The 48,594-nt window shown below is 42.4% G+C and carries 43 protein-coding genes and 1 pseudogene; 29 read left to right on the top strand and 15 right to left on the bottom strand.

What is annotated here, in order from left to right:
• Positions 1–130: 130 nt before the first annotated feature.
• Entirely contained in the window at positions 131–904 is a 774-nt protein-coding gene (locus AC07E5_RS00975) for an SDR family oxidoreductase (protein ID WP_104853255.1), read from the bottom strand.
• Positions 905–1,011: 107 nt separating this feature from the next.
• On the opposite strand from AC07E5_RS00975, the gene mazG reads away from it, so the two are divergent.
• From mazG to yjgA, 9 genes are all read left to right on the top strand, one after another.
• A complete protein-coding gene (gene mazG, locus AC07E5_RS00970; RefSeq protein ID WP_179988666.1) occupies positions 1,012–1,773 on the top strand; it encodes a nucleoside triphosphate pyrophosphohydrolase in 762 nt (253 codons plus the stop codon).
• 16 nt (positions 1,774–1,789) lie between these two features.
• Positions 1,790–2,257, top strand: a complete 468-nt coding sequence (locus tag AC07E5_RS00965; protein WP_096901517.1) for a ComEA family DNA-binding protein — start codon at positions 1,790–1,792, stop codon at positions 2,255–2,257.
• A 129-nt stretch (positions 2,258–2,386) separates the two neighbouring features.
• A complete protein-coding gene (gene pcnB / locus AC07E5_RS00960; protein ID WP_179995002.1) occupies positions 2,387–3,853 on the top strand; it encodes a polynucleotide adenylyltransferase PcnB in 1,467 nt (488 codons plus the stop codon).
• Positions 3,850–4,338, top strand: coding sequence for a 2-amino-4-hydroxy-6-hydroxymethyldihydropteridine diphosphokinase (gene folK, locus AC07E5_RS00955; protein ID WP_498624470.1), 489 nt, complete (start codon positions 3,850–3,852; stop codon positions 4,336–4,338). The genes pcnB and folK overlap by 4 nt, the downstream gene beginning before the upstream one ends.
• 49 nt (positions 4,339–4,387) lie before the next feature.
• The gene (gene panB, locus AC07E5_RS00950; RefSeq protein WP_004975120.1) at positions 4,388–5,197 is read left to right on the top strand and encodes a 3-methyl-2-oxobutanoate hydroxymethyltransferase; all 810 of its coding nucleotides are present in this window, start codon (positions 4,388–4,390) and stop codon (positions 5,195–5,197) included.
• A gap of 1 nt (position 5,198) precedes the next feature.
• Positions 5,199–6,044 (top strand): pantoate--beta-alanine ligase, encoded by an 846-nt coding sequence (gene panC / locus AC07E5_RS00945; protein WP_131260754.1) that lies wholly within the window; start codon positions 5,199–5,201, stop codon positions 6,042–6,044.
• A gap of 24 nt (positions 6,045–6,068) precedes the next feature.
• Positions 6,069–6,920: an RNase adapter RapZ gene (gene rapZ, locus AC07E5_RS00940; protein WP_154320378.1), complete on the top strand. Its 852-nt coding sequence runs from the start codon at positions 6,069–6,071 to the stop codon at positions 6,918–6,920.
• The gene (locus AC07E5_RS00935; RefSeq protein WP_026438354.1) at positions 6,917–7,186 is read left to right on the top strand and encodes an HPr family phosphocarrier protein; all 270 of its coding nucleotides are present in this window, start codon (positions 6,917–6,919) and stop codon (positions 7,184–7,186) included. The genes rapZ and AC07E5_RS00935 overlap by 4 nt, the downstream gene beginning before the upstream one ends.
• A 2-nt stretch (positions 7,187–7,188) precedes the next feature.
• Positions 7,189–7,722 (top strand): ribosome biogenesis factor YjgA, encoded by a 534-nt coding sequence (gene yjgA, locus AC07E5_RS00930; protein ID WP_167846246.1) that lies wholly within the window; start codon positions 7,189–7,191, stop codon positions 7,720–7,722.
• A gap of 107 nt (positions 7,723–7,829) precedes the next feature.
• On the opposite strand, the gene AC07E5_RS00925 is transcribed toward yjgA, so the two are convergent.
• The gene (locus AC07E5_RS00925; RefSeq protein ID WP_498624469.1) at positions 7,830–9,476 is read right to left on the bottom strand and encodes an acyl-CoA synthetase; all 1,647 of its coding nucleotides are present in this window, start codon (positions 9,474–9,476) and stop codon (positions 7,830–7,832) included.
• Between the two features lie 202 nt (positions 9,477–9,678).
• Positions 9,679–10,707 carry an AraC family transcriptional regulator gene (locus AC07E5_RS00920; RefSeq protein ID WP_498624468.1) on the bottom strand — a complete coding sequence of 343 codons (1,029 nt, stop codon included), beginning with the start codon at positions 10,705–10,707 and terminating at the stop codon, positions 9,679–9,681.
• A gap of 121 nt (positions 10,708–10,828) precedes the next feature.
• Between AC07E5_RS00920 and AC07E5_RS00915 the strand changes: the two are divergent.
• From AC07E5_RS00915 to AC07E5_RS00880, 8 genes and pseudogenes are all read left to right on the top strand, one after another.
• Positions 10,829–12,546 (top strand): annotated as a pseudogene (locus tag AC07E5_RS00915) (neutral/alkaline non-lysosomal ceramidase N-terminal domain-containing protein).
• A 191-nt stretch (positions 12,547–12,737) separates the two neighbouring features.
• Entirely contained in the window at positions 12,738–14,021 is a 1,284-nt protein-coding gene (locus AC07E5_RS00910) for a D-arabinono-1,4-lactone oxidase (protein WP_131260750.1), read from the top strand.
• A gap of 58 nt (positions 14,022–14,079) precedes the next feature.
• Positions 14,080–15,249 (top strand): alanine racemase, encoded by a 1,170-nt coding sequence (locus AC07E5_RS00905; protein ID WP_131260749.1) that lies wholly within the window; start codon positions 14,080–14,082, stop codon positions 15,247–15,249.
• Between the two features lie 187 nt (positions 15,250–15,436).
• Positions 15,437–17,359 (top strand): threonine--tRNA ligase, encoded by a 1,923-nt coding sequence (thrS, locus tag AC07E5_RS00900; RefSeq protein WP_004975142.1) that lies wholly within the window; start codon positions 15,437–15,439, stop codon positions 17,357–17,359.
• A gap of 5 nt (positions 17,360–17,364) precedes the next feature.
• The gene (gene infC / locus AC07E5_RS00895; protein WP_096902435.1) at positions 17,365–17,913 is read left to right on the top strand and encodes a translation initiation factor IF-3; all 549 of its coding nucleotides are present in this window, start codon (positions 17,365–17,367) and stop codon (positions 17,911–17,913) included.
• Positions 17,914–18,124: 211 nt separating this feature from the next.
• On the top strand, positions 18,125–18,742 hold the full coding sequence (locus tag AC07E5_RS00890) for a glutathione S-transferase N-terminal domain-containing protein (RefSeq protein WP_004975146.1): 618 nt from the start codon (positions 18,125–18,127) through the stop codon (positions 18,740–18,742).
• 72 nt (positions 18,743–18,814) lie between these two features.
• Positions 18,815–19,099, top strand: a complete 285-nt coding sequence (locus tag AC07E5_RS00885) for a hypothetical protein (RefSeq protein WP_004975148.1) — start codon at positions 18,815–18,817, stop codon at positions 19,097–19,099.
• 7 nt (positions 19,100–19,106) lie between these two features.
• Positions 19,107–19,535, top strand: a complete 429-nt coding sequence (locus AC07E5_RS00880) for a YqaA family protein (protein ID WP_004975149.1) — start codon at positions 19,107–19,109, stop codon at positions 19,533–19,535.
• A gap of 32 nt (positions 19,536–19,567) precedes the next feature.
• Here the strand turns inward: AC07E5_RS00880 and AC07E5_RS00875 are convergent, their stop codons facing one another.
• Complete coding sequence (locus AC07E5_RS00875; protein WP_373683866.1) at positions 19,568–20,326, bottom strand: energy transducer TonB; 759 nt, start codon at positions 20,324–20,326, stop codon at positions 19,568–19,570.
• 340 nt (positions 20,327–20,666) lie between these two features.
• Here AC07E5_RS00875 and rpmI point away from each other — a divergent pair, with 340 nt between their 5' ends.
• Positions 20,667–20,861, top strand: coding sequence for a 50S ribosomal protein L35 (gene rpmI, locus AC07E5_RS00870; protein ID WP_004975152.1), 195 nt, complete (start codon positions 20,667–20,669; stop codon positions 20,859–20,861).
• Between the two features lie 11 nt (positions 20,862–20,872).
• Complete coding sequence (gene rplT / locus AC07E5_RS00865; RefSeq protein WP_004975153.1) at positions 20,873–21,232, top strand: 50S ribosomal protein L20; 360 nt, start codon at positions 20,873–20,875, stop codon at positions 21,230–21,232.
• Between the two features lie 292 nt (positions 21,233–21,524).
• On the opposite strand, the gene AC07E5_RS00860 is transcribed toward rplT, so the two are convergent.
• Positions 21,525–22,553: a hypothetical protein gene (locus AC07E5_RS00860; protein WP_004975155.1), complete on the bottom strand. Its 1,029-nt coding sequence runs from the start codon at positions 22,551–22,553 to the stop codon at positions 21,525–21,527.
• Positions 22,554–22,712: 159 nt separating this feature from the next.
• Between AC07E5_RS00860 and pheS the strand changes: the two genes are divergently transcribed.
• The 3 genes from pheS to AC07E5_RS00845 all read left to right on the top strand — a co-directional run bounded on the left by pheS (position 22,713) and on the right by AC07E5_RS00845 (position 26,542).
• Entirely contained in the window at positions 22,713–23,693 is a 981-nt protein-coding gene (gene pheS, locus AC07E5_RS00855) for a phenylalanine--tRNA ligase subunit alpha (protein WP_004975156.1), read from the top strand.
• 174 nt (positions 23,694–23,867) lie between these two features.
• The gene (gene pheT / locus AC07E5_RS00850; RefSeq protein ID WP_131260746.1) at positions 23,868–26,249 is read left to right on the top strand and encodes a phenylalanine--tRNA ligase subunit beta; all 2,382 of its coding nucleotides are present in this window, start codon (positions 23,868–23,870) and stop codon (positions 26,247–26,249) included.
• Positions 26,246–26,542 carry an integration host factor subunit alpha gene (locus tag AC07E5_RS00845; RefSeq protein ID WP_004649746.1) on the top strand — a complete coding sequence of 99 codons (297 nt, stop codon included), beginning with the start codon at positions 26,246–26,248 and terminating at the stop codon, positions 26,540–26,542. Before pheT ends, AC07E5_RS00845 begins: the two co-directional genes overlap by 4 nt.
• A gap of 370 nt (positions 26,543–26,912) precedes the next feature.
• Here the strand turns inward: AC07E5_RS00845 and AC07E5_RS00840 are convergent, their stop codons facing one another.
• The 3 genes from AC07E5_RS00840 to trxA form a co-directional block, all read right to left on the bottom strand.
• Positions 26,913–27,212 carry a hypothetical protein gene (locus AC07E5_RS00840; RefSeq protein WP_131260745.1) on the bottom strand — a complete coding sequence of 100 codons (300 nt, stop codon included), beginning with the start codon at positions 27,210–27,212 and terminating at the stop codon, positions 26,913–26,915.
• A 421-nt stretch (positions 27,213–27,633) separates the two neighbouring features.
• Positions 27,634–28,902 (bottom strand): transcription termination factor Rho, encoded by a 1,269-nt coding sequence (gene rho / locus AC07E5_RS00835; protein WP_004975162.1) that lies wholly within the window; start codon positions 28,900–28,902, stop codon positions 27,634–27,636.
• Positions 28,903–29,238: 336 nt separating this feature from the next.
• Positions 29,239–29,565: a thioredoxin gene (trxA, locus tag AC07E5_RS00830; RefSeq protein ID WP_004975164.1), complete on the bottom strand. Its 327-nt coding sequence runs from the start codon at positions 29,563–29,565 to the stop codon at positions 29,239–29,241.
• 271 nt (positions 29,566–29,836) lie between these two features.
• Here trxA and ppx point away from each other — a divergent pair, with 271 nt between their 5' ends.
• The 5 genes from ppx to AC07E5_RS00805 are packed head-to-tail and all read left to right on the top strand — an operon-like array spanning position 29,837 to position 34,964.
• Positions 29,837–31,357: an exopolyphosphatase gene (gene ppx, locus AC07E5_RS00825; RefSeq protein WP_004975167.1), complete on the top strand. Its 1,521-nt coding sequence runs from the start codon at positions 29,837–29,839 to the stop codon at positions 31,355–31,357.
• Positions 31,358–31,389: 32 nt separating this feature from the next.
• Positions 31,390–32,211 (top strand): acetyl-CoA carboxylase carboxyltransferase subunit alpha, encoded by an 822-nt coding sequence (locus AC07E5_RS00820; protein ID WP_004975170.1) that lies wholly within the window; start codon positions 31,390–31,392, stop codon positions 32,209–32,211.
• Complete coding sequence (tilS, locus tag AC07E5_RS00815; RefSeq protein ID WP_104852453.1) at positions 32,148–33,494, top strand: tRNA lysidine(34) synthetase TilS; 1,347 nt, start codon at positions 32,148–32,150, stop codon at positions 33,492–33,494. The genes AC07E5_RS00820 and tilS overlap by 64 nt, the downstream gene beginning before the upstream one ends.
• Positions 33,495–33,524: 30 nt before the next feature.
• The gene (gene proC / locus AC07E5_RS00810) at positions 33,525–34,352 is read left to right on the top strand and encodes a pyrroline-5-carboxylate reductase (RefSeq protein WP_096902428.1); all 828 of its coding nucleotides are present in this window, start codon (positions 33,525–33,527) and stop codon (positions 34,350–34,352) included.
• A gap of 42 nt (positions 34,353–34,394) precedes the next feature.
• The gene (locus AC07E5_RS00805; RefSeq protein WP_004975174.1) at positions 34,395–34,964 is read left to right on the top strand and encodes a YggT family protein; all 570 of its coding nucleotides are present in this window, start codon (positions 34,395–34,397) and stop codon (positions 34,962–34,964) included.
• A 162-nt stretch (positions 34,965–35,126) separates the two neighbouring features.
• On the opposite strand, the gene polA is transcribed toward AC07E5_RS00805, so the two are convergent.
• The gene (polA, locus tag AC07E5_RS00800) at positions 35,127–37,886 is read right to left on the bottom strand and encodes a DNA polymerase I (protein ID WP_498624467.1); all 2,760 of its coding nucleotides are present in this window, start codon (positions 37,884–37,886) and stop codon (positions 35,127–35,129) included.
• A gap of 182 nt (positions 37,887–38,068) precedes the next feature.
• Here polA and AC07E5_RS00795 point away from each other — a divergent pair, with 182 nt between their 5' ends.
• Positions 38,069–41,107, top strand: coding sequence for a DUF2339 domain-containing protein (locus AC07E5_RS00795; RefSeq protein WP_498624466.1), 3,039 nt, complete (start codon positions 38,069–38,071; stop codon positions 41,105–41,107).
• Between the two features lie 48 nt (positions 41,108–41,155).
• Here the strand turns inward: AC07E5_RS00795 and AC07E5_RS00790 are convergent, their stop codons facing one another.
• Positions 41,156–42,079, bottom strand: coding sequence for a mechanosensitive ion channel family protein (locus AC07E5_RS00790; RefSeq protein WP_096902425.1), 924 nt, complete (start codon positions 42,077–42,079; stop codon positions 41,156–41,158).
• A 9-nt stretch (positions 42,080–42,088) separates the two neighbouring features.
• Positions 42,089–42,910 carry a DUF432 domain-containing protein gene (locus AC07E5_RS00785; RefSeq protein WP_004975182.1) on the bottom strand — a complete coding sequence of 274 codons (822 nt, stop codon included), beginning with the start codon at positions 42,908–42,910 and terminating at the stop codon, positions 42,089–42,091.
• A gap of 102 nt (positions 42,911–43,012) precedes the next feature.
• Between AC07E5_RS00785 and gspE the strand changes: the two genes are divergently transcribed.
• Positions 43,013–44,500 carry a type II secretion system ATPase GspE gene (gene gspE / locus AC07E5_RS00780; RefSeq protein WP_004975184.1) on the top strand — a complete coding sequence of 496 codons (1,488 nt, stop codon included), beginning with the start codon at positions 43,013–43,015 and terminating at the stop codon, positions 44,498–44,500.
• An 80-nt stretch (positions 44,501–44,580) separates the two neighbouring features.
• On the opposite strand, the gene AC07E5_RS00775 is transcribed toward gspE, so the two are convergent.
• The 4 genes from AC07E5_RS00775 to AC07E5_RS00760 all read right to left on the bottom strand — a co-directional run bounded on the left by AC07E5_RS00775 (position 44,581) and on the right by AC07E5_RS00760 (position 48,061).
• Positions 44,581–45,405 carry a carbon-nitrogen hydrolase family protein gene (locus AC07E5_RS00775; protein WP_131260743.1) on the bottom strand — a complete coding sequence of 275 codons (825 nt, stop codon included), beginning with the start codon at positions 45,403–45,405 and terminating at the stop codon, positions 44,581–44,583.
• Positions 45,406–45,426: 21 nt separating this feature from the next.
• A complete protein-coding gene (gene gigB, locus AC07E5_RS00770) occupies positions 45,427–45,954 on the bottom strand; it encodes an anti-anti-sigma factor GigB (RefSeq protein ID WP_131260742.1) in 528 nt (175 codons plus the stop codon).
• A 113-nt stretch (positions 45,955–46,067) separates the two neighbouring features.
• Positions 46,068–47,036: an RsbU family protein phosphatase GigA gene (gene gigA / locus AC07E5_RS00765; protein ID WP_131260741.1), complete on the bottom strand. Its 969-nt coding sequence runs from the start codon at positions 47,034–47,036 to the stop codon at positions 46,068–46,070.
• Positions 47,037–47,137: 101 nt separating this feature from the next.
• Positions 47,138–48,061 (bottom strand): MlaA family lipoprotein, encoded by a 924-nt coding sequence (locus AC07E5_RS00760; protein WP_096902423.1) that lies wholly within the window; start codon positions 48,059–48,061, stop codon positions 47,138–47,140.
• Positions 48,062–48,594 lie beyond the last annotated feature (533 nt).

Raw genomic sequence — 48,594 nt, 5'->3', positions numbered from 1 at the left:
TTCGCAAGAGATGCGATGGATGTCTGGTGATTTGTAGTCATAAATTTTAGTCCCCACTTGTTTTTAAGTGGGGACTAAATTAAGGCTTATAGGATGAATTCATAAGGTGTGTTCAGCGGACGCTTACGAATTAATGACGCTTCGCCAACAAGCTATTCGACAGACGATTTAACCATTGTGGGCTAATACTCGAAAGTTGCATTAGGGTTTTGGCTTTTAAACCGACCGCACGATGCGTATTGGTCAGAATCGAATCTTTAACCGTCGCTTGTTGATACACCACCTGGGCGACATCTTCTGTCGATAAATGCACGCCCATGTTTTGAATGGTGGCTGCATCCATATCTTTCACCATTGCAGTTTGTACAAATAGCGGCATGACATCTAAGACCCGAATGCCGTATTTTTGCCACTCTATATCTAAACCTTCCGTAATGCCACGTACTGCAAATTTGGAAGCAGAATAAGAAATTAAATCGGCTTGTCCATAAATCGCAGATGCCGAAGACAGGTTAATCACCCGTGCAAAACTTGCTTGTTTTAAATAAGGCAAAGCCGCATGACAACCGTTTAATACACCATTCACATTCACTGCCATAGTCCGATGATGCGCTTCTATGGGTGTGTCTTCAAATGCGCCTGAGTAGAGAATTCCTGCATTATTCACCAAAATATTCAATTCACCTGCCCATTGGCAAAAATCGGATAACGCAGCTTGCCAACTGGCATAGTCTGCTACATCAAGCAAACCTGCATGTGCACGCTCACCCAATTGTTCTGCTAATTGCTGTGCTTGTGCGAGATGAATATCATAAATACCGACACGGTAACCTTGTTGATAAAACAATTGTGCGATTGCGGCACCAATGCCTTGTGCAGCGCCACTAATCAAGATACTGTGCATTTGAACTTGCTCCCTGATGTTATTTTTGTTGTGCATATCGTCCTTGCCATCTGAGCATAACAAAAAAATGGTGCATTCGTGCAATAAATTGAAATAAGGAACAACCCATGCAGCAATTGCTTTCAATCATGCAACAGTTACGTCAACAATGCCCGTGGGATCAAAAACAAACCCCAGAAAGTTTGACTAAATACGCGATTGAAGAAGCTTATGAAGTTGAAGCGGCAGTGCGTTCAGGCAAGGTAGATGATGTACGTGATGAGCTGGGTGATTTGTTGTTGCAAGTGGTGTTTCAGGCACAAATGTATAGCGAGCAAGGTGCATTTGATTTTCAAGATGTGGTACAAGCCATTTGCGATAAATTAATTCGTCGGCATCCACATGTGTTTCAGGCAGAACAGTTTGCGCAGCTTAGCGCAGAAGATGTCGCTGCCTTATGGAAAACCATCAAACAACAAGAAAAACAGGGTAAAGCAAAGTCACGTTTAGATGAGGTGAAACATGCACCCGCTTTGGTGCAGGCACAGCAAATTCAGCAGCATGCGGCACAATTGGGCTTTGACTTTCATACCGTGCAAGATGCGTATGGCAAGTTAGAAGAAGAATTGCAAGAATTACAACAGGCGATTCAACAGCAACAATCCGATGAAATACAGGATGAGTTAGGGGATTGTTTGTTTTCTTTAATCAATGTTGGGCGTAAACTTGGCGTGTCCAGTGAGTTGGCATTATTGGGCACAATTCATAAATTTAGAACACGCTTTGCTTACATTGAAGATCAGGCCGAATTACAACAAAAAACAATAGAAGATATGACTTTAGAAGAAATGGATCAACTTTGGGAGCAGGCAAAACAACAATTAAAATGACAGGTTTTGTGGCAACATGAATATATCGCAGCAATTAAAAGTTTCTTTTCGCTTTTTTTCTTTCGGATGGCAGTACTGGCTTGCATTGCTGTTATGCAGTATCAGTGTATGGACTACAGCACAAAATGTGCAATCTAAGCCTGCGCAGGTGGGTGGGCACAGCTATGATCAAAACTATTTAAAATGGAAAGCGCAGCAAGCCGCGCAAGATCAGCGTTTAAGTGCGGCTCAAACCACATCATCAAGCGCAGAACATTATTTAGCACGTCCTACTCAGCAAAGTGCGCATACAAATCAAGTGCGTTTAAATAGCGCTTCACTAGAACAATTGCAGCAATTGTCTGGGGTGGGCATGAAAAAAGCACAAGCGATTGTGGAATATCGAAAACAAAATGGAAAATTCCAAAGTATTGAAGAACTTCAGCAAGTCAAAGGGATTGGGTCTGCCTTATTTGCCAAGAATAAACACAAGTTGGCATTGTAGCTGCAAGCAGAATTTTAGCACTGCACATTGCAAAATTAGCATGTGAATCAAATTGCCCTTTGATTGTGTTAGAGATATGATTAGCGACATCTTATCTGTTTTACGTTCAGACGTAGGAGACAGCGTCTTTTGCAAACTTTGCGCGCGTCAAAATGTGGTTTATCTACCGCTCAATTACCTTCTTCCATTTTAGATGTTCTAGATGCTTTAACCAAAGCAGGCTATGAAGCCTATATCGTCGGTGGTGGAGTTCGTGACTTAATGTTAGGGCTAAATCCGAAGGATTTTGATGCCGTAACCAATGCCACACCCTCACAAGTGAAAGAAGTTTTCGGACGACGTTGCCGAATTATTGGACGACGTTTTGAGCTGGCGCATGTCTATGCAGGGCGTGAACTAATTGAAGTGGCCACTTTCCGTGCGCCACCGAAAAAAGCTGTGACTTCTGCGGCGGGGATGATTCTGCGCGATAATAACTGGGGCACAATCGAGCAAGATTTTGCCCGTCGTGACTTTTCAATCAATGCGTTGTATTACCAGCCACGCAAAGGCATCGTGTTAGATTTTTGCAATGCCGTAGATGATATAAAGCACAGAAACTTGCGTTTATTGGGCGAACCAACTTTACGTTTTGAAGAAGACCCAGTGCGTATGCTGCGTACTTTGCGTTTTGCTGCCAAATTAAATTTCAATATTGATCCAAAAATTCTTAAAATTTTTACGCCTGAAATGACGCAGTTATTGCGTGATGTATCGCCACACCGTTTATATGATGAGTCGCAAAAACTCTTTACGATGGGGCATTTAAATAAAGTGCTGCCGATGTTGATTGAGTTTGGTATTTGGCGTCAGTTATTTGCCGACATCAAGCCAGACATCAACTCATTTATTGAACGTGCAGCAAAAAATACCGATCAACGGATTGCGATTGGTAAAACCATCAACCCTGCATTTTTCTATGCGGTGCTGTTGTGGCAACCGTTTTTAGAGCGTTGTGACTTTTATCTTTCTAAAGGTGTGGTGGCAGCCGAAGCGCGAGCCCAAGCAGGTTTAGATGTACTGAAACGTCAGGCGACACGTACCATTATTCCTCGTTTTGCTGAAACTTTTATTCGTGAAGTTTGGGAAATGCAAACCCGTTTATTGCAACCGAAACCACAGCAAATTGAAGCATTGTCTGGGCATGCGCGTTTCCGTGCAGGTTTTGACTTTTTATTACTGCGTGAAAAAGCAGGCGATAGCTCGACTTTAGGAATGGGTCAGTGGTGGGATGCCTACCAGCTTATGAGCACCGATGAAAAAGAACGTGCGATTGCCCAATATAACCGATTACGTGCCAAGAGCCGCCGTAAAACAGCGCAAGAACCTGTTGATGTGGCACCAGCAACACATGCTGCCGATATGCAGATTGAACCCTTGGTGAATGAGCCTGAGCCTCGTAGTCGACGTGCGCGTAAAGCCAAACAGTATGAAGAAAATCGGGCGCAATTGACTGCTACAGCAAACGGTTCAGGTATTGGTGCAGATCATCCGATTTTAAAACGTAAACGTGTGCAACGTGATTTAAGCCAAGTGATTTTTGGGCCAACACAATGAGCAACATCACCTATATTGGTTTAGGCAGTAATTTGGGCGATTCGCGTCAAATTTTGACTGAAGCGGTGCAAAAACTGGCAACTTTGGGGCAAGTGCAGACTTCTAAACTGTATCAAAGCCCACCAATGGGGCCACAAGATCAGCCTAATTATTTGAATGCTGTGGTACGTTTAGATACCGAACTTGAAGCCTTGGCATTGTTAGATGAATTACAGCATTTTGAACAAGAGTCGGGTCGGGTGCGTTTACGTCATTGGGGTGAGCGTACGCTAGATTTAGACTTGTTGATTTATGCTGATGCCAACATTCAAAATGAACGTCTGACTGTACCGCATGTGGGGGTGTTAGATCGTGATTTTGTCGTCATCCCGTTGTTAGATTTGGATGCTAACTTAAGCGTTAAGGGACAATTATTAAAACACTCGCCATTGCTTGAACATCCGAGCTTAACTGTTGTAGATGCCAGCAATTGGGCAGGGCTATAAAGTTTTAAATTAAGCATGCGTGATGCTTTTTCCATAGAGGAATATTTTCATGATTAGTTTAAGTGACCTAAGAAAATTTAAAGCGGAAGGTCGAAAATTCTCCTGCCTGACTTGCTATGATGCAAGCATGGCGAAAGCAATGGAAATTGCTGAAATTGATACGATTTTAATTGGCGATTCTTTGGGGATGTCCATTCAGGGGCGTGACTCAACCTTGCCTGTCAGCGTGGCGGATATGGCTTATCATACTGCGGCGGTGCGTCGTGGTAATCAACATGCTTTTATTTTGACTGACTTGCCATTTATGAGTTATGCCACCTTAAATGATGCATTGCAAAGCTCGAAAGAGGTGATGCAAGCGGGTGCACAAATGGTCAAAATGGAAGGTGGTGCATGGCTCAGCGAAACCGTTGCAACACTGACCCGTAATGGTATTCCTGTCTGTGTACATTTAGGTTTAACGCCACAATCGGTGCATGTATTTGGCGGTTATAAATTACAGGCACGTACCCGCGAAGCTGCAGATAAACTGATTGCTGACTGTAAAGCTGTGGTAGAAGCAGGCGCGGCGATTCTGTTACTAGAATGTGTGCCAGCACAGCTAGGTCAAGAAATTTCTGCCTTGTTCCCTGAAATTCCAGTGATTGGGATTGGTGCAGGTGCAGACACTGACGGTCAGGTACTAGTGGTGCAAGACATGCTGGGGCTGACTTTTGGTCGTGTCGCAAAATTTGTACGTAACTTTATGAAAGAACAAGCGGGTGAAACTGCCATTTTGGATGCGTTTAAAGCCTATCATGCTGCAGTTCAAGATGGTTCTTTCCCAGCACGTGAACAAACTTTCCAAGTCGAGTTGTAATATGAAAACTGAAACCACAATTCAAGGCTTAGCGGCTTCATTACAGCCTGCACGCGCTGCGCGTAAAACCATTGGTTTTGTTCCGACCATGGGCAATTTGCACGAAGGGCATTTGACCTTGGTGCGCGAAGCGAAAAAAATATGTGATGTGGTGGTGGTCAGTATTTTTGTCAATCCAATTCAATTTGGCCCTAATGAAGACTTTGACAGTTATCCGCGAACTTTAGACCAAGACAGCCAATTGTTGGCAGAGGTCGGTTGCGACATTATTTTTGCGCCTTCAGTTGAGCAAATGTATGGTAACAAACCACGTTTGACCAATATTTCAGTGAGTGAGATTACGGCAGACTTGTGTGGCTTGCAGCGTCTTGGACACTTTGATGGTGTTGCGGTGGTCGTGACCAAATTATTCAATATGGTACAGCCAAACTATGCTTTCTTTGGTGAAAAAGACTATCAACAACTGGCAGTCATTCGTCAGTTTGTACGTGACTTGAATATTCCGCTAGAAGTGATTGGTGTGCCAATTGTACGTGCAGCAGATGGTTTGGCACTTAGTTCACGCAATGGGTATTTGAGCGCTGAACAGCGTCAAATTGCACCGACAATCTATCAAAGTTTAAAGGCTGCTGCACAAGCATTACAGCAAGGTGAAACTTTGTCACAAGTGTTAGCGAATATTAAAGCAACATTGACAGCAGCAGGCTTTGTTGTGGACTATGTAGAGGCGCGTACAACAGAATTGCAGAAAATTGAAGCATTTAGTGAAGATCTGGTGTTGTTCGTTGCAGCAAAATTGGGCAATACACGTTTAATTGATAATTTGCAGGTCAAACATTCTGCATAGCTGGCAATAGAAGGGTTGCATGCCATGAAACGTATTTTGATCGTGACAGGTCAATCGGGTTCAGGAAAATCTTCGGCATTACAAGTGTTGGAAGATTTGGGTTATTATTGTATTGATAATTTACCTTTGGCATTGCTCCCCGAAATTGTGGATAAACTGGATCAGGAAAATAACTTGGAGCAGTTGGCATTGGGGGTAGATGTACGCAGCACCCGTGCCGACTTGCAAGAGTTTGATTTGGTATTTGAGCAACTGCAAAAGCATGGTTCAGTCGATATTATTTATCTGACCACGCAAGATCAGGAATTGATTGCCCGTTTTAGCGCATCACGCCGTCCGCATCCACTCTCTAGCCGTTTTAAAAGCTTGAATGAATGTATTCAAGAAGAAAAAAACTTGTTGATGCCGATTCAGTTCCGCTCTACGGTTCATATTGATACCACTGACAAAAGTGTGCATGATCTAAAACACGTATTGTTGTCTAAGCTTGGACAAACCGACAATCTTATTGTAATTTTACAATCCTTTGGCTATAAGCACGGAATTCCTTTAGATGCCGATTATGTGTTTGATGTGCGCCATTTGCCTAATCCACATTGGGATTTGGAGCTCAGGAAATATTCAGGCTTAGATGCCCCTGTGCAGGAATTTTTGCAACAAAGTTCACAAACGCATGAAATGTTTCACGACATTCAGCAGTTTTTAGAAAAATGGTTGCCAGCCTTTGCCGAAGGGCATCGACACTACATTACCATTTCAATTGGCTGTACGGGTGGGCAACACCGTTCTGTCTATATCGTTGATAGACTAAAAAAAGCACTTGAGGCAAAATGGTCTATTCAAGTCTTACACCGAGAAATGAAGCACTGGTCATGATTGACACAACTGTTGACGTAATTAATAAACTAGGTTTACATGCACGGGCATCTGGGAAACTGATTGAAGTGACCACCAAATTCCGTTCGTCAATCCAAATTGGTAAAGGCGACAAATTGGTTGATGCCAAAAATATTATGTCCTTGCTCATGTTAGGTGCAGGCAAGGGAACTACTTTACGCTTGGTGATTGATGGTGCAGATGAAGAAAAAGCTTTATCTGATATTCAAGCACTGTTTGCAGCAAAATTTTACGAGGCAGATTAATCGTGGCACGTCGACCGCAACGTTTTACCGAAGATGACTTTGAATCTTTAGAAGGGCGTGCAAGTAAAACCGAACAGAAAAAAGCCGTACAACGTATGGCCGCGCTTGGCGAACAATTGGCGCAGTTAAGTACTAAACAAATTCAAAAACTTCCAGTAGAAGAGCGTTTAATTGATGCTTTACTGGAATTGCAAAGTATTACTTCACATGAAGCACGTCGTCGTCAGTGTCAGCGTATTGGTAAATTGTTGCGTAATGAAGATGAAAGCGTAATTTTGTCTTATTTGACGCCGCAGCAAGGTGCGAAAAAAACCGCACAGTTACAGCGTTGGGTAGAGCGAATTATTAAAGACGGCGACCCTGTGATTAATGATTTTAGTAAAACCTATAAAGCAGCTGAGCGTCATACGCTGCGTCAGCATGTGTTGCGTATCCACCGTGATATGAAACAGGAAGTGTCTGCGGAAGAACTTGAAGCATCTAAGCTCAAGTTGTTTAACTATGTGCAGCAAGTGGCTTTGCTGTCAGAAAACTAAGCTATCAGAGAACCAAGTGATCAAACGCGAGCTTGTCTGATTGCAATAAAAAACGACTCATAACGAGTCGTTTTTTATTGTCTTTTATGTGTAAGGATTTTCAAATTTTAGCCGAACTCACCGACTGAACGCTCTTTGGCCCATTCACGCAGTACAAATTTTTGTAATTTACCTGTCGATGTTTTTGGAATTTCAGTAATCACCACATCCTTTGGTACTTTAAAACGCGCCAAATGTTGACTGCAATAGGCAATAATTTCTTCAGGGCTGACCTGCTTGCCTTCTTTCAGTTCAATATAGGCACACGGGACTTCCTGCCAACGTGGATCTGGTTTTGCCACCACTGCGGCTGTCAAAACCGCAGGATGTTGATACAGCACCTCCTCCACTTCGAGTGACGAAATATTTTCACCCCCTGAAATAATCACATCTTTAGAACGGTCAGTAATTTTGGCGTAGCCATCGGGTTGGCAGACGGCTAAATCACCTGTATGAAACCAACCGCCTGCAAATGCTTCTGCGGTAGCTTTTGGGTTTTTCAAATAGCCTTTCATCACGATATTGCCACGGAACATAATTTCGCCCATGGTTTTGCCGTCTTTTGGTACAGGTTGCATGGTTTCTGGGTCTAAAACTTTCATGCCATCTTGCAGCGGATAAGGCACGCCTTGACGCGAATGTAATTGTGCTTGTTCTTGAATGGATAGGTCGCTCCAGCCTGCTTGAGAAGCACACAGCGCAGATGGGCCATAGGTTTCAGTTAAGCCATAAACGTGAGTTACGTTAATGCCAATATTGCGCATACCTTCAATAATTGCTGCTGGCGGTGCAGCACCCGCAACCATCACTTCAACACGGTGATCAAACTGGGTCTTTTTCTCCTCAGGGGTGTTGATGAGCATCGACAAGACAATTGGCGCACCGCAGAAATAATCGACTTTGTGCTCTGCAATTAATTTAAAAATCAGTTCAGGGTCGACTTTACGTAAGCAGATATTGGTGCCACCGTTGGCTGCCATCGTCCATGCAAAGCACCAGCCATTACAGTGGAATAGGGGCAGTGTCCATAGGTAGGTTGCACGTGGGGTCATCCCGCAGGCAATAATATTACTGGCTGCATTAATGTAGGCACCGCGATGATGATAGACCACGCCTTTCGGGTTGCCTGTCGTGCCAGACGTATAGTTCAGGCTAATTGCATCCCATTCATCTTGTGGTAAATGCCATTCAAAATTTGGGTCACCTGCAGCCAGCCAAGTTTCGTATTCAATCTGTCCGATGCTAAGGGCATTGGCAGCATGCTCATATTCTGCATCGTTGACATCAATCACGTAAATTTCATGATTGACCATCGCTAAGGCTTCTTGTGCCAAAGCCGCAAATTCAGGGTCAACCAAAAGCACTTTGGATTCTGCATGATCGAGCATAAACGCCAGTGTTTTGGCATCTAAACGAGTGTTTAGTGTGTTCAGCACTGCACCCGCCATTGGCACAGCAAAGTGTGCTTCTAGCATGGCAGGAACATTCGGAAGCAGCACCGAAACAGTGTCATTTTTGCTGATGCCTAAATTTTGAAGTTGATGTGCAAATTGGCAGCAGCGCAAATAAGTTTCGCGCCAGGTAATTTGACGTGAACCGTGAATAATCGCGTTTTGGTGCGGGTAAATATAAGCTGCCCGTTCTAAGTAACGTAACGGGGACAAGGCGACAAAGTTCGCAGGGGTACGCGGTAATTCATCGTATGCGCTGACCATTGTTATTCTCCATAATATGTGTCGTTATTTTATCCAACTTAAAAAGATAGGGATTTTATGGCAGCTTTGCAGTTATGCTTTAGTCGAAAATCTGTTGTTTTTGTTTTGAATCGCTTGTAAGTACATTTAAAAAATAGTTTAAGTAAAATTTAGCAGCTATTTTTTATTCAATAAAAATAGTAGCTTATTGGAAAATATTAACTTATTCTGTCATTTGGCTTTTATAGAGTGATGGGCTGAGACCTGTCCAACGCTTAAATGCACGTCGAAATTCGCGTAATTCACTAAAGCCAAGTTGTTGGCTAATTTCAGTCATGCTCAAAGGCTGTTGTAGCAGTTGTTTGGCTTTATTTTCCAAAACGTGTTGGCGCAGGTTTTGGAAGTTGCAGCCTTCGGCAAGTAATTGTCTGCGTAAATGTCTTTCGCTCATTTGAAAATGTTGTGCCGCTTGGTGCATATCAAAGTGCTGAGGTAAATGCTGTTCGATTAGATAACTCAACACGTGTGCATATTGCTGTTGATTAATCGCCTGCATATCCTGATACGCTTGTTGGCAGACACGCAGGGCGGTGCTGTAATTGGCGGCACTAGAGGTTTTAATTTGGCGTCCTAAAATCTCTGGTCGGAACACCAAAGCATTCATGTATGATGAAAAGTGCAGAGGACATTGATAATGCACCTGATAAGCCTCTAAATAGTCGGGTTGGGCAAAACTAAAATGCACTTCGACCAAATCTTGATGATTGCCAAGCATGACGTCTAAGCAGCTAACAATACTAGAGAGGACTTCATCGCAAAAAAAGCGCAGTAAGTTCCCCGTGGGATAACGCTCTTTCATCACCAGTGTAGGAGAGGTCGAGGAAAAATCGTACTCCAAATCCATCACACTGCCTGAAATGGGATGGTACTGCAGTCCTGTCTGTAAGGCTTCTACAACATTTTGACTGGACACCATGGCAAAACCGAGCATGCCCATGGAAATCAGCCCCTTGTCACGTCCAATTTCTAAGCCTAAATGTGCACATTGAGTGTCTTGCAGGGCGCGTGTCACCACTTTGCAAATATCTTGAAATGAAACAAAACCATTGCTTTGGACGATTTGATCAAGATCTTGAGAAATTCCCTGAAACCATGGTTGATAGGGGATCTGTTGTTCTTTGGCGTAATGAATCAGACCTGACAATAAGGCAGGCGGCACGTGCTGCAGCAAGTAGTTTGAAGTTGCTGACATAAGTCCGATTATCCCCCCATGCCATTGTCGCTTTGACCCTTATTTGCCGTGATGCAATTTTGTTTAATGGCGTTGATCAGCGTCATGACTGATTGTATAGATGAAAAGGAATACGATTGCAATGTATTTGGTGGGTTGGGATAAACAGGAAATTCATATTCAGCCAAAAGGGCTTGCCATGTTTGGTTATGGCAACTGGAAACATCGTGCCTATGAACAATGAACAGCTTTATTTGCCCGCAGTATTTGTATTCAAACCTTAGACAATGACTTATTAATTTTTTGCTGTCTGGATATGGGGTGTGTGACCTATGCCATGCGTCATTTAGCGATACAGCGTTTACAGCGTAAGCTGGGGGAGCGTTTTCAGCCGCAGCGTTTGGTATTGATGGCAACGCATACTCATTCTGCACCTGGCGGTTGTGCACATGAAGCGTTGTACAATATGCCCACACCTGGTTTTGTGCCTGAACATTTAAATGCAGTGGTCGATGCGATTGTGGGCAGTGTGCTCAAAGCTTTGGCGACCCAGAAAAAACCGATATTTATATGAGCAATGGTCGTTTTGCAGAAGAAACGCCAGTGGCATGGAATCGCTCTTTAACAGCGTATAACCGTAATCCTGATGTATCTCGTAGAACGCTGGAACAGGCACATTTGGCCTTAGATCGTGATATGCAATTGCTTGGTTTTTATCGCGAAGGTAATTTACAGGCAGTTTTTTCTTTATTTGGGGGGCATGCTACCTGTTTAAGCAGTCGTTTAAGCGCTCATGATGGTGATAACAAAGGTTATGCCGCACTTTGTACCGAGCGTGCACTGCAACAACGTGGGGTCAAAAATCCTGTAGCAATTTTTGCCCAAGCCGCAGCGGGTGATGTTTCTCCACATTATCATGGCCCTGAGCAGTCACAGGTACGTGCTGCAATGCGCGATGAAAAAGAATACGAATATACACAGCAAAATGGTCGCTATCAAAGTGAATTGGCACTGAAAGCTTTGGCACATAGAGGTACGCCGTTAATGGGAGCTTTAGATGCTGTGTGCCATTATGTCGATTTAAGCAATATTGAAATTCCAGTTGAATTTGCGATGGGGCAAACAGATGCAAAAACCAGTGCAGCCTGTCATGGTGCAGCATTTTTTGCAGGAACACCTGTAGATGGTGCAGGTGTGGCACAACCGATTTTTAAAGGTATGCAATGGTTAGCGCAGCGAGTGAAAAAGAAAAAGTTGAGTAATCCTCAAGCCGCAGATTATAGCTATTATCAACAGCTATATGCCTCACAAGGCCCCAAAGATATTGTGCTGGAATGTGGTTCTAAAACCATTTTTGGCAAGCCACTGAATCATTATCCTAAATTTTTAGACAAACTGATTGCAGAAATGAACAAGCAGGCCAGTGTAGGCGCAATTGATCATAGCTTGTTGGTACCGAATGTAGTGCCATTACAATTAATTAAAATTGGCGGCTTAACCTTGCTGTGCTGTCCTGGGGAAATTACTACTGTTGCAGCTAAGCGGCTCAAAGTAACCGTACAACAAGAATTGGAATCGACTCAAAAAGTATGGTTGGCTTCATATTGCAATGATTATATGGGCTATGTGACCACCTTCGAGGAATATCAACAACAAGCCTATGAAGGTGGTCACACTTTATATGGACAGTGGACTTTGGCAGCGTTGCAAACTAAATTTCAATATTTCGCAGAGCAATTGAATTTGCCTATTCCACAACGCGATACAGCATCGTTATTACCGCCCGCTGTACCTTTGGATGAATTAGAAAAAAGAACATATCGTGACAGTTTGAAAGCTAATGCGCTAAATGAATTGTAGTTTTTTTATACATTGTTCCATGTGAAACATATTCTAAATCATGTACTAGTCAGGAGGTTAATCTAAATCAATATGGATAGAGAGGTCATTTATCTCATCCATGTGTCTCTATTTTTTTAATGCGGTACTTTAAAAAGTAACGCAAAACAAACTGCAATAAAAATAAATGCCACGCAGAAAAAGGAAGGATTATGAAACAGCGTTGGAGTAACTGGTCTGGAAAGCAAACAGCCTATCCAGACTTTTTACAGCCGAAAAATGTAGATGAACTGAAAAAAATTGTGCGAAAGCACGACAAAATTAGAATGGTCGGAGCAGGGCATTCCTTTAGTCCCTTAGCCACAACCGATGATGTGATGGTGAATTTAGATCATATTCAGGGGGTGCATCAATTTAATGCACAAAAGCAGCAATGCACCTTACATGCAGGGACTCGGCTGTACAAACTGGGTGAATGTCTAGCTCCGATTCATCAGGCGCTGCAAAATCAGGGCGATATTGATCATCAGAGTTTGGCAGGTGTGGTTGCAACAGGAACACATGGCACAGGTGTGGATTTACCTTGTCTATCGGCTTTGGTGACTGATTTTGAACTGCTCACAGCAGAGGGTGAGGTGTTGCAATGTTCACCTGAACACAATGCTGAAATTTTTCAGGCAGGTCGGGTCGCGCTGGGCAGTTTTGGGGTGATGACCAAAATCACTTTACAAAACCGTTCGCGCTATAAACTCAAAGAGCAGCTACGTTTATGTGCCTTGAGTGATATTTATCAATATATAGACCGTTGGAAGCATCAACATCGCCATATTGAGTTTTGGGCATTTTTACACAGTGATCAGGTGATTTTAAAAACCTTAGATGAGAGCCGAGGATTGACGGATCCTCGTCCGCAACATTGGTTATCAGAAGACCGTTTATTAAATTTTTGTTCGGAAATAACCCGTGTTTTTCCACAGTTAAATCCGTATTTACAATCTTTGTTGGGCGTGTTTATCAAACCGAGTACTCATGTCGATTGGTCGAGTCAAATTTTCCCAACGCCACGCAATACCAAATTTAACGAAATGGAATACCAATTGCCTGCCGAGCAAGGTTTGGCGTGTTTAGAAGAATTATTGGCGGTTTTGAAACAACAGCGTGTCGCCATGTTTTTCCCAATCGAGTTTCGCTATGTCAAAGGCGATGATATTTGGCTGAGTCCTTTTTATGGACGGGATTCGGTGTCTATTTCAATCCACCAATTTTATAAACAAGATTGCCAACATATTTTTAAATGGGTCGAACCGATTTTACAAAAATATCAGGGACGTCCACATTGGGGCAAATTGCACAGTATGCAAGCGGATCAATTACGTGAGTTATATCCAAAATGGGATGATTTTATGCAACTTCGTGAGCAGCTTGATCCACAGCAAAAATGGATTAATCCATATTTAAGACAAATTTTCACGATTCCAAGTTTGAGTGCAGCGTGATGTTCAATAAACAACTCAAGCAATCGCAAAATAAGAGCATTCAATTAGGGAGCGTGACATGAAAAGTGATTATTTTCAGCAACTCACCCACAGTTTGCAGCAACAGGGTACAGGAACACCGCAACTGATTGTGGATATGGCACGTTTTCAGCATAACTTGGATTATGTTGCAGCCCATTTGCCTGCACGGTTGCAACCACGACTGGTGGTGAAATCGCTAGCGTGTTTGGAGATATTGCAACACGCAAGCCAAAGTCTGAATACGCAGCGTTTTATGTTGTTTCATCTGCCACATTTGTATGAAGTGATGCAGCACTTTCCACAAGCAGATGTACTGTTTGGCAAGCCAATGCCAATACGTGCGGTAGATGCTTTTTATCAGCAGGTGATGGCGTCTGCTGAGAATATCCAATTGCATTTACAATGGTTGGTTGATCAACCTGCACGTTTACAACAGTATTTACATTTGGCACAACAACGCCAGCTTTTTTTGAATATTAATCTTGAAATTGATATCGGTTTGCATCGTGGTGGGGCGCAAGATCATGCTGGATTTATGCAAATGCTGGAATTGATTCAGCAGCATCCACAACATTTAAAACTGTCAGGTTTGATGGGGTACGATGCGCATGTGGTGAAATTACCAAATGTATTTCATGCACAAGCCAAAGCCTATCAACACTCACAGCAGCAATATAGAAATTATAAACAACTGATTCAGCATCATTTTCCAAAGTTGTGGCAGGATGACTTGTGTTTTAACGGTGGTGGTAGCCTGACATTTATGCAGCATTGTCAGCACAGTGAATGTAATGATCTGGCTTTTGGTTCGATGTTGCTTAAACCCAGTGATTTTGATTTAAAAATCTTGTCAGATTTGCAATCGGCTTTGTGGATTGCAACACCTGTTTTAAAGGTATTGGCTGCGGTACAAGTGCCAGGCTTAGATCGTTTGCAGTCCTATTTGCCACAATCCAATCAAGCCGTTTTTGTTTATGGTGGCTATTGGATGGCAGATTATGTTTATCCTGAGAGCAGTCATCCACATGCTTTATACGGACGCAGTAGCAATCAAGAGTTGATTCAAGTACCCAAACAGCATCGCATCCAAATAGATGATTATGTATTTTTACGCCCGCAACAGAGTGAGGCGGTGTTGCCACAGTTTGAAGCGGTGTATGCCTATCAACATGGACAATTCACGCCGTGGGCAACCTTTAGGGAATAAAACAGCTGAAATGCCGATTCTTTGGCTTTTTTAGTACACAAAGGTTTAAACCTGTACGCAAGCCGTGTAAAATTTAAGGCGCTTTTTATTTATACACCGTTTTTATCTTTTGAGGGTCTCCCTTAATCATAATCTCGCGGTGATATGCTCCATGGTACGGGGCATCACTCCTTAAGGATTTTTATCTATGCCTATTATCACTTTGCCAAATGGCGATCAAAAACAGTTTGATCAAGCCGTATCTGTGATGGAAGTTGCTCAAAGCATCGGTCCGGGTCTTGCCAAAAATACAGTTGCTGGACGTGTGAATGATCGTTTGGTCGATGCCTGCGATTTAATTACCGAAGATGCAACCCTACAAATTATTACGCCTAAAGATGAAGAAGGCGTAGAGATTATCCGTCACTCATGTGCGCACTTAGTGGGGCATGCGGTAAAACAGCTTTTCCCTGAAGCGAAAATGGTGATTGGCCCTGTCATTGAAGAAGGTTTCTACTATGACATCTGGATGCCTCGTCCATTTACGTTAGATGATTTGGCAGCAATCGAAGAGCGTATGAAAAAGCTCATCGACCAAGATTATGATGTTGTGAAAAAAATGACCCCGCGTGATGAAGTAATTGCAGAATTCACAGCGCGTGGCGAAGAATATAAATTACGTTTGATTGCAGACATGCCAAACGAAACCCAAATGGGCTTGTACTATCATCAAGACTATTTGGATATGTGTCGTGGTCCACACGTTCCAAACACTAAATTCTTAAAGTCGTTCAAACTCACCAAAATTTCAGGCGCTTATTGGCGCGGTGATGCGAAAAACGAACAGTTACAACGTATTTATGGTACGGCTTGGGCGGACAAAAAACAGCTCGCGGCGTATATCAAACGTATTGAAGAAGCAGAAAAGCGTGACCACCGTAAAATTGGTAAAGCTTTGGACTTGTTCCATATGCAAGAAGAAGCACCAGGCATGGTGTTCTGGCATCCAAATGGCTGGACGATTTACCAAGTACTTGAGCAGTACATGCGTAAAGTACAACAAGACAACGGTTACCTAGAAATTCGTACCCCGCAAGTGGTCGATTTCACGCTATGGGAAAAATCAGGACATGCTGCCAACTACGCAGACAATATGTTCACTACCCATTCTGAAAACCGTAACTATGCAGTAAAACCAATGAACTGCCCATGTCACGTACAAGTCTTTAACCAAGGGTTAAAGTCATATCGTGATTTGCCAATTCGTCTGGCAGAATTTGGTTCATGTCACCGTAACGAGCCATCAGGTTCACTGCACGGCATTATGCGCGTACGTGGCTTTACTCAAGACGATGCCCACATTTTCTGTACCAAAGAACAAATTGGGCCAGAAGTTGCAGACTTCATCAAACTGACTTTAGATGTTTATAAAGATTTCGGTTTTGAAGAGGTGCAAATGAAACTGTCTACACGTCCTGAAAAACGTGTGGGAGATGATGCACTTTGGGATATGGCAGAAAAATCTTTGGCTGATGCCTTGGATGCTGCAGGTCTGGAATGGGAGTTACAACCGGGTGAAGGTGCGTTCTACGGCCCGAAAATTGAATTCTCACTGAAAGACTGCTTAGGTCGTGTGTGGCAATGTGGTACAATTCAGTGTGACTTTAACTTGCCTGAGCGTTTAGAGGCATCTTATGTCACTGAAGACAATGATCGTGATCAGCCTGTAATGTTGCACCGCGCAATTCTTGGCAGCTTTGAACGATTTATTGGTATACTTATTGAGCACTATGCAGGCTTTATGCCACCATGGTTAGCGCCAGTGCAAGCTTGTGTCATGAATATTACCGATTCACAAGCTGCTGCAAGTGAACAGGTCGTCGCAAAACTTAAAGAAAACGGTATTCGTGCTATTTCTGACTTGAGAAATGAGAAAATCGGCTTTAAGATTCGTGAGCGTACATTAGAGCGTATTCCATACTTACTGGTACTTGGGGACCGTGAAGTGGAAGAAGGAACGGTAAACGTCCGTACTCGCTCAGGAACAAATTTGGGTACTATGTCAATTGATGCTTTCATTGACCTAGTGAAAACAGCCGTCGCAGAACGCGGCCGGTATATTGTGGAGTAACAGCGATTAAACAGCCTGACCGTAATCAACAGGGCGGAAAATCTAACCGTCCTGCTTTGAATGATGAAATTCGTGCAAAAGAAGTCCGTCTTGTAGACGAAAATGGTGAGCAAAAAGGTATTGTAAGCTTGGCTGATGCATTACGCGCAGCAGAAAGCGTTGACCTTGACTTGGTGGAAATTGTGGCAAATGCCGAACCACCGGTGTGCAAAATCATGGACTTTAACAAGCATTTGTTTGATCTAAAGCAAAAGCAGAAAGAAGCGAAGAAAAAACAGCATCAAGTACAGGTGAAAGAAATCAAGCTCCGCCCTGCGACTGATGTTGGTGATTACAACGTAAAATTACGTGCAATTATCAAATTCCTTGAAGAAGGGAACAAGGTAAAAATCACTTTACGCTTCCGTGGTCGTGAAATGGCTCACCAACAGTTAGGTTTGGCTCAATTGCAAAAAGTTGAAGCAGATGTAATTGAATATGGTGTAGTTGAACAAGCACCAAAAATGGAAGGTCGTCAAATGGGTATGTTGCTTGGTCCTAAAAAGAAAAAGTAATCCCATCTTGAACAAAAGAAGCACTGCACCTTGGCGGTGCTTTTTTTTGCGTGATGAAAGTGAGCATCTATGTTTCATGTTTATGAGATATGCCATTCGATAAAAAAACTCTACGCAGCGACACGCAACAAACGCTTAAAAACATGCTATAACTAAAACCGCAGTAGAAGAATGCTGGTCAAAAAGCAAAAAAAGTAATGAAGGATAAAACATGATTGATCTTTATTATTGGGGCACCCCCAACGGTCATAAAATTAGTATTGCACTTGAAGAAATGGGTTTGGAATATCAAATTTTTCCCATCAATATTTCAGAAGATGATCAATTTCAGCCAGATTTTTTAAAAATTTCGCCCAATAATAAAATTCCTGCAATTGTCGATCAGAACGGTCCGCGTGGTGAGCCAATCTCTGTGTTTGAGTCGGGTGCAATTTTGCAATATCTAGGGCGCAAAACTGGCATGTTTTATCCTACCGATGAACAGGAGCGTGTTGAAGTAGAGCAGTGGCTCATGTGGCAAATGGGTGGTTTTGGTCCAATGTTAGGACAGAATCATCATTTTAGCCGTTATGCACCAGAGAAAATTCCTTATGCGATTGAACGCTATATCAATGAATCCAAGCGTTTGTATGGCGTGTTAAATAAGCAGTTGATGGGGCAAAAGTACGTGGCGGGCGAATATTCAATTGCTGATATGGCTATTTTGCCGTGGGCGTTACGTCATGACTGGCAAAATATTTCGCTGGAAGATTATCCGTATGTACAAGACTATATTACACGGCTGACTGCGCGCCCTGCAGTGCAGAAAGCACTCGCGATTCAAGTTTAAATCTACTTTTATGCTAAGATGCCAGCCACCTGATACCTCACTTTTTCAGGTGGCTTTTTTATTGGATGAGCTATGCAAGAATTTTTTTTAAACTTTACCAAGATTGTTGAGCAAAATGCCAAAGTGTATTGGAGCATTATTTTGGGCATTGTGTCTTGCTTGATCTTATTTGTGATCGAAGCATTTCATGTGCAGAATATGATTGCGGCTTTAAATAGCACAGATCAACAGGTTTTACGTGCTGCGATTGAGCCTGTTACTCAGCGTTATACATGGGCACGTGCGGCACTTATTTTGCTTAGTATTGTTTGGGCGAACTGGGAATATCGTAAAACCAAGCAGGCTTTAGGGCTTTAAATCGTCTATGCTTTGGACGCTGTTTGGTTTATTTTTATCTGCATTTGGTGCGGCAACTTTATTGCCTTTACAGTCCGAAGCTGTGTTGTTGGGGCTGTTATATGAAGGCAGCTATGCACCCATTTGGCTGATTAGCATTGCCAGTCTAGGTAATATTTTAGGTTCATGTGTGAACTGGTATTTGGGACTCAAGATCGAACATTATAAAGATAAAAAGTGGTTTCCTGTTTCGGCCACACAATTAGAAAAAGCACAGCACACTTACGCCAAATATGGGTTTTGGTCTTTATTACTCAGTTGGGTGCCGATTATTGGTGATCCAATTACGCTGATTGCAGGTTTAATGAAAGAACATTTTGCCCGTTTTGTGTTGATGGTGAGTCTAGCCAAAATCGGGCGTTATCTGTTTATTTATTTTGTTTATACATGGGTTTAAGCCAACCACCGCTTTACTGTCCCCATGTACACTTATGACTGTTCTTGTGTACCACACGTGTTTAAATCAAAATAAATTTCATCTTTTAATTTTGACTTTTTATACAGCCAAAATTGACGCGGTACATCTACTTGAGCAGCTTTCACTGCAGCTAAAACTTGTTGATCAAGCGCGTATTGTCCCGAACCTTGTGTCAATTTCACACGTTTCACTTCGCCATGCTTATTCACTTTGAGTTGAAACTTTAACTTGCGTGAGTGATTTTTTAAATCTTCCGCACTTAAGTTTAATTGTGGTTGACTACGATACTTAAATTGAACTTTTTGCTGTTGTTGCTGTGCTAACCATTGTTTAGATTGAAAATCAAACTGGCAATCTTCGTGCTGGTTATCCTGAAATCTTAAATTAAAGCTTTGAAAACCAATGGTCGGTACGGCAGTATCTTCTACATAGGTCGGTTGAATTTCAGCAGTGCGAACCGCTTGTAATAAGGCATCATCTAATTTTTTCAGCCCTGTACTTTCTTGAATAGTGGCTTGACTGATTTTGCCGGTTTCATCTGCATAAATACGCACAATTGCAGCTCGGTTTTGTTGATTTAAATCTTCATTTTTATATTTGGGTTGTGGAAACTTGCGCCATGCTAAGCGTGTGGTGAGATGAGCAGGCAAGGCAGCACTTTTTTGTACTTCGAGTGTGGCTTTTGGTGTCGATTTCTGCTGCGGTGGTTTTGCAAAAAGATGCGTCGCACTGAGTCCAAACAATAGAGTTATATATAGAGATGTTTTCATCATATTACGGTCTTTTTTATCTCACACAAGACGAGGCGAAGTATTGATGGAATTGTGGATAATCGCAAGGGTAATCCGCAACTTATTGCAAGTTTTTAGGGTGTTGATCTGCACAATTTTTGACAGAGCTTTAGCTTTATTTTGAATTGTAGTGGGTGTTCACAATTCCAGTATTTTTTCCTGAGTTGAATTACGGCAAATGAGTGAGGTAATGATCATTTTTTATTTAGCCAATATGCTTTTGTTTTAAGCAAAGATGCTTTAGAATACTCGCTCCCTTACCTGCAGGTCGTTTTTGCAATGGTGCAGACGTGCCGAACAGGTGTTTAAAGAGGTTGTTATGGCTAAGTTAAAAACTCGCCGTGGTGCAGCTAAACGTTTCAAAGCGACTGCTAACGGTTTCAAGCGTAAACAAGCGTTCAAACGCCACATTTTGACCAAAAAATCTGCTAAACGTATCCGTCAATTGCGCGGCTGTGTAATGGTTCACGTGAGTGACGTTGCTGCTGTTCGTGCTATGTGCCCATACATCTAAGGAGATTATAAATGGCTCGTGTAAAACGTGGTGTACAGGCTCATCGCCGTCATAAAAAAATTCTTGCTCGTGCTAAAGGTTACTATGGTGCTCGTTCACGCGTATATCGCGTAGCGTTCCAAGCGGTAATCAAAGCAGGTCAATACGCTTACCGTGACCGTCGTCAAAAGAAACGTCAATTCCGTGCTTTATGGATTGCGCGTATCAATGCGGGCGCTCGTCAAAATGGTTTATCGTACAGCCGTATGATCGCTGGCTTGAAAAAAGCACAAGTGATTATCGACCGTCGCGTACTTGCTGACATCGCTATGCATGACGCAGTTGCATTTGCTGCTTTAGCTACAAAAGCTAAAGATGCATTAGCTGCATAAGTCTTTATGACTTAAAAGAAAGACCGCATTTGCGGTCTTTTTTTATGCCTGAAATTTAGGGTCTCTGCCAAGTTTCATAACTCAATCTGAGAAATTTTTAGCCACAGCCTGAGCAAAAACAAGCACTGCTTTGTTTGCAGCGGAAGGCGCAGCGAAGGACAAGCATATTTTTTGCTGCTATTGCGTTATGTGCCAGTCATTTAGAATGACTAAATTTCCTGTCCCATGCCTTATATCAGCTAAAAAATATGCGTTGTCGCAAACATAGACGAATTGTCAACAGCCCCTAAGCTTATAAACCAAAATAATAGGCAGCTGCACAAATAACCACAGTCATTAAAATCAGTTTAATCACGGCAGATGTACCCACTTTATGCGTAGCTGCAGGTGTTGGTATTTGTGGTGAAGCGATGTTTTGTACTTGGCTAGGCGTTGATTCAAAAGGATCAGGTGTTTGCACTGGCGTGAGCTGTGCGGTCTGATAATGGTTCGCAACCTTGGTGATAAATTTGGCGTGTAAATCTTCAAGTTTCTGAGAAAAATGACGTAAATTGAGTTGTTCGCTTGGTTCAAGTTCTGTGCCATCGGCATGATAAGGATGCTGGATTTTATTCTGAATGTGTTGATCCAGTGCATCTAAACGATACAGCATCTGATGTGCATAGGCAGCAGGGTAGTCTGCGGGAATTAACGCCAAAGTTGGGTACATGCTTTCAGTTGCGTTTTGAGTAAGATCTACACCGAAATAAGGTTTAGCGCTTTGCTCTGGTTCAACAAACTCTGTAGCACAAGGATTTAAAAATAACTCGGAGCGAATAAAGCGATCAATTTCATCCCAGTTTGGAGAGGCAAAATCTGTATCGAGCTGTCTGGCAAGTTTGTGATTTAATTGATAACGCCACATGACTTCTTGACGTAGCTCGCTCTGTTGGGAAACAGGCGCCATATAATCTTGTTCTGCAGTATACCATTCTGCAAGCTCTTTTCCGAAAATCCAAGCAGATTTGTGCTGTGCCTCGTGACTCACAATAAAGTGTGCAAAAGGCAATAACTCTACATTTGGATTGGGGTTTTTTTCATCATTTAAAATACTTGCCTGATGTAGGCTTAAACGTCGCACACCTTGTTGTTTAAGATGCTCTAACCAGATTTGAAAGTGTTGTGCCAGTAAATGTTGTGACAATAAATCACGAAACTGAATTTGATGCTGGTTAAACACTTGATGCTTGAGCCAATGATTAAAACTTAAATCTTGAGCCAAATATTCATTGCCATAAGTCACAAGGGCAAGTTGCTGTTTCCAAATCTGATCGAGCGCCATAATGTTGAGATCTCGTGGTGATTGGCTTTATCTTATACTTTTTGTATTTCAAGATGCTAATCTAATTTTCATTACATCGAAGCTTCATCAAAGCGACTAAAAACTGTTAGAATACGGGGTTTTTAAATTATTTCTAAATTGTTGCTTTTGAGAGTTACTATGTCACTGGAAGCCCTGACCAATGAAGCGCTCGCTGCAATTGCAGCAGCAGAGGACCTTGCTACACTCGACCAGGTGCGAGTGCAATTTACGGGGAAAAAAAGCCAGCTTGCGGAACAATCCAAAGCACTGGGTAAAATGGACCCTGAACAGCGTAAAGAATTTGGTGCACAAATTCATGCTGTGCGTGAAGCAATCAATGCGGCATTAACTGCGCGTCAAACTGAATTACAACAAGCGGCTTTGGCACAAAAACTGGCGAATGAAACCGTTGATATTACTTTGCCAGGTCGTGGTCAAAGCATCGGCAGTATTCACCCAGTTACGCAGGTACAGGAACGTATTTGCCAATTCTTTACCAAAGCAGGTTTTACCGTGGCAACGGGCCCAGAAGTTGAAGATGACTATCACAACTTTGAAGCGTTGAATATTCCAGGACATCACCCTGCGCGTGCCATGCACGATACTTTCTATTTTGATGTGAATCATTTATTGCGTACCCACACGTCGGGCGTACAAATTCGCACCATGGAAAATCAACAGCCGCCTATTCGTATTGTTTGTCCAGGTCGTGTGTATCGCTGCGACTCAGACCAAACACACTCACCAATGTTCCATCAAATTGAAGGCTTATACGTCGCAGAAAATACCAGTTTTGCAGAACTCAAAGGTTTGTTGATTAACTTATTAAATGAATTCTTTGAAAAAGACTTAAAAGTACGTTTCCGCCCATCTTATTTCCCATTCACAGAGCCAAGTGCTGAAGTGGATATTATGGATGAACGTGGTCGCTGGTTGGAAGTTTTGGGCTGCGGCATGGTGCATCCAAACGTGTTACGCGCTTCAGGCATCGACCCAGAAAAATATAAAGGTTTTGCCTTCGGTTTAGGGGTAGAGCGTTTTGCGATGTTGCGTTATGGCATCAATGACTTGCGTATGTTCTACCAAAATGATGTGCGTTTCTTGCGCCAGTTTGCTTAAAACTTTTTAAACAACCTTTCCTAAAATTAGGAGAGGGAAAAGAGATTATTTTTAAATTTTAAAAATCCCCCTAAATCCCCCTTTGTAAAAGGGGGACTTACGCGAAATAAATAGAAGTGTGGGAATTCCCCTCTTTGTTAAAGAGGGGTTAGGGGAGATTCAGGAAATGAATGTATGAAAATTAGCGAAAATTGGCTACGCACGTGGGTTAACCCAGCCATTGACAGCGATACTTTATCGAATCAACTCACGATGCTGGGTCTAGAAGTTGATGATATGTCACCAGCAGCAAAGCCATTTACAGGCGTTGTGGTGGGTGAAGTCTTAACGGTTGAACAGCATCCAGATGCAGATCGTTTACGTGTGACTACGGTAAATATTGGTTCAGGTGAGCCGTTGCAGATTGTGTGTGGTGCGCCAAACGTGCGTGTAGGTATGAAAGCACCTGTGGCAACCATTGGTGCGGTATTGCCAGGCGACTTTAAAATCAAAAAAGGCAAACTGCGTGGTGTGGAATCACAAGGGATGCTCTGCGGCGCATCAGAAATTGACCTTGAAGATAAACTTGATGGTTTATTGGAACTGCCTGCAGATGCACCTGTAGGTGTGAATGTACGTGAATATCTTGATCTAGATGACCATGTCATTGATATCAGTATTACTCCAAACCGTGGTGATTGTTTCAGTATTCGTGGTATTGCCCGTGAAATTGGGGTGATTAACCAATTGCCAGTGAATACACCTGACATTCAGGCAGTAGCGGCAACTATTCAGGATGAAAAAACTGTACAAAGTTTGACGGAAGGCTGCCCACGTTATTTAGGTCGTGTGATTAAAAATGTAAATACCAAAGCCGCTACACCTGAGTGGATGGAGCGCGCGTTGGCACGTTCAGGTATCCGTCAGCACAGTATTTTGGTTGATATTACCAACTATGTCTTGATTGAATTGGGTCAGCCAATGCACGCTTTTGATGGTGCTAAAATTCAAGGTGGCATTCAAGTTCGTCAAGCGACTGCAGCAGAAAAATTGGTGCTGTTAAACGAGCAAGAAGTTGAGCTGCAAGATGATGTGATGGTGATTGCCGATGACGCAAAAGTATTGGCGATGGCGGGCATCATGGGTGGTTTATCTTCTGCGGTAAGTGATGAAACCACAGAAATTTTCCTTGAATCCGCTTTCTTTGCACCATTGCATATCGCAGGTCGTGCACGTCGTTATGGTTTGCATACCGATGCCTCACAGCGTTATGAACGTGGTGTCGATTTTGAATTGCCATTATTGGCGATGAACCGTGCATCACAACTGATTGCAGAATTTGCTGGCGGCGAATTTGGTCCAATTACAGTGGCAGAACAAGCAGCACAATTGCCAACACGTGAAGCAATTGCGTTAAATCAAGCGCAAGTCGATCAGCTCTTGGGTTATCACGTTGATGCTACATTTATTACCGATGCTTTAACTCGTTTAGGCTGCGAAGTTACTGTTCAAGCTGAAGGTCAGTGGAGCGTTGTACCACCATCACATCGTTTTGATATGGCAATTTACCAAGACTTAATTGAAGAAGTTGCTCGTATTCACGGTTATGACAACATTCAAATCAGTTTGCCTGTGATTGATGTGCAATTAGCAAAATACCAAGATCAGTTTGAAGTTGCGCAATTACGTCAAACCGCAGTGACTTTAGGTTATCAAGAAGCAATTAGTTTTAGCTTTGCCGATGCAAAATTGGAAAAACAATTAAACCCTGCAGTGAATCCGTTGGCATTGGCGAATCCAATTTCAAGCGATTTGGCAGTAATGCGCTCAACGTTGTTATCCAGCTTAATTCCATGCGTTCAGTACAACGTGAATCGTCAACAAAACCGTGTGCGTTTCTTTGAGTTGGGTTTACGTTTTGATTATCAACATGCAGCAAGCATTCATGACTTGAAGCAAATTCCAACTTTGGCATTGATTGCGGTAGGTGCTAAACATGCAGAATCTTGGCATGCTAAAGCTCAGCCTATGGATTTCTTCGATTTTAAAGGCGATATTGAAGAAATTTTAGCTGCAGGTCGTGTGCAGGTAGAGTATGTTCGTTCAGAGCGTACTTGGTTGCATCCTGGACAATCTGCTGAAATTTTGGTAGATGGTCAGTCTATTGGTTACTTTGGTCGTTTACATCCATCTTTAGAAGATGAGCTGGATTTAGGCACGGCTTGGGTAGCAGAACTCGATCAAACAGCAGTTTTGCAAACTTATGTATCTAATTTTACAGAATTATCACGTTTTCCATCGGTTAGACGTGATATTGCGCTTTTAATTAGTGATAAGATAAATGTAAGCGAAATTCAGCAACTTATTGAAAAAACGGGTGGAGCGCTGTTAGACTCAACTTGGTTATTCGATGTGTATACTGGACAAGGTGTTGAACAAGGCAAGCGTTCTTTGGCTTTTGCTCTGTTATGGCAACATCCAACACGTACACTTGAAGATGCTGAAATTAAATCTGGTATGGATAACATTCTGCAAGTGTTGGAAAACACTTACCAAGCGACATTGAGGGCTTCATGACAGCATTAACAAAAGCAGAAATGGCTGATCATTTAAGTGAGCTCACGAGTTTAAACCGCCGTGAAGCGAAACAAATGGTCGAGTTATTTTTTGATGAGATCAGCCAAGCACTGATCTCTGGCGAGCAAGTTAAACTTTCAGGGTTTGGGAACTTCGAGTTACGTGATAAACGTCAACGACCTGGTCGCAACCCGAAAACAGGCGAAGAAATTCCAATTTCAGCCCGCCGTGTAGTCACATTCCGCGCAGGGCAGAAATTCCGCCAGCGTGTGGGAAATGAGCAGATCGATTGATCTGCTTTTTTTTATGCTTTTTATAAGAGATTTTAGAAAGACGCTGTGATTTAGCAAGACATAGTGATTGATCTTGCAATTGAGAGACTTGAATCAAACTATGGATATGAATGAAAACACTGTAGAGCTGAACAAGACGCTACCTAAGAATTGAGCGTGGAGATGAGAAACCAAAAGGTTATATCGAAATAAATGCCGAATGGGGTTAAGTGTTTTAGTTAAATGCTTTTATATGCTGAATCATCTACTTGAAAAAGATGGATTGAGCGATTTGGAGATATTGTGCTGAGTAAAATAAATTTTAGACAAAATATTCAGAAATAAAAAAGAGAGCCATCGGCTCTCTTTTTGTACTGCATAATCGTATCGATTATTGAGCAGCAGCTTCAGAAGCAGCAGCAGCAGCGTCTACAGCAGCATCAGCAGCGTCAGTTGCAGCAGCAGCAGCAGTGTCAGCAGCATCAGTAGCAGCGTCTACAGCAGCTTCAGCGCCAGAAGCAACTTCTACAGCAGCAGCGTCAGCAGCAGCTTCAGCTTCAGATGCAGCTACAACAGCTTCAGATGCAGCAGCGTTAGCGTCAGCAGCAGCTTCTTCAGTTTTTTTAGCACAACCAACGAAAGCTAAAGTAGTAGCAACTGCAGCAGCAATAGCGATTTTTTTGAATAACATGGCATCACTCTCTAAAATATGAGATTAAAAAAAACCGACGTTAGTCTGTTGTATGCTTTTATTATTCCTAAATTTTGTTAGGCACTAACAACGCAGGCGCAGTCTAACTGGTCTGCGAATATGCTATCACTGCGCTTTTTGAATTGCTACTAGGTTGATTGAAAAAAAGGCAAAAAAACGCGAAAAATACGTGCTTTTTTAACAGAAAATAACAATTAATTTGGCATTTTAGATTGGAGAGTTGCACGGTAACTGGCTAAAAACTAAAAGGTTTTTACTAAATATTTTTTTATAATCATTTACTTAAAAATAAGTTTACATATACCGCGTGCAATTGTGTCTTTATGTAAATTTTGTCAACCAAATAAAAAAGCCATCGTTTTAAGATGACTTTTTTAGGTGTTTTAATATTTATAGCCGTTTAATTGGCTGCTTTACGTTTCATTTGATCAAAGAAGTCGTCATTAGTTTTGGTTTCTTTCATGCGATCAAGCAAGAATTCCATTGCTGCCAATTCATCTTGAGTGTGTAACAATTTACGCAAAATCCAAACTTTACGCAAATTATCTTCACTCATTAAGCGCTCTTCACGACGTGTACCTGATTTTTTGATGTTCATGGCAGGGAAAACACGTTTTTCTGCAATACGACGGTCTAAGGTAATCTCTTGGTTGCCTGTACCTTTAAACTCTTCGTAAATCACTTCATCCATTTTACTGCCAGTTTCAATCAGTGCAGTTGAAATAATGGTTAGAGAACCACCTTCTTCAATATTACGTGCAGCACCAAAGAAGCGTTTTGGACGTTCTAAAGCGTGCGCATCAACACCACCTGTTAAAACCTTGCCTGAAGAAGGTACGACAGTGTTGTAGGCGCGTGCCAAACGGGTAATCGAATCCAGTAAAATCACCACGTCTTTTTTATGTTCAACTAAACGCTTGGCTTTTTCAATGACCATTTCTGCAACTTGAACGTGACGAGCAGGTGACTCATCAAATGTTGATGCAATCACTTCACCGCGCACGGTGCGTTCCATTTCAGTCACTTCTTCAGGGCGTTCATCAATGAGAAGTACAATCAAGAACACTTCTGGGTTGTTACGAACAATCGACTGAGCGATGTTTTGTAGCAACATGGTTTTACCCGCTTTAGGCGGAGCCACAATAATTGAACGCTGACCTTTACCAATTGGCGCAACCAAATCTACCACACGTGCAGTTAAGTCTTCAGTTGTTCCATTACCTAACTCCATCACCAACTGTTCTGTTGGGAAAAGCGGGGTTAAGTTTTCAAATAAGATTTTATTACGTGAATTTTCAGGGGTGTCATAGTTAATTTGATTGACTTTGAGCAAAGCAAAATAACGTTCGCCTTCTTTTGGTGGACGAATCGTACCTGTAATGGTGTCACCCGTGCGCAGGTTAAAGCGACGAATTTGCGAAGGGCTGACATAAATATCATCTGGGCCAGCAAGGTATGAACCTGCAGCTGAGCGTAAGAAACCAAAACCATCAGAGAGAATTTCTAGAACGCCATCACCAAAAATCTCTTCACCATTCATGGCATGGCGCTTTAAGATGGCAAAAATAATGTCTTGCTTGCGGTTACGCGCCATTCCTTCAAGGCCCATAAACTCGGCAATCTTGATGAGTTCGCCAATCGGTTTTTTCTTGAGTTCGGTTAAATTCATAGAGGTTCTGATAGAATTAAAATTCTGGGGTACAGGTTAGAGAGGGAGCAACATTTAGCCGCATTCATACAATAAAATGAAAGCAATTGTATTTGCACAATAACGATTCAGAGCACTGATTCATTGTTTGATTGAAAAATGTGAAAAACAATTTCTGTTGCCGAGCGGCATTTTTGTGTTGTGTCTTTTCAGAAAGAGGATGAAAGATCCTGCGTTTCCTGAGCATGCAATATAAGAGAGAAACGTCTACTTGTCAATTTGTAGGCAAAAAAAATACGCCAATGCGTGGCGTATTTTTTTTCATCATCTCTATAAATAGACGATGGATCAATCGACTTAGATATTTTCGTCAATAAACGCAGTCAATTTAGATTTAGGTGCTGCACCGACTTGCTGTGCAACCACTTCACCATTTTTGAACATCAATAATGCTGGAATATTACGGATGTTGTAGTTCACTGCAGTTTGTTCGCAAGAGGTTACATCAACTTTTACAATTTTAACTTTGCCTTGGTATTCGTCTGCAAGTACTTCAAGTACAGGTGCAATTGCTTTACATGGCGCACACCAGCCAGCCCAGAAGTCAACCAATACAGGAGTATCCGATTGAAGAACATCTGCTTCGAAGTTTGCATCAGTGGTGTTTACGATGTTGCCAGACATGGATTACGCTCCAAATAATTTTTAAGATAGCTTTGGTTAGTATTACATAGCCATCTTGAACAAAGTAGGGGAATCTGTGGATTTTCCATTCAAAATACAAATTTGTCCAATTGATCGTGACGATAACGCTAAACGAAAATGCGAATTCTGTAACACAATTGTCATATATGCGGAAAATTTAAATAGTCGTCAAATTGTGCTGATAAATGGCTTTTAAATTAGGTGTATGTGAATTACTCTAGGCACAATTCTGTCTAGGTTTGTTTGAAGAATGTCTGATTTTTTAATTGATGAAGAGTTACTCGCAGCCATCGATATGGGGTCGAATAGTTTCCACTTGGCGATTGCTCGAGTGGATCATGGTGAAGTAAAAAAAGTGGCATCAATGTCAGAAAAAGTACAGTTGGCCGCAGGTTTAGATGAAAATAAGAATTTGACCGAAGCTGCTCAACAACGTGGTTTGGCATGTTTGGCGCGTTTTGTGGGACGTTTAACTGCGGTGCAGTCAAACCGTTTGCGTATTGTGGCAACCAACGCATTGCGTCAGGCCAAAAATGGACATGAGTTTATTCAAAAAGCCGCAGAAATTTTGCCTAAACCTATTGAAATTATTGCAGGGCGTGAAGAAGCCCGTTTAATTTATTTAGGCGTATCGCACACGATGGCAAATAGTGGTCGTCGTTTGGTAATTGACATTGGCGGTGGTTCGACAGAGTTGATTATTGGCGAAGAATTTGAGCCAATTCATACCGAATCTTTACAAATGGGCTGTGTGGCCTATACCAAAGCCTATTTTGCCGATGGTGAAATTAGCAAGAGCAGTTTTGAAAAAGCAGTGGTTGCAGCGCGTAAAGAACTGTATTCGATTGCCAATACTTATAAAGAAGCAGGTTGGGATACCGTTGCAGGTTCGAGCGGTACCATTAAAGCCTGTCGTCAAATTACGGTAAATATGGGCTGGAGCAATGAGCAGGAAAATCTGACTCGTGAAGGTTTAGAAAAACTCAAAGACCGTTTGCTCAAGTTTAAACACGTATCAGAAATGGAATTTGATGGTCTAAAAGAAGACCGTCGAGCAGTTTTGCCAGCAGGTTTGGCAATTTTATATGCGGTATTTGATGTATTAGATATCGATAAACTGGTGTATTCCGATGGGGCTTTGCGTGAAGGCGTAATGTATGACTTGTTGGGACGTTTCCAGCATGAAGACATTCGTGATCGCAGTGTACAGGCCTTGATGGGGCGTTATAACTCAGACCCGAAACAGGCTGGACGTGTGGTGAAAACTGCGCAACATTTATTTGACAGCGTGGCAGAATCATTAAAATTAAATAACGAAGATAGTGACTTATTGCGTCGTGCTGCGTACCTACATGAAATTGGTTTAGCCATCAGTCACAGCAGTTATCATCGTCACGGTGCATATTTATTGCAACATTCGGACATTCCCGGTTTCTCACAAATTGACCAAAACTATCTCTCGCATTTGGTCGGCAACCATCGTCGAAAGTTGCGCCAAGACGCGAAAACAGAAGCACTGAAAGCGGGTGGCAATAAAATTGTTTACTTAAGTTTGTTGCTTCGCCTTGCAGTTTTGGTCAACGCAAGTCGTAGCGATGCGATGCTTCCTGCCATTGAATTAAGCATCCGCAATGCGCAACAATGGCAGCTCAGCGTGTCGGGTGATGCCAAACAATGGCCATTGCTTGTCGCTGAATTGCACGATGAACAAGTGCAATTCAAGAATTGGGACATTGAATTGAATATTCAGTCGGAACAATTTGTCGATTAAGATTTGGTTAATTTAGGGATAACAGTCGACTTATGAAAAAAGCTGCTCAATCTAAAGCATGGAAAACCGTGCAAATTGCACGTCATCCTGAACGTCCGCAATTTCTAGACTATGTGGGTGAAATTTTCACTGAATTTGATGCCTTACATGGCGATCGTTTATTTGGTGATGATGGTGCAATGATCGGTGGATTGGCACGCTTTGATGGTCAGCCTGTCATGGTGATAGGTCAACATCGTGGTCGCAGTACCCGCGAAAAATTACAACACAACTTCGGGATGTGTAATCCAGAAGGCTACCGTAAGGCACAGCGTCTTATGGATATGGCAGAGCGTTTTAATCTGCCAGTTTTCACTTTTGTTGATACCATGGGTGCATACCCAGGTGTAGGTGCAGAGGAACGTGGTCAGGCAGAAGCGATTGCGACCAGCTTAGCGCAATTGTCGAACTTAAAAGTACCTGTAATTGCTACAGTATTGGGCGAAGGTGGTTCAGGCGGTGCGTTGGGTATTGGCGTGGCTGACCGTGTGGTAATGTTGTCACACAGTATTTACTCTGTTATTTCACCAGAAGGTTGTGCGTCTATTCTGTGGAAAACTGCAGAAAAAGCCGAACAAGCCAGTGAAGCATTGGCATTGACTGCAGAAAAACTGCAAAAGATTGGTATTGTAGAATACGTGGTTGATGAAGGTGAGGGTGCGCATTTAAACCCTGAACAAGTCATGCACAGTCTGAAAAATGTGTTAAAAGAAGCTTTGGATGAATTGCAAGCGATGGATGCAACACAACGATGCGAAGAACGTTACCAGCGTTTAATGAAGTTTGGCAGCGACAATTTAGGTCTAGCGTCTTAAGCCAATTACAGGCTTTTTCTGCACAGACAAAATTTTTAATCGGATGTAGTGGCGGCATGGATTCCATGCTGCTACTGCATCTTTTGTCGTTTTTGTGCCCTGAAAAAGTACGCGCGATTTATATTGATCACCAATTGCAAAGTCCAAGCGCAGCGTGGGGCACATTGGTGCAAGCCACCTGCCAAAATTTAAATGTGCCGTGTGTGCTGCAAAAAGTCAGTGTGTCTGAGGGTAATTTAGAAAATCAGGCACGTCAGGCGCGTTATCAGGCCTATATGCAGCACTTAGATAGCAACGAAGTTCTAGTATTGGCGCATCATCAGCAAGATCAGGCAGAAACCGTATTGCTGCGTTTGTTTTCAGGCGCAGGTGTGCAAGGACTTGCTGCCATGCAAGCTGTCGATGTGCGTGATGACATCAGTATTTGGCGTCCGTTATTGGATATTTCGCGTGAGCAGATTTGCCAATGGAGTGCTGAATTAAAGCTCGATTATGTGCAAGACCCAAGCAATCAGGATGTGCATTATGACCGAGCTTGGGCAAGAGAAATATTGTGGCCTGTCGTGCAACAGCGTTTTCCTAAAATGCAGCAAGCTGTGACGCGTACTGCAAACTTGATGCAAGATACTGAAAACATTTTGGCAGAAGTTTTGGCGCAGGATTTAGCTGCATGTGGCACAGACTCGCAGTTGAATTTAATTCAGTTACAACAATTGTCTTTGTCACGGCAACGTCAGCTATTATCGGCATGGATGAAAGGACAGGCACAATATCGCCCAAGTTTTGATATGGTCGAACGCTTGCAACGTGAGGTGATTCAAGCCAAAGCCGATGCACAAGCGGCATTACATTGTCAGGATTATTATTATCTGCGTTATCAGCAACAATTATTTCGTTTGCCGAAAGCGGAGTATTTAGCTGCAGAACATTTTGAGGCAGAAGAACAAGTGTTATGTTTGCAGGCAGATCAGACTTTTCAAGTGTGGTCTGGCTGTTATCAACTGCAACAAGCCAAAGTCGGTTTATCTGCAACTTTGCTGAATCGTCCGTTAACTTTACGGCCACGTTTGGGTGGTGAAAAAATTCATTTGTATGGTCGGGTGGGCACATGGCCACTGAAAAAAGCCATTCAGGAAGCACAAATTTTTCCGTGGACGCGTCATACAATTCAAATATTAAGCCTAGATAATGTTATGCTAGGCGTTTTTAGCCCCAAAGGCTTTTGGCTTGCACAGTCGGACTATTGTGTCGCAGATGGATGGCAACCGAATTTAGTCTCTTAACGACAAAGAACTCAACGAAGAGCGTGAATCATGAGTGCAGTATTGAATTGTAATATTAGTTTCATTGGCGGTGGCAACATGGCGCAAGCCTTGATTGGTGGTTTGATTGCCAGAGGTTTGCCGCCAACCCGTATTACAGTTTCAGACCCTGTAGAACAAGTGCGTGAATTATTAAAAGAAAAAGATGTGCATGTCACTGAGGATAATTTGGCCGCGATTGCAGATGCAGATATTGTGGTATTTGCAGTCAAACCACAGGTTTTGGCACAAGTATTGCGTCCATTGCACGGTCAGTTTGAAGATAAGCTGGTGATTTCGATTGTTGCGGGCGCAGAAATTGCCACGATTTCTGAGTTATTACGTACAGAACGTGTAGTGCGGGTAATGCCAAATACGCCTGCTTTGGTGCAAACAGGTGCACATGGTTTGTATGCAACCGAACAGGTCAATAGCACTGACCGTGAATTGGCAAGTCAGGTTTTGGCAGCGACAGGTTTAACTATTTGGGTAAACTCTGAGGCGCAAATTGATGCTGTGACTGCAGTATCTGGTTCAGGGCCAGCATATTTCTTCTATTTGATGGAAAGTATGATTCGTGCAGGCAAGAACTTAGGTTTAGATGAAAAAGTGGCGACAGCACTGACGTTACAAACTGCTTTGGGTGCAGCACAAATGGCAATTACCAGCTCGAATACACCTGCAGAATTACGCAAAAATGTAACTTCACCAAATGGCACGACCCAAGCGGCAATTGAAGTGTTTGATCATGCGCAAATTTCACAAAATATTCAGGCGGCATTGGCTGCTGCTAAAACGCGTAGTCAAGAATTAGCGCAAGAGTTGAGTGATAGTATTTAATTATTGAAAAACAATGAATTTAAATTTTAGGAAAGTTTAAGTATGGGTGCAAATTCTGCGCTAATTTTTGGCATTATCATTAACGTAGCGATTTTGCTCGTATTCTTCCGTTTCTTAATGCAATTGGCAGCGGTGAGTCCTTATAACCCTGTGGTGCTTTCAACCATTAAAGCCACCAAAATTGTAGATGTATTTGGACGTATTTTTCCAACGGTTGGCAAAGGTCGAGTTAACTCTGCAGCCTTGGCTTTGTTGGTGGTGTTGTATCTACTCAAAATTTTTGGTGTTATGTATCTCAATGGTGCGATGCCGAATAGTCCAATTCACTTACTGATTCTGACTTTTGTGACCATGATTCAGGATTTAATCCGTTTCTGTCGTTATTTGATTTTTGCCACCATTATTTTGAGTTGGGTGGTGATGTTTACTCAATCTCGTGGCCCGTATATTGAGGTGATTCAAGAGTTGGCTGAGCCGTTATTAGCACCATTTCGTCGTTTATTGCCGAACATGGGCATGATTGATTTGTCGCCAATTATTGCATTTTTGGCTTTATATATCGCTGAAATTATTATGAATCAGGTAGCGATTGTATTGTTGACTGGCTTATAAGTCGCATTATCCTAAAACATTAAAAAGGACTCAAATCGAGTCCTTTTTTTGTAGTTTAAGTTTGGGCTGACGACCTTAATGAGTCTTCAGAAATACAAATAACCTGCATCCTGACCTCCTTCTAGGCGAAGGAAGGTGCTGAAAAAAGAGAGCGCAACGACTTTAGTGCGCTTCATCCCAGTTATTGCCTTTTCCGACTTCCACCACCAATGGTACAGAAATTTCCACCACAGATTGCATGACTTCTGCCAACTTCGGCGCGAGCTCATCTGCCGCATCTGCATCGACTTCAAATACCAATTCATCGTGTACTTGCAGCAACATTTTGGCTTGCGCTTGCGGTAACATTTTGTCGACTTCAATCATCGCCATTTTAATAATATCAGCTGCAGAGCCTTGTAATGGCGCGTTAATTGCCGCACGTTCTGCCGCTTTACGTACCATCATATTACGTGCAGCAATATCTGGCGTATAGAGGCGACGACCTAAAATAGTTTCTACAAAACCTTGTTCTAGCGCGACTTGGCGGGTACGTTGCATATATTCATAAATGCCCGGATAACGCTGGAAGTATTGCTTGATGTAGTTTTGTGATTCTTCACGGGTAAACCCAAGCTGACGAATTAAGCCAAATTCCGACATGCCGTAGAGCAGACCGAAGTTTACAGCTTTGGCCTGACGACGCTGATCTGAGGTTACGTCTTCTAAGGCAATACCCAAGACTTCTGCCGCAGTACGGCGGTGCACGTCTTGTCCATGGTTAAAGGCATCGAGTAGGGCATCATCTTGTGAAAAATGTGCCATTAAACGCAATTCGATTTGCGAGTAGTCGGCTGCCAACAACACGCGACCTTCAGGTGCGACAAAGGCTTTACGAATTTGACGACCAATTTCAGTACGAATTGGAATGTTTTGTAAGTTTGGATCAGTAGAAGATAAACGCCCTGTTGCAGTCAAAGCTTGGTGATAACTGGTATGCACTCGATGCGTATCGTTGTTGGCTTGCTTCAGTAAGCCATCGGTATAGGTGCTTTTGAGTTTAGATAAACCACGGTAGTCTAAAATTAAACTACTGATCGGATGCTCAATTTTTTCCAAAACACTTTCACTGGTACTGTATTGACCTGTTGCGGTTTTCTTGCCGACTTTGAGTCCGAGTTTATCAAACAGGATTTCGCCCACTTGTTTCGGTGAGCTGACATTAAAGTTTTCACCTGCCAATTCTACAATTTGGTTTTCCAAATCTTGCATGGTTTGGGAAAAATCGACACCCAATTGATCTAAAAATTTCAGATCAAGCTGAATGCCATTTTCTTCCATACTGGTCAGCACACGCGCCACAGGCATTTCAATGTTGTGCAAAATATTGACCAATTCAGGATGCTTTTGTAGCTTCGCAGACAGCACTTCATATAAACGATACGTAACATGCGCATCTTCTGCAGAGTAGTGCGCAGCCGTTTCAATTTCAATTTGATTGAAAGTTTTTTGCTTGACGCCTTTGCCTGCAATTTGCTCATAAGATGTGGTCAGGTGGCTTAAATATAAGCGTGCCACATCATCCATGCCGTGACGGGTTGCGACAGAGTTAAGCACATAAGATGCCAACATGGTATCGAAATACCAACCTTGTAAATGAATACCGTGATTTTCAAGCACATGCGCATCATATTTTAAATGATGCCCAATTTTATCCACCGCATTATTTTCTAAAATAGGTTTGATTTGTGCCAAAACCTGATCACGGTTGAGCTGCTGTGGTGCGCCCTCATAATCATGCGCCAAAGGTACGTAATAGGCATCTTTGGCATCGAACGCGATAGAAAAACCAACAATTTCTGCAACGCGATAATCCAGACTGGTGGTTTCTGTATCAAAGGCAAAACGCTGTGCAGTTTGCAAGCGTTGCAGCAAAGCATCCCAATGCGCCTGATCTAAAATGGTGTGGTATGTTGCTGCACCGAGTTGATCATCAACACTGCTTTGCGTGGCTTGATCTTCAGTTTCAATTTCATTGGCTGTCGGTGCGGCGACTGTTTTTGCAGCTTGTTGATAATTGCTGTTATTTGGGTTATTTGGATGATCGAGCGATTGTAATTGATTACGGAATTCTAGCTCGGTATATAAATTGCGTAAGGCTTCAACATTAGGGTCTTGTAGTTTTAGATCGGCATAACCAAAGTTCAGATCAAGGTCACAAACAATGCTGGCGAGTTGATGATCTAGCGCGATGCCATCGGCATTGTCTTTAATATTTTGTCCGACTTTGCCTTTAATATGATCGACATTTTCTAAAATCGCACCAATCGAGCCATATTCGGCCAGTAGTTTTGCAGCAGTTTTGGCGCCAATGCCGGGCACGCCCATAATACCATCAGAAGCATCACCCATGAGGGTCAGATAATCAATAATTTGATGCGGCCATACGCCAAACTTGTCAAATACAGCCTGAATATCCATTGGCTTTTCTTTGAAGCTGTCTTCAAGGGTAACTTTTTCAGTCACCAACTGCGCCATGTCTTTATCGCCCGTAGAAATCAGTACTTGCTGTCCTTCGGCTTCGGCACGTTTGGCTAAAGTTCCAATAATATCATCGGCTTCTGCGCCTGGTAGCATGTAAAGTGGAATACCCAAAGCACGAATTAAAGCATGTAAGTATGGAATTTGCTGAGAAAGTTCCTCAGGCATACTTGGGCGGTCACCTTTATAAATTGGCGATAGTTCGTGACGGAAAGTCGGCTCAGGCGTATCAAAAATTACCGCCATGTGAGTAGGCTGAGTACGACGCATCAACTTTTGAATCGCAGAGATCGCGCCACGAATAGCATTGGTATGTAAACCAGTTGACGTGGTTAATGGTGGTAGTGCGTGAAAGGCACGAAATAGAAAATATGAGCCATCGACCAAGACAAATGGTGGCATGGATTGATTCCTTCTGCAAATAAGCAGTTTATTGTACGTGATTTTTGCAGTTGTCGCAGAAACTGATTTTTAAGGCAAGTGTTGCAGACGCACAGTTACCGAATTGCTGATGAATCCTGATTCAGAATCGTGCTGTCTGTTGTATGATCGGAGCCATGACAATATCAATAAAATGAAGAGCAATGCAGACAGAGCAGAATGAAATTCGAATCATTTGGTTCATGCTATTAATCATAATTTCAATTGGCGCATGGTGGCTCGGTGTGCCGATGCTGAGTTATATCTGTGCAGTTGCTGCGGTGGTCAGCGTGATGTTTTTTGTGGGACGAGTGCAGAACTCACTGGAACAGGTTGTGGATGCACAGTCACAAGTACAACGCCAAAGCTCTAAAACTCCTTTATATATCGCGGCTTTGATTGCTTTTTTAGGGATATTGCTGGATTGGTATTTACTGGCATCGATTGCTTTAAGTGCATGGTTTTTTATGTTGCTGCGATGGTTGCAGCGTTTGGAGCAAGGACTGTATCAATTACAGCAATTACAAAGTGCTGCTAAGCTTCAGGCGCATGCTCAAAAGAGCTATCCCCAAAAGACCAATGCTCAAGAGAGAAAGACTCAAACGCAATTCGCAGAGCATATTTTAGCCAACACATCTGAAGTTGGTGCAAGTCTTTCATCCGCTGAGGCAAATGTGGATGAGGGTGTTATATCAACCGCTTCTCAACCTGAAACTATCACTATTCAATCTGATACTGTATTGTCGAGCGAGCCGAATTCTGTTCGGGAACAAGCAGCTCAAGTTTCTTATCCATATCCAGATTCATATCAAGACCAAGAACATCCACATCAAGGGCATCTACATCAAGAATATTCAGCTCCAGATTTAGCCAAATCCTCAAGGTCTGCCGCCCCTTTTGCAACAGAGTCAGGTGCATCAAGTAACAGTTTATTGCAACAAGCCCAATCATGGCTGTTGCATGGCAATCCTGTATTAAAAGCAGCAATTGTAGTGTTACTCATAGGCGTGGTGTTACTGCTACGTTTTGCTACTGAACATTGGCAATTTAGTTTGGCAGTGAAACTTTTGTTCGTTGCTGGCGTGAGTGCAGCAGTGACAGTATTCGGTTATCTGTTACGCAACAAAAATCGCAGCTTTGCTTTGGGTGTGCAAGGTTTGGGGTTGGCTGGGCTGTGTCTGACCTTATTTTTTGCCTATTACAATTTGGTCATTCCAAATTTAGCTATCGCCAGTCTGTGTTTTATTGTGGTGATGGTGCTCACGCTCTGGCTGAGTTTAAAACAACAATCAGTCGAACTTGCCCTCATGGCAATGCTGATTGCGTATTTCGCACCGTTTACTTTACCTGTTCGAAATGCAACAGCCATTGAATTTATTGCCTATTATTTGCTGATTAATATTTCGGTTGCCATTTTAAGTAGTTTGCGTCCGTGGAAATATTTAAATCAAATTGCATTTTTAATGACCGTTGTAGTGGGTGGCAGCTATGCCTTTTATCATGGGTATATCTTTGAACGGCAGGTTTTAACGCTTTTGGTTTTGGCACATGCGGCTATTTTTATTTGGTTGGGTTTTCGCTTTAGTCAACTTTTGGCAAAGGATGATGTTGTCACGTTTCAGCTGAAACCTATTTTAGACCTTGCCTTGATTTTTGGCGCACCCATAGTCGGTTATGCCTGTTTATATTTGATGTATTTTGAAGAAACAGCAGGGCAGGCAGCCTTTAGTTTGTTATTTGCGGTGGTTTTTGCAGGTTTGTATTGGCTGACCAAACAGCATCGGCAGACACAATTTATTGCACAAAGTTATTTCAGTTTGATGCTGATTTTTAGTGTGTTGATTCCACCTATTTTACTGCCTGAACAATGGAGTGTCATTGGTTGGGCATTACAAGGCGTGGCTGTGTTTATGTTTGCCTTTATTCAACATTCTAAAATTAGCCGTTACTTGGCACTGGGTTTGTTTGCCGTAGCGGGCTTATCAGGGCTGTATTATTTAGTCGAGTTACCTTATTTCGAGCGTAGTATTTATTGGGTACTGAGCCTAAGTTATGCCACGGTTGTGGTGTTTTCCAACAGCCGTGCAGCTTTCAGACAACAACTGAGCACAGCAACCACGAGCGTACTGTGTTTAATGATGTTGTCTGCAACCAGTTTATGGCTATGGTTAGGTTTAGATTACTTTGATGGAGAACTTGCAACCGTACAGACGCTTTTGGCGGTGGTGGTCATTTATTTACTTATCAACGAAGTACTACTTTCTCGTCAAGCGACATGGTCATGGCTATTGCCCAAATGGTTAGGTCTAACGCCAGTTTCGCTCACTGCAGCAGGTTTATTATTCAGCCGTAGCTATGATGGAGCGGTGCATTGGGTTTCGGGTACTGAACGTCTGCTATTTGCCTTGTTTGCAGGCTTGCTCAGTGTGTTGTGGTTGCGTCCTTTATGGACTGTCCGCAGCGACAAAGAATGGCTGAGTTTAGGACTGTTACCCATTTTGGCGATGGCGAGTTTAACGCTGTTACCACAGCATCCGTATAGCAGCGTGGTGATTTTACCATTGCTCTTTGCGGCGTGGTGTTGGTGGCAACAACCGGATTCAGATTGGCGCAAATTTTGGTATGCGCGTAGCAATTTAATCTTCATGTTGATGTGGATGCTATGTTCACAACTGTTGACTGAACACGCATTTTACGGCTATGTACTGCCTATTTTGAATCCATTTGATTTGGTTAGTATAGCCATGTTGGTGGCTATTTTGTGGATGTTGAATCTGCAACGCAAAACCCATTTAGACCAAGGCTTGGCAGCGGTAATTATGGTCTTGAGTTTACTGTGGCTAAGTAGTTATGTGCTATTACGTGCCTTACATCTGTATTTGGGAACGCCAATCAACCAAATTGCTGTTTGGCAAGATGCCACTGTGCAGCTCAGTTTGACCTTGCTTTGGGTGAGTTTGGCTTGTATCGCCATGTGGATTGCCAGTCTGAAACAATTACGTGCCTTGTGGATTTTAGGCAGCAGTATTTTGGTGATTGTGACCTTAAAATTGGTGCTTTTAGATTTATCTAATATTGGAACTTTAATGCGCGTGCTGTCATTCTTTGCTGCAGGTTTAGGTATGCTACTGATTGCATATATCGCCCCAATTCCTGAACCAGATCTCGCAAAAAACAACACTTCGCCGTCTTCCAAAGCTTGAGCAGATCCTCAAGTTTAGTTAGAGGCAAAGTGTCGAAGACTGAAACGATTACTTTAAGTCAGGTTCTCGTTTCAGTGCTTGGGCATTGGCATATTGATCAAGTTCTTCATTATTTAAAGGGCGCGATAAAGGATGATCAACAAAACCCATTTTGGGTACAGGAATTTCGATTTGGTTGTCTAGGAAACCATTACGGATACGTTCCTGCATTTCATCACGTACCTTTAAAAAGTTTTCTTGCTGGCACCACACCGCAAACAACAATTCAATTGAAGATTCACGGAAAGCTGTAACTGTCACCGCGGGTTTAGGGTCAGACAGCACGAGCGGATATTGATTGGCGACACTGAGCAACACTTCACGCACTTTAATAATATCTTCGTGAAAATTAATCGCGAGGGTAATGGGCACACGTCGGATTGGAAACTTGGACAAGTTATGCACGGGTGCACGAATCAATTGTTCATTGGGTAAACGCACATAAATATTGTCTTGGGTCAGCAATTTAACTGAAAGTAAGTCAATTGAGATCACTTCACCTTCAATGGTGTGTCCGCGAATCAGGGTGATTTGAATGGTATCGCCCACTTCAAAAGAACCTTCGCCAATCAGGAACATACCACTAATTAAATTGGATGCTGATGTCTGTGAGGCAAAACCCAAAGCCACGGTTAAAATACCTGCCGCACCTAAAAACACGCTGAGTTTAAAGCCTGCTTCTTTCAAGCTCGCCATCACAAACAGCAGGAAAATAAAGTAAAAAATCCCGCGTCGCCAAACTAAGCGTTGATGCGCATTAAAACGTGCGCCAATAGTGCGTACAAAAGTATTGGAAACAAAACGTGCAATTAAGAAACCAATCAAAGACAATACAATTGCGACCAAAATTTCGGTCAGACGATCTGTATTGATACTGGTAAAAATTCCTTTGAGGCTGTTGGTGATTTCTTTGGAAATATTGGAATCTGCCATAACATCCTCTTAGAAAAATGAATCAAACATATTAAATAAAGCACCTGCCGTTTCACGCGGTGGTTGCAAATAGGTCACTTCACCTGCATGTGGCGGGGTGCGATTTTCAATCCGAATTCGTGGCGGGCGGTCTAAACCTTCATGCATCACTTTAATTTGTGAAGTCCATAAACGACCTGTACTTTCGCTGAAAAATAAAGGCAGCGCAGGCACAGGCACATTCATTCGGTCAAAACGCAATTGTTGATTGCTGGTGTTGTGAAATTCAATCGGCGTGACGGCACGAAATGCACGTGGTTTTAATTGATGTAATTCGGTACGGCCATCGACTGCTGTGGCATAGCAAATTTCACCTGTACGATGATTGGGGCCAAACCAAGTATCTTTCGGGCGAATAATCGGCAAATCAAAAATGGGTTCACGTTGACCATCGACAAAGGCAGACATCCACAACGGTGTGCTGATATACAAGGTGCCGCGTTGCCCCGCAGGAATATAAATTGGATCGACAGGTTTAATCACCACTGAACGGTCTGCCAAACGAGGCATGAGCTGTAATTTACTTTGTGTAGATTTGAACATATAGCGTTCAATTTTCACAGGTTGTGGAAAGGCAAATTCAGGATCATCAATGTTATGCCATTGCTGTTCATAATCGTATTGAACCTGCGGGCGATAATATTCCAAACGCCATTCTTGCATACCACGGGTCAAACGTACTAAGAGTGAGCCAAATTGCCACGTTTTAGGACGATTGAGCTCAAACTCATAGTCACCCCACCATTTTAATTTAGCCGAATCAGTTTCTGAAATCTCATGATTTTGTGACAATGGCCTATCCCTTTCTTGATAAATCAGCGAAAACAGACTTCACGCTGTCATACGCTTAGAGTACACTCAAATTAAATTTTTTCATCATTATTATAATCGCTGATGCAAGTACTGAAACAATTACAAATACCGTATAGCTTTGCCAAACGCCATGGGGTGTTAATTCGTTATGAGGGCGATCATGCCTTTATTGTACGTCGTGAAAATACGCCGATGCTTGCCATTCAGGAGGCGCGTCGTTTTTTGGGGCATCCTGCACAGCATCAACTTTGTAGCGATCAGGAATTTCACCAATTATTAAGCAGCAGTTTTGCAGGTGATACAGGCGAGTCGCAGCAAGTCGCTGCGGGATTGGAAGATCACCCTGACTTGCTTAGTTTGGCAGATTCAGTTCCTGAAGCAGAAGACCTGATGGATCAGGAAGATGATGCACCGATTGTACGTTTAATCAATGCTTTACTGTCTGAAGCGATTCGGGTTGGCGCATCGGATATTCATATCGAATCTTTTGAGAAAAAACTGTCAGTCCGTTTGCGGGTCGATGGTCAGTTGCGTGAAATCGTGCAACCGCGCCGTGAACTTGCGCCTTTATTGGTGTCACGTATTAAAGTCATGGCAAAACTGGATATTGCCGAAAAACGTATCCCTCAAGATGGTCGTATTTCGCTCAGACTAGCAGGTCGTGAGGTCGATGTACGTGTGTCAACGCTGCCATCTTCGCATGGTGAGCGGGTGGTAATGCGTTTGCTGGATAAGCAAGCAGGTCGTTTAAACATGACGCACTTGGGGCTGATGCAAAATGATTATGAGCGCTTAAAGCAACTGGTACATCGACCACACGGGATTATTTTGGTTACAGGGCCGACAGGTTCGGGTAAAACTACGACCTTATATGCAGCTTTGTCAGACCTGAATGACGGTTCTAAAAATATTTTGACTGCAGAAGACCCGATTGAATATCAACTTGAAGGGATTGGGCAAACACAGGTCAATACCAAAGTGGATATGACCTTCGCTCGTGCTTTAAAAGCCATGCTGCGCCAAGACCCAGATGTGGTGATGGTGGGGGAGATTCGTGACTTAGAAACTGCCGAAATTGCAGTGCAGGCTTCCTTAACTGGTCACTTGGTACTGTCTACCCTACATACCAATACGGCCATTGGTGCAGTCACCCGTTTAAAAGATATGGGCATCGAGCCGTTCTTGCTGTCAAGTTCATTAATTGGGGTGATCGCGCAGCGTTTAGTGCGCACCTTATGTTCGCACTGCGCCACATGGCATGCTGCAGATGACTTTGAACAAGAACTCTTTAAAAGTGTGACCGATGCAAGCGATTTAAAACTTCCGCAACCGAAAGGCTGTGAACATTGCTCACATACAGGTTTTACTGGGCGGACTGCAATTTATGAAATTGTCCCTGTGGATGAAGCAATGCGCCGTTTGATTCATGGCAATGCCGCGGAATATGAACTGGAAGATTATGCACGACAGCAATCAGGTTCGATTCGTGAAGATGGATTGCGTAAGGTATTGGCAGGTAAAACCACTTTGGAAGAAGTGCTGCGCGTGACCAATGAAGCGGCTGAATAGCTAAAAAGTAAGGTTAAGATAAGAAATACAAAGAGTTGATCACTATATTGTTGATCAACCCTTTTTATTGAAATTCAATTTTAAAATTGCAATAAACGACGATGCTGCATTAACGGCATCGACTCTCGAATTTTGCTTTGTTCATCTAAATCAAAGGGCACTGTAATCAGTTGCGTACCTTCGTCTTGCACCATTGACAATAACTGTCCGCGTGAATTGGCAGCGCCTGAATGTCCCCAAGTCTGACGTTTTTCACCATGCCAACCTTGTTGGGCTGCACCTAAAACCTGACATTGACTGTCCATGCCACGCGCCTGCAAGAGCAATTGCCAATGCATTTGACCTGTGGTGTAAGTAAAAGCCGATGGCGCAGTTAAAATATTGGCGCCTTGCGCACGTAAAGTTAAGGCCAATTCAGGAAAGCGCAAGTCATAACACACCATTAAGCCAATGTTGCCAAACGGTGTTTTCGCTACAACGACTTCAGAGCCGGGTTCAAAAAACTTAGATTCCTGATAACCACCAACAGAGTCACCAACTTGCACATCAAACAAATGAATTTTGTCATAACGTGCTTCAGTTTTTTCTGGGCTAATACATAAACTGACCGTACGCACACGACCATCTGCAATTGTTGAACCATCAGGGCGATATGGGCAGGGCAATGTACCCGCCACAATCCAAATTTGATATTGATGTGCAAGCTGTTCCAACCGCTGTTGAATACTTTCAAACTGTGCCGCGGTTTCGCGTTGTTTGCCTGCTGCAAAGCAGACAAGGTTTTCGGGGAAAACGATCAGTTCAGCACCATCCGCTTTACTCTGTTGAATCAATGTTTCAATGATTTTGAAGTTTTCCTCAATATCATTTTGTGAGTTCATTTGAGCAACAGAAAGTAAAGTCATCAAAGCATTCCTGAGTGAAGATCAAGCGTTCTGCTGATTTTGCTCAGCACATTGATCGAGACTATCTTGTTCTTTTTGTAGCTGTTTCACCAAAGGTTCGAACATATTTTGGTTGTTTTCATTCAGCTTCATGAGGGTTTTATGGGCATCTAATACCGTAGTGAGCATATTGCTATGCGTGACGTGTTCTTCTACCAGCTCACGCGTGCAGACAGTTGGGTCACCACAGTAATTTAAAATCACAAACACCTGTCCTAAGCCCATGCTATTGGCGAGCGTAGTAATGTCTGGATTAGTAGAGAGCATAACTGCTTGAATGTTATGGATTTGTTTCAGTTTTAAGCCTAGCTTAGCCAATACACCTAAAACTGTACTGTCAATAAATGTAGTTTGGGTTAAATCTACAATTGCACCCACCACATTAGATTGCTGTTCAATTTTACTGAGTAGTTTGTCTAGACTAATACAAGATTGGGCACGCACTTCGCCAAAAAGCTTAAAGATATGCGTTCCATTCAAACTTGCATATTCAACATGACCTGTTGACATATAAATGCCATTTGCAGAGAAGGATTAGATAATTATCCCATAGCGACTATATAGACTCAAGTGGCTTACAGTCGTATATCTTGGGTTGAGAAGTTAACTGGCTGATTTATTGGTTATTTTGTTCGACACAAACTCAAGATCGCAATATCATCTGCTACATGATCGGGGGCTTGGAATGATTGATTTTGCAAGTGAAAGACCAATTGTTCAAACTGTTCATTCAAACCACCACTATAAGGTTCTAACGCACCATCGGAGCAGATAATAAACCGCGCCTGTTTATTTAATACGCACTCAAATTCCTCAACTTCTAAATCTTCAGTCAGTCCTAAAGGAAAACTACTGGTATTTAAAATTTTAGGTGCCTGATTGGGTTCAATAATAATGGCAGGTGGATAATGCCCCGCACTCGACCAACGCAGTTCGTGGGTTTCAATATTTAAAATCCCACTAATCATGGTGATATGCTTTTCGATATTTTCTTGAACCAGCATACCGTTCAACTTTTTAATCAACTCGCGTGGTGTTTTGGAGCGACCATGAAATGCAGCCATCCAAGACGTTAGTAAACTACTAGTTACACCATGCCCAGAGACATCGGCTAAATAGAACATGATTTCTTTATCACTGATTTTCCAGTAATCAAACCAATCGCCCGACAAATAAGCCGAAGGCTTAAATAACGTATCTACACGGTAGTTGTACAGTTCGATAGGATTGGGCAGTAATTTTTTTTGTAGTTCAGCAGCTGAAGGTAAGTCGCGGCTGTCTTGATTGCGTTTATATTGTGCGTCTATTTTGCGTAAGGCTTGTGGTGGATTTTCTGGTAAACGACTCCACAACCAACCTGCTAAAGCACCTTGTTCCCATGCTTGTACTAATGCCGTGCCTTCATCTTCAAAGGCCAATACAATCGTAGGTAAATCCCATTGATGGGTTAAATAATCTTGCACATCGGCAATTGCAATAATGGTTGGGTCATACAAGCTGATGTCATCTATGTGAATCATTTGCACACTAGGAAGTGTGTCGAGCACCTGTTCTAGATATGGAATATCACGTGTGGGTTGAATGAAATACATAGAGTTTTGTGTTGACCCTGAACCTAAACAAAGCGTTACTATAACAATGCCTGAATACTCAAGGAAAGTAAAAACTCACCTTGAGTAAAATGTTTTACAAATTATTCTTTGCTTTCTTCAGGCGGGTTTATTTCTTCTTGATCATCAAAAAGTTCTTCGCTTTCATCATCTACAAAAGAAATACTATCTGCATCGAGTCCTTTCTTTTCCGCAATTTCAAAGTTTTTACGTTGCAAGTAAATATCCCGAATCGCGGCATATTTATCGCCCTGTAATACTTGTTCTACATCTAGGAGTTGCGAGCGCGTATCTAGGCCGCGCATAACTTGCTCCGACCAATATAAACGGTCATTGCCATCTAAAATGTATTTTTGTGGACGTGCCTGACCATCTACAAGTGTGCCGAAACCATCACGGAAAGTACTTGGGCCGTAAATTGGTAGCATGACATAAGGCCCTGAAGGGACACCGTAGTAGCCCAAGGTTGTACCAAATTTTTCTTCTTCCGTGTCTAAACCTAAACGACGTGCAGGGTCAGCCATGCCTAAAGTAGTAATCGTATTTAAACTAAAACGACCTAAAGTTTTTGCGGCACGTAAAGGGCGGCCTTGAATCAATTGGTTAACCGCATTCCAAGGTTCGCCCAAGTTTTTTCGGAATTGACGATATGACCCGCGCACTTCACCAGGGACTTTCTTTGTATATTGAACCGCAAGTGGACGCGCGATATTACGATCTAACATATCGTTGAATGCATAAATCTGACGGTTCAAAGGTTGCAGTGGGTCTTTGACTTCATCGGGTTGTGCAGCATTTGCATTCACTTTTAAATCTTTGGCTTTTACATTTTTTAATTCTTTAAGCGCATTCAAACGACTACTTTTAGTTTCAGAAGATGAATCTGCCGCAATAACTTCAGTAGTTTCTTCTTGAGCAACTTCTTCAGTAGAAGGCATTGTCGCATGTGTTGAGGTGATGAATCCTAAAGAAACAAGGCACACCCAAAGATATTTTTGTTGATACATAAAGAATCCTAGCGCTTAAATCTGAGTAAGCAAAAGCTGTTATATCGCCGATGGGTATATAGTAACAGTTAATTTAAACGATGTATTAAAGCAAATTTGCTCAAAATGTGTGTAGAAAAAGCAAAAATGAACAAAAAATAAACACCCGATATATTTCCTTTGAAAAAAGTCTTGCAAGGTAAAATATTTGCCCTATAATGCACATCCATCGGCGGTGATGAGGATTAAAACTTCTGATAAAACAATGACTTGGTTAAGAGTANTTAAATTACCAGTTGACACTTTAGAAATAAAGCGTAATATAGCCGACCTAGCTTGATGCTGACGAAGCATCGAGAAGATCATTAAGAGATTATGAAGAACAACTTGTGTGGATTTTTACTGATTGATTAATCGAAGATATTTTATTGATTGATTGGTTTAAATTACTCGAAGTTTATTTGAGCGAAATTTAAGTCAGAAAATTGATGAGCCAGATTTGGAAGTTTAGATTAAAACTTCAAAATGATTTTAACTGAAGAGTTTGATCATGG

This window comes from Acinetobacter seohaensis, from assembly GCF_056431365.1.
This window is presented reverse-complemented; position numbering and strand designations above follow the sequence as displayed.

Coding starts and splice junctions, on each gene's coding strand:
- gigB (WP_131260742.1), bottom strand. CDS start 45,954: ATGTCAACAGGTCATGTTGAATATGCAAGTTTGAATGGAACGCATATC.
- AC07E5_RS00875 (WP_373683866.1), bottom strand. CDS start 20,326: ATGAAAACATCTCTATATATAACTCTATTGTTTGGACTCAGTGCGACG.
- AC07E5_RS00890 (WP_004975146.1), top strand. CDS start 18,125: ATGATTGATCTTTATTATTGGGGCACCCCCAACGGTCATAAAATTAGT.
- gigA (WP_131260741.1), bottom strand. CDS start 47,036: ATGTATTTCATTCAACCCACACGTGATATTCCATATCTAGAACAGGTG.
- pheS (WP_004975156.1), top strand. CDS start 22,713: ATGTCACTGGAAGCCCTGACCAATGAAGCGCTCGCTGCAATTGCAGCA.
- folK (WP_498624470.1), top strand. CDS start 3,850: ATGAGCAACATCACCTATATTGGTTTAGGCAGTAATTTGGGCGATTCG.
- AC07E5_RS00860 (WP_004975155.1), bottom strand. CDS start 22,553: ATGGCGCTCGATCAGATTTGGAAACAGCAACTTGCCCTTGTGACTTAT.
- tilS (WP_104852453.1), top strand. CDS start 32,148: ATGCGAAGAACGTTACCAGCGTTTAATGAAGTTTGGCAGCGACAATTT.
- polA (WP_498624467.1), bottom strand. CDS start 37,886: ATGCCACCATTTGTCTTGGTCGATGGCTCATATTTTCTATTTCGTGCC.
- pheT (WP_131260746.1), top strand. CDS start 23,868: ATGAAAATTAGCGAAAATTGGCTACGCACGTGGGTTAACCCAGCCATT.
- AC07E5_RS00910 (WP_131260750.1), top strand. CDS start 12,738: ATGAAACAGCGTTGGAGTAACTGGTCTGGAAAGCAAACAGCCTATCCA.
- AC07E5_RS00905 (WP_131260749.1), top strand. CDS start 14,080: ATGAAAAGTGATTATTTTCAGCAACTCACCCACAGTTTGCAGCAACAG.
- AC07E5_RS00805 (WP_004975174.1), top strand. CDS start 34,395: ATGGGTGCAAATTCTGCGCTAATTTTTGGCATTATCATTAACGTAGCG.
- ppx (WP_004975167.1), top strand. CDS start 29,837: ATGTCTGATTTTTTAATTGATGAAGAGTTACTCGCAGCCATCGATATG.
- AC07E5_RS00880 (WP_004975149.1), top strand. CDS start 19,107: ATGCTTTGGACGCTGTTTGGTTTATTTTTATCTGCATTTGGTGCGGCA.
- AC07E5_RS00775 (WP_131260743.1), bottom strand. CDS start 45,405: ATGACTTTACTTTCTGTTGCTCAAATGAACTCACAAAATGATATTGAG.
- rapZ (WP_154320378.1), top strand. CDS start 6,069: ATGAAACGTATTTTGATCGTGACAGGTCAATCGGGTTCAGGAAAATCT.
- AC07E5_RS00925 (WP_498624469.1), bottom strand. CDS start 9,476: ATGGTCAGCGCATACGATGAATTACCGCGTACCCCTGCGAACTTTGTC.
- AC07E5_RS00975 (WP_104853255.1), bottom strand. CDS start 904: ATGCACAGTATCTTGATTAGTGGCGCTGCACAAGGCATTGGTGCCGCA.
- AC07E5_RS00920 (WP_498624468.1), bottom strand. CDS start 10,707: ATGTCAGCAACTTCAAACTACTTGCTGCAGCACGTGCCGCCTGCCTTA.
- rho (WP_004975162.1), bottom strand. CDS start 28,902: ATGAATTTAACCGAACTCAAGAAAAAACCGATTGGCGAACTCATCAAG.
- thrS (WP_004975142.1), top strand. CDS start 15,437: ATGCCTATTATCACTTTGCCAAATGGCGATCAAAAACAGTTTGATCAA.
- rplT (WP_004975153.1), top strand. CDS start 20,873: ATGGCTCGTGTAAAACGTGGTGTACAGGCTCATCGCCGTCATAAAAAA.
- trxA (WP_004975164.1), bottom strand. CDS start 29,565: ATGTCTGGCAACATCGTAAACACCACTGATGCAAACTTCGAAGCAGAT.
- gspE (WP_004975184.1), top strand. CDS start 43,013: ATGCAAGTACTGAAACAATTACAAATACCGTATAGCTTTGCCAAACGC.
- AC07E5_RS00790 (WP_096902425.1), bottom strand. CDS start 42,079: ATGGCAGATTCCAATATTTCCAAAGAAATCACCAACAGCCTCAAAGGA.
- AC07E5_RS00840 (WP_131260745.1), bottom strand. CDS start 27,212: ATGTTATTCAAAAAAATCGCTATTGCTGCTGCAGTTGCTACTACTTTA.
- AC07E5_RS00795 (WP_498624466.1), top strand. CDS start 38,069: ATGCAGACAGAGCAGAATGAAATTCGAATCATTTGGTTCATGCTATTA.
- AC07E5_RS00935 (WP_026438354.1), top strand. CDS start 6,917: ATGATTGACACAACTGTTGACGTAATTAATAAACTAGGTTTACATGCA.
- panB (WP_004975120.1), top strand. CDS start 4,388: ATGATTAGTTTAAGTGACCTAAGAAAATTTAAAGCGGAAGGTCGAAAA.
- AC07E5_RS00885 (WP_004975148.1), top strand. CDS start 18,815: ATGCAAGAATTTTTTTTAAACTTTACCAAGATTGTTGAGCAAAATGCC.
- panC (WP_131260754.1), top strand. CDS start 5,199: ATGAAAACTGAAACCACAATTCAAGGCTTAGCGGCTTCATTACAGCCT.
- AC07E5_RS00760 (WP_096902423.1), bottom strand. CDS start 48,061: ATGTATCAACAAAAATATCTTTGGGTGTGCCTTGTTTCTTTAGGATTC.
- AC07E5_RS00820 (WP_004975170.1), top strand. CDS start 31,390: ATGAAAAAAGCTGCTCAATCTAAAGCATGGAAAACCGTGCAAATTGCA.
- rpmI (WP_004975152.1), top strand. CDS start 20,667: ATGGCTAAGTTAAAAACTCGCCGTGGTGCAGCTAAACGTTTCAAAGCG.
- AC07E5_RS00845 (WP_004649746.1), top strand. CDS start 26,246: ATGACAGCATTAACAAAAGCAGAAATGGCTGATCATTTAAGTGAGCTC.
- AC07E5_RS00965 (WP_096901517.1), top strand. CDS start 1,790: ATGAATATATCGCAGCAATTAAAAGTTTCTTTTCGCTTTTTTTCTTTC.
- proC (WP_096902428.1), top strand. CDS start 33,525: ATGAGTGCAGTATTGAATTGTAATATTAGTTTCATTGGCGGTGGCAAC.
- mazG (WP_179988666.1), top strand. CDS start 1,012: ATGCAGCAATTGCTTTCAATCATGCAACAGTTACGTCAACAATGCCCG.